Genomic DNA, 57,671 nt, shown 5'->3' with positions numbered 1-57,671 from the left:
TTCCCTTCACGTTTATGTCAAACATCCTATCCCAGTCGCGTTCGGTCAGGTCGGTAAAAAGTTTCTGCTGCGCAATGCCCGCGTTGTTTACCAGCACATCCACCCCGCCAGCCTGCTGAAACATTGCTTCCACCTGCACCCGGTTCGACACATCCCCCTGCAATGCGACACATTCTATACTATAAGTATTATTTAACTCATTTATTAAATTTTTCGCCTCTTTTTCGGAAGCATAGTAATTAACAATGACCCGGAAGCCGTCCTCGGCGAGTTTTTTCGCAATAGCCCTGCCAATGCCGCGAGAGGCTCCGGTAATGAACGCCGTCTGCATAATTTCCCTCGATTCTCAACGGTTAAGAGCAAATTTCCTTCTGTATCTTTTTACTGAACGATTCCAGCACGAGCCGGTACGCCTGGTCAAGCATTTCCCGAACGGTTTCGTCCGGCACATCCCCATCCAAATACAGCGATACCCAATGCTCCTTATTCATATAATAGCCCGGCACAATGTCCTTATATCGGCCACACAGAAATGCGCCAAAAAAGGGTTCCAGCTTGATCGTGAGAATCGGTTTCCCCTCTCTATCGCCGCCCTGCATGGCGAACATTTTTCCCCGGATCATATAGCGGGTCGCGTCCCATTCCAATTTATAATCTTTCTCCGCACCGGGTTTTGAAAGGCAATAGCTGTCCGTCCATTCGTATTTCATAAGTCCCTCCTACATATTCCCGGATGCAAGCATAATGGCGGCAAGCGCCGCGATCGGCGCGGTTTCCGTGCGGAGAATCCGCGCGCCCAACGTACCGATCTTCGCCCCGTTCTGTTCGGCAAAGTCCACCTCTGCCTGTTCAAAGCCACCCTCTGGCCCGATAAATACCGCCAGTTCCCGCGTTTCGCGGGTAACAAGCTCCGCAATGCTTTTCCCGCCGCCCTCGAAAAACAGGATAATTTCCCCATCCTGCGCGGCCTGCCCGACGGCTTCCCGGAAACCGGTCAGCGGGCCGACCTGCGGTATAATTCCCCGCCCGCTCTGCTTCGCGGCCTCCAGCGCGATCTTTTGCCAGCGCGCCGTTTTCTTTGCCGCCGCCTTTGCATCCGGCCTGGAAACACAGCGGGATGTCATAACGGGCACAATTTTCACCGCTCCGGTTTCCACCGCCTTCTGCACGATGCTGTCCATTTTTTCCGCCTTGGGCAGCCCCTGATACACCGTCACCTTTACGCTCGGCTCCGCAACGCTTTGGCAAAATTCCAAAATGCGCACCTCAACGCTGTTCTCCGAAATTCTTTCAATCCTTGCGTTGTAATCGGTGCCGATGCTGTCACAGAGAATCAGGTTTTCCCCCGGCTGCATCCGCAGGGAGCGGGAAATATGGCGGGCGTCGTCCCCGGTAATCACCGCGATCTCCTCAGGGACATAATCGATAAAAAATCTTGGCATGACTTCACCTCAAATAGATATCAATATGCATAGCGCATAACTAAGAGTATCCTTGGAAATTGGGTAAATTATAACATAGAATGTGGGAATAGGAAAGAAAAAGCGCCGCAACGGAATGCGGCGCTTTTTTTATCTGGATAATGCGTTCCACCAGCGCGGGTTTCCGTGCCGGATTCAGGAAAACAATAGGATGAACAAATCAGGAAATAATCGCCAAAATTACAAAGTTCAGTATAAATAGTCCGGTTGCCACCCAAAGGATCGGATGAACCTCTTTGGCTTTCCCGCGGGCAGTCTTTACAATGCAGTAAACCGTAAATCCGGCGGCAATGCCGTAGGAAATGCTGTAGCAGAAAGCCATAAAGATACTTGCGAAGAAAGCCGGGATCGCTTCCTCCAGCTTGTTCCACTCTATTTCTTTAAACGAGCTGAGCATCATGATACCGACAATAATCAGAACCGGAGCGGTTGCCGCGGATGGGACGATGCTGATAATCGGGCTGAAGAACGCGCTGATAATAAACAGCACCGCCACAACCACGCTGGTAAGGCCGGTGCGGCCGCCGTAGCCGATGCCCGCCGCGCTTTCCACATAGGTCGTTGTGTTTGAGGTACCGAAAATCGCACCGATGGAGGTTGCCGTTGCGTCAGCAAACAGAGCCTTGTCCATCTTGGATTTAAAGCCGTCGCTGGTTTCCAACGCCTTCTGGTCTTCCGCGCTGAAGATACCCGCCTTGCGGCCGGTGCCGATAAAGGTTCCGATCGTATCAAAGGTGTCGGAAAGGCTAAAAGCGAAAATTGTCATTAAAACAAGCGGGATTTTTGCTGGGTCGGCGAAAAGAGAACCCATGCCGGGATTGCCGAACGCGGCAAGGAAGGTTTCTGGAAGCTGGGAGCAAGCCTCTGTGAAGCTCATCGTATTTCCGACCGTTGTAATTCCGAGCGGGATGCCAAGGAGCGTCGTTACCGCAATGCTGATAATAATTGCACCCTTTACGTTTTTAACAAGAAGGATGATGGTAAGGGCAAGGCCGAACAGCGCGAGCAAAACAACCGGCGAATTCAGCTTTACAATCGCCGGGACCGCCGCGCTCGATGCAACAACCGTTTTGCTCGGGAGCAGGGTATAGGTTCCCGGGTCGCTCGTAAAATTAATCAGACCGGCATTCTTCACCCCGATATAGGCAATGAAGATGCCGATACCGCCACCGATGGCATTCTGAAGGCTTTCCGGGATGGATTTGATGATCAGCTTTCGAACCTTGGTAACCGTAATGGCAATATTGAGAAGGCCGCAGATAAAAACCATCGCCAAGGCTTCCTGCCACTTATAATGAAGGCCGAAGCAAACCGTAAAAACAAAAAAGGCGTTCAGGCCCATGCCGGGGGCCTGTGCGTAGGGAACATTTGCAAACAGGCCCATGATCAAGGTTCCGATTACGGAAGCAATAATCGTTGCAAGGAACACCGCGCCCCATTTCATGCCGGTTTGTGAAAGCATGTTCGGGTTAACAATAATGATGTAGGCCATTGCAAAGAAAGTGGTCAATCCGGCGCCGACTTCAGTTTTTACATCCGTGTTACTGCCCTTTAGATTGAAGAAGTCACCCTTTGGATGGTATGCTGTCTCTGAACTGTCTGCCATTTTGTCTCCTCCTAAAATAAAAATTGCCCGACAAAGTCTGCCGGGTATCACCGTAAATATAGTATAATGAATTATGCATAATCCCGCAATGGGATATTTACACAAACTTTTTGATTTGGAAACAGTTTATTCATACTTTTTGCAAGATTTATATCAATTTGTTGCAAATCCACGACCTCTTCGCGCATTTTGCCGAAAAAAACCATAAAGGAATAAAGGCCGCGTGGGCTTGAATGGGACGAAAAGCAAATATAAAAAACTGGCGGCGGCTTCTTTCGAAGCCGCCGCAAACGGATTTATTTCAAGTTATTCTTCAAAGTGGCAAGCTGGTCGCGCAGCTCCTGCGGAAGCTTGTCACCAAACTTCTTATAGAACTCTTCAATGCCGTCCGCTTCTTTCGCCCACTGCTCCTTGTTAACCTCAAGGATGCTCTTGAGCGTGTCAAGGCTGATGTCAAGGCCTTCGATATTGATGTCTTCCGGCTTCGGAACATAACCGATCGGGGTTTCGACAGCGTCGGCCTTGCCCTCGCAACGCTCAAGGATCCATTCGAGCACACGGAGGTTGTCGCCGAAGCCCGGCCAAATGAAGTGGCCTTCATCGTCAAGACGGAACCAGTTTACGTTGAAGATCTTCGGAGCATTTTCGCCAAGCTTCTTGCCCATTTCAATCCAGTGCTTGAAATAGTCGCCCATATGGTAGCCGCAGAAGGGAAGCATAGCCATCGGGTCGCGGCGGACTACGCCGACTGCGCCGGCTGCTGCTGCAGTTGTTTCAGAGGCCATGATGGAACCGACAAACACGCCGTTGTTCCAGTCGCGGGACTGATAAACAAGCGGAGTGGTCTGTGCACGGCGGCCGCCGAAGATAATAGCGGAAATCGGAACGCCCGTGCCCTTGTCGAATTCGGGGCTGATGCAGGGGCAGTTCTTTGCAGGAGCGGTAAAGCGGCTGTTCGGATGAGCGCCCTTCTGGTCGGAGGTTGTACCATCCCAAGGCTCGCCCTTCCAGTTGAGGGCGTTCTTCGGCGGGTTCTTGTCGAGGCCTTCCCACCAAACGGTGTTGTCGTCCAGATTCTGTGCCACGTTTGTGAAGATGGTTCCGCTCTTTGTGGTGGCAAGCGCATTCGGGTTGGATTTTTCATTCGTACCCGGCGCAACGCCGAAGAAACCGTTTTCCGGATTGATCGCGTACAGTCTGCCGTCCTCGCCCTGACGCATCCAAGCGATATCGTCGCCGACGGTCCAGATCTTGTAGCCCTTTTTGCGGTAACTTTCCGGCGGAATCAACATGGCGAGGTTTGTCTTGCCGCAGGCAGACGGGAACGCAGCGGCAACGTACTTGATTTCGCCCTTCGGATTCTGAATGCCGAGGATCAGCATATGCTCAGCCAACCAGCCTTCGTTCTTGCCAAGGTAGGAAGCAATGCGCAACGCAAAGCACTTCTTGCCAAGCAGAACGTTTCCGCCATAGCCGGAGTTTACGGAAATAATGGTGTTGTCCTCCGGGAAGTGGCAAATGTATCTCTTCTCCGCGTCGATATCGCACTTGCAGTGCAGACCGCGCACCCAGTCGTTGCTGTCGCCGAGGGTATCCCATACCTTCTGGCCAACGCGCGCCATTATGCTCATGTTCAGAACAACATAGATAGAGTCGGTAAGTTCAACGCCGATTTTCGCAAGAGGGGAACCGATTGGACCCATGGAGTACGGAATAACGTACATGGTGCGGCCCTTGTAGCTGCCTCTTGCTATGTCATAAAGCATTTTGTAGGCTTCCTTCGGATCTTTCCAATGGTTGGTGGGGCCAGCATCCTCTTCTTTGCGGGAGCAGATAAAGGTCCTGTCCTCCACGCGGGCAACGTCGTTAACAGCGGTACGGTGCAGGTAGCAGCCCGGAAGCTTCTCCTGATTCAGCTTAATCATTTCACCCGTTGAGCAGGCCTCTGCGCGAAGGGCTTCCAGCTGCTCTTCGGAACCGTCTATCCAGACCAGCTTATCCGGACAGACCAGCTTTTTCATGTCTTCAATCCAGTTCAGTACAGACTTATTGCTTGTCATGACTCATTTCTCCTTCCGGTCCAATGACCTTAAATTTAAGGATTTGGGTTTAATTATAATACATAAATACATTTTAATCAATTACAAAATCATAAAATTGTTAAAAAAATAGCAAAATTTATGAATAATTTGCATTTGAATCCTGCATCTCATCGGTTTTGGTCTACTGCCATTGCGGCGCAGGCGTTCAAATCCAATCCTGCAACATTTCCGGAAATATACTCGTAAAATCCCTGGGAACCAACCATGGCCGCGTTGTCCCCGCACAAGTTCCGCTCCGGCATATAAAATTTCCAGCCACGGTTCCTGCATTCCTGTTCCAGCCGGCTTCTGAGCAGGGTGTTCGCCGAAACTCCGCCCGCAATGGCAAGCTTCCTGCTTCCGGTATCCCGCGCGGCTTTTACGAAATTTTTCACAAGGCAATCGACTACTGCCTTGCGGAACGAAGCCGCCAAATCCTCTACTGGGAGCGTCTGTCCCTTCTGCTCTGCGTTGTGGATTAAATTGATGACGGCGGTTTTCAGCCCGGAAAAGCTGAAATCATAGGGCGCACCGTCCACCGTTGGGTGTGGCAGTTTAAAAGCGTCCGGATCCCCGCCCTGCGCCCTTTTGTCCATTTCCACGCCGCCCGGATAGGGCATTCCCATTGCGCGCGCGGCCTTGTCAAAGGCTTCGCCCGCCGCGTCGTCGCGCGTGCGGCCGAGCACATGCAGGTCGGTGTAATCCTTAACCTGCACAATATGGCTGTGCCCCCCGGAAACGATCAGGCACAGAAACGGTGGCTCCAGCTCCGGCGAGGTGATGTAATTCGCGGCGATATGCGAACGGAGGTGATGCACCGGAACCAACGGCTTGCCGGAGGAAAGGGCAAGGCCCTTTGCAAAATTCACGCCGACCAAAAGCGCCCCGATCAGCCCGGGCGCGTAGGTAACGGCGATCGCGTCGATTTCCCCAAGCGTAAGCCCCGCGTCGTCCAGCGCCTTCTGGGTAACGCCGACAATGGCTTCGCAGTGGCGGCGGGAAGCGATTTCCGGCACAACGCCGCCGTAGAGCCGGTGTTCCTCGACCTGCGAGGCAATCACCGAAGATAAAACCTTTCTCCCGTCCTCAACCACCGCGGCGGCGGTTTCATCACAAGAGCTTTCCAGTGCTAATATCCGCATAATCTATTTTCCCCTTATTACTTTTAAATTCATTCGATCAATTTATCTATTTAAAATACTTTGTCATCAGAACGGCATCCTCCGTTGGATGGGAATAAAACCTTTTCCGGATTCCCGCCGGGGCAAAACCGAGCTTTTCGTAAAGTGCGATTGCGGGGGCGTTCCCCTGTCGCACTTCCAAGGTGATAAACTCCGCATTGTTCCTTACCGCATAGTCCATTAAGGAACGAACCAGCGCCTGCGCCGCGCCCTGCCGCCGGTAATCCGGATGGACGCAGACCTTGTCGATATAGCATTCCCCACAGACGTACTGCATTCCGGCGCAGCCGACGGGGTTCCCCTGAAAAAGGGCGACGGCATAGCATGCGGTACCGCTCGAAAGCTCCGCCTGAAGCCCGGCGCGCGTCCACGGATCGGAAAAGCAAAGCGCCTCGATCTGGGCAAGCGAGTCGATGTGTTCCTCTTTCATTGGTACAATTTCAAACTTGCACATAAAACCTCCCCGGCTCTTCCGCTTTAATTTGCAGGTACAGGTGCCTTGCCACCGCAACCACCACGAACAGCATGACAAGGGACAGGAACTGCACGCTGAGAAAATCCGTTTGGAAAAGGTTGTGGCACACCACATAGGTGGAACTCAACACCGTTAACACGGGGACATAAAATTTTTCCGGGAAGTAAAAGCCGTACGCAACCGACAGGATATCCGCCGGATAATAATACCGCTCATGCATATGCGGCAGGACGAACGGCACGAACAAAGCGTAAAAGAGAGCCAGCGTAAGCAGGATTTCATCCGTAAACGCAAACTGCCCTTTAAAAAGGCAGAACAGGGACAGCAACACCAGCCCGCCGGCAAAAAACACCCCCGCGGTGCCAATGTACTCCGGCGTATGCTCCGGAAACCATGTGTACAGGTTCGGCAGATACATGGAGACCATCTTGTACTTTCCGGACAGGGAGATATACACCGTAAGCAGTTCCCAAAGATTGCGCCCGCAGAGCGCTGCCGGAAGGATGGAAAGCCCGTAAACCAGCGGGATAATAGCGAACGTCCGCAACCGGATCTGCCGTTTCAGGAACAGCAGGAAAAGGAACGGAGCCAGGAACACCGCCTGCAATTTAAACACAAACGATACTGCGAACGCTGTTACGGCGCACGCTTCCTTCCCCGTCATCAGAAAATAAACGGTAGCAGCAAGCGCCGCGGTGAATATGGCGTCACACTGCCCCCATGCCGCGGAATTCAGCACCACGCTCGGCAGGAACAGGATGACGGCGTAAGCGGCTGTGCCATACGCATCTTTCCCAAAGTGAAGGTTGACGATCTTCCTCACGAAATACGCCAGAAGAAAGTCCGCAATACAGGAAACCAGTTTAATCCCCGCCAGATCGGAAAGCGGCAGATACGTCATGCCGGCAAGAAGGTACAGATACGTCGGCATATAGTCCCCGATGCTCATGCCAACAGCTGCAAAGCCGCCGTTGCTCTGCAGCGCGGCGTACCAATCCCGTAAAAACTGATAATAGTCGCACGACTCGAACGGGAACAGCGGCAGGCGCGTCAGCATGGCAATCCCTGTAATCAGAATGAGGAAAACGGTATTTTCGATTTGCTTCCGTTTCCGTTCCCGCACAGCTATCCCACCTTTTTATAAATTAAAAAGTCGAATTCAATATGGGTTTCCAGAACAGCGGCCCTTCGCAGGCGTTCGCCGCCTTCCACGCCGGTTTTGTAATAGTACGGCGTCATCATAAATAAGTTCATCATGGTTTCGTTGTTTTCTAAGCGAATATCCCCTTCCACAGGCACGCGCTCCACAAAGGAAAAACCAGCGTATTCGGTTTCCCGGTATTCGTTTTCGTACGGCGCATCGTACAGGATTTCCTTTAACCCGAACAGATGTCTGCGCCCCGGCACCGCCAGAATGAGCGTTCCTCCGGGCTTTAACACGCGGAAAAGCTCGTCTTCCACAATCGGTGCAAAAATATCTGTTACGCAGTCAACGGCCCCGTCGGCAACCGGAATCCCGAAAATGCTTCCGACGGCAAACGAGATTTCCTTATATTTTTTCGCGGCGGCTTTCACCGCACATTTTGAGATATCAAAGCCGAATATCCGCGGCGTACCGCCATGGCTCTGTAGGCTTTCGAAAAGCCTACCGGTGTAGTACCCCTCGCCGCAACCCGCGTCCAAAAGCACCGGGGACAACCCCGCGTACCGATGAACCAGTTCGTTCAGCTTATCGCTGAAAATCCGGTAATACCCCGCTTCCAGAAAGCGGCGGCGGGCCGCGACCATCTGCTTGTTGTCGCCGGGGGACTTGGAGTGCATCCGGTTTGGCGGCAGAAGATGGACATAGCCCTCTGCGGCAATATCGTAGCTGTGCCCTTTGGGGCAGGCATAGGTTTTCTCTTTCTTATCAAGCCGTTCGCCGCAGACCGGGCAGGAAAATACCGTCATGCCTTCGCCTCGTACCAAGTCCTGCCGATTTTCGCTTCCGCCACCAGCGGCACGGAAAGGCTCGCGGCGCTCTGCATTTCCTCCGTCAGGATTTTCGCGGCCTTTTCCGCTTCGTCCTGCGGCGCTTCTACAATCAGCTCGTCGTGAACCTGTAAAATCAGGCGGGACTTCATATTTTCTTTTTGCAAACGGTTTTCCACGCGGATCATGGCGATTTTAATAATGTCGGCGGCGGCGCCCTGAATCGGCATATTGCGCGCCACACGCTCGCCGAACGAACGCATATTGAAATTGCTGGAGGTCAGCTCGGGCAGGTAGCGGCGGCGGCCGAACATGGTTTCCGCGTAGCCGTTTTCCTTCGCTTCGGCAACGACGCGCTTCATATATTCATTAATTCCCGAATAATGGGAAAGGTAATCCCTAATATAGGTGTCGGCTTCCTTGCGCGTAACGCCGATATCCTTGGCCAGCGAAAACGCGCTGATGCCGTAGACAATACCGAAATTGACCGCCTTTGCGCGGCTGCGCATGATCGGCGTAACCATATCCTCCGGCATATGGAACACCTGCGCCGCCGTGCTCCGGTGAATATCGTCGTTATTCAGGAATGCCTGTATCATATTTCGGTCATTTGCCACATGCGCCAGAACGCGCAGCTCAATCTGGGAGTAATCCGCATCCACCAGCACCCAGCCCTTGCGCGCAACGAAGAACCGCCGCATTTCGCGTCCAAGCTCCGTCCGCACGGGGATATTCTGCAAATTCGGCTCGGTCGAGCTGATACGGCCCGTCCGTGTTTCCGTCTGGTTAAAGCTGGAATGGATTCGCCCGTCCGGCGCGACGACCTTCAAAAGCCCTTCGCAGTAGGTGGATTTCAGCTTGGCCATGCTGCGGTAGTTCAGCACAAGCTCCACCGCAGGATGCTCGTAGCGCAGGTTTTCCAAAATCCCCGCCGCTGTGGAATACCCGCTTTTGGTCTTTTTCCCGTGGCTCAGCCCCAGCTTTACAAACAGCGCTTCGCCGAGCTGCTTGGGGGAATTGATATTAAATTCATAACCGACTGCCTCATAAATCTGCGACTGGATTTCGTCGATCTGCTTTTGCAGCACGTCTCCATAAGCCTGTATGCCTTCAGCGTCCACCGCGAAACCGATGTTTTCCATGCGCGCAAGCACCGCGGCGAGCGGCATTTCGATTTTATCCAGAAGCTCCGTCTGGTTCTTTTTCGCTATTTCTTCCACCAGCTTGTCCGTTAAAGCGGGCAGTACTGCGGCGGCGGCAAGCTCCCCCTGCTCCGGCAGCGGGATGCCGTATTCCTGTGCGAGACGCGCCGGTTCGTAGCCGGAAGCGGACGGGTTTAAAAGGTACGCCGCCAGCATGGTGTCCATCTCGGCATTGCGCAGCGGCACGCCCAACGCGTCCAGCTTCGCGTAAAGCGGCTTGATATCGTGGGTGTTCTTTTTGATTTTTTCGTCCGCGCAGAGGGCTTTAATAAATTTCAAATCATCAATCCTGTGGATTTGATTCCGGAAATTGACGGCAAGGCGGAGGACTCCGTCCGGATAATCGGCGATAAAGTCAGCCCGGCCCGCTTTTTGCAGGGCCTTTAAAAGCTCCGCGGTGTCCGTATGTTCAGCAACACGAACCAATTCTCCGGCTGTTACCTCCGCGGGCACCGCAGGGGCGCGCAAACCCATTTTGTCAATCAGCGAAAAGAATTCCAGCTTCGCCATCAGGCGGACGGCAGCGTCGTTATCGCACGGGGCGCAAACATAATGCGCGATTTCCGTATCGATGGGCGCGCTGGTGCAGATGGTTCCAAGCCGGCGGCTCAGGTAAGCCGTCTCCTTGTGCTGAATCAGCTTCTGCCGCATGCTTTCCCGGATATCCAGCGTATCAATGTTTTTATAAATCGTATCCAGATCGTGGTATTTCTGAATCAGCTCCCCCGCACCCTTCGGGCCGATACCCGGCACGCCGGGGATATTGTCGGAGGTATCGCCTTGAATCGCCTTAATGTCGATCAGCTGCTTCGGTGTAACTCCGTAATCCTCCATGATTTTGGCTTCGTCATACACGGTAACCTGCGGCTGGCCGAATTTCGTGGCCGCAAGGCGGACGGTGACATGGGGTCCCACAAGCTGTAGGCTGTCGCGATCCCCGGTCGCAAGAATGCATTCGTCCCCGGTTTCCTCGCATTTTTTTGCGAGCGTGCCGAGAATATCGTCGGCTTCAAAACCCTCGCATTCCAGCAAGCGGTATCCCAGAAGCCGCAAAAGCTCTTTCAGGTTCGGAAGCTGCTGGGCAAGCTCCTCGGGCATCCCCTTGCGCTGCGCCTTATAGCCCGTGTATTCCTTGTGGCGGAAGGTAGGAGCGCGCAGGTCAAACGCAATGGCAACCGCGTCGGGGTTGGTATCGTTTTTCAGTTTTTGCAGCATCGTCAGAAAACCGTAAATACCGTTGGTAAAAAGGCCCTCCTTCGTGGTTAAAAGGCGGATGCCGTAAAAGGCACGGTTTAAAATGCTGTTTCCGTCAAGTACAAGCAGCTTCATATTGTTCTCCCTTTCAGGCGATGTATTCCTTCTTCTGGGATTTTTCCCATATGTATTGCACTATTATATCACTTTTCAAAGAAAAAAATAAGTGTTATAATGAACGCGGTTTTGCCGAACGGATGGATATCCGGTTGCATTTTAAAGGCAGCAGACCATTTTGAAGAAAAAGGGCCAAATGAATAATGAAAACAGGAATGGTAATCCAATGAAAATCGGAAATTTACAAATAGACGGGTACGCGGTTCTCGCGCCGATGGCCGGCGTGGCGGACCGGGCGTTCCGCGAAACCTGCGTACGGTTCGGCGCAGCCTATGTCGTAAGCGAAATGGTCAGTTCCAAGGGGCTTCAGTTTCATGACAATAAGACTAGTGCGCTGATGATACTGAGCGACGCGGAACGCCCCGCGGGCATCCAGCTTTTCGGGAGCGAACCTGCGGTTATGGCTGAAGCCGCAAAAATAGCAATGGAATACGCCCCCGACGTCATCGATATCAACATGGGCTGCCCCGCTCCCAAGGTCAGCTGCAACGGCGCCGGCAGCGCGTTAATGAAAAACCCGCCGCTGTGCGGGGAAATCGTGGCGGCGGTGAAAAATGCCGTGCCGGTTCCGGTTACGGTGAAAATTCGAAAGGGCTGGGACAGGAAAAGCGTGAATGCCTTAGAGGTTGCAAAAATCTGCGAGGCTGCGGGAGCCGACGCAATTACAATCCACGGGCGCACGCGCGAGCAGATGTACGCCCCGGAAGCGGACTGGGAGATTATCCGCCAGGTGAAGCAGGCGGTTAAAATCCCGGTTATCGGCAACGGCGACGTCGTTTCCGCACAAACCGCCGCGCAGTTGCTGGAACAAACCGGCTGCGACGCGGTGATGGTCGGGCGGGCAGCGCTCGGGAACCCATGGATTTTCGCACAGATCAACGCCTACTTATCGGATCCCCCCCGGCTTTTTCCCCCACCCGGATTGAACGAGCGCATGCGGGTTATGCTGGAGCATATCCGGCTGATGTGCGCGTATAAAGGGGAACGCCGCGCCATGAACGAAGCGCGGAAACAGGTGGGCTGGTACCTAAAGGGGATGAAGAATGCCGCCTCCTACCGCCGCCGCGCGGGCACACTAGAAACCTGGTCACAGCTTGAGGAGCTTGTGCGCGACATCCTTACGGACAACGCCGCTCCTTCAGAAGGCTAGCGCAGGGCGCTCGCCCATGAAAATCACAAGGCCCTTGGGGACACCTGTGGGCGCAGGAAATTTTCCACTCGAAGGGAACGGCTTCGCCATCTCCTGCCGGTACTTTTGAATACCGAAGGCAGGGGCAAGAGAAAACGGCCTATATACAAATAAAAGCTGTCCGGCAATTCCTGCTGAACGGCTTTTTCGAAAATCATTTTCTACTTTTCTTTATAAAACAAGACCAAAGTGTTTGGTCCGGTATGTACGGTCATGCTGCACCCGGCGCGGGAGGTAAGGACTTCCCTGAACTTTCCGCTGTCGCGCACCATTTGCACAAGGCTGTCGAAAAGCACTTGATCCATACCCGTTGTGGAAACGAAGGCGCGTTCGCCGTCTGCGTTCGGCATATCCAGTATATAGCGGATATATTCCTTACAGACCTGCGGAAAATTCCCCCGGAACTTCCGGCGAACCGTAAGCACACCGTGGGTGTCGAGAAGCAGGCAGGGGCGCAGCTTCAGAAGGTTTGCCCCGAACATCTGCAGCATGGTCGCCCTGCCGCCCCGGTAAGCGTAATCCAGCGTATCCAGAAGCACATTTGTGCATATTTTTGTTTTATCAATTTCGATCTGGTCGTAGATTTCCTTCGCAGATTTCCCCGCGTCGCGCATGTCTGCGGCTTTCAGCACCAAAATGCCCTGCGCGGAGCTTAGAGTGAAGGTATCCACCACATAAACGTTCTGAAATTCCTTTGCAGCGATTTTCGCGTTCTGGTACGACGAGGAAAACTTCGAATTCATCGCAATATGCACCACGTCGTTTCCCGCGTCCGTTTCCCGTTTGAAAAGCTCAAAAAAATCGAGCGGGGCGGGGGCGGAAGTCTTTGGGAGGGAATGTGTTTTTTCATAATTGGCGAAAAGCTCATCCGGTCCGATTTCAAATACGTCGCGATAGGTTTTCCCATCTACCGTAATATAAAGAGGGACGATTTCAATAGAATATTGTTTATATAAATCCGGAAACAAGTCACAGGCACTATCCGCGCTGATCGTAACGCCCATAATTGCACTCCCCAGAAATAAAATTTCTCATTCTAATCAATTTCATTATAGCATTGCGAACTTCAATTTTAAAGCCACAGATTTCCGAATATGAAAATTTAACAGATAATTCACAGTTGAACTGATCATATGTAATATGATATGATAAGCTTAAATCTGTAATCTGCATTTTAAGGGGATATATATAAATTATGAAAATCAAATCAAAAAGATTTCTTGCTGTTTTCCTGACCCTACTCTTTGCAGTCAGTATGTTTTCCATCACCGCCTTTGCGCAGGAAGACCCCGGCGCGGTCACTCCGCCGCCGCAGACGGCCGTTGATCCCCCGTCGAAAGGAAACACCAGCAACGGGGAAACGGGAAACGGTGAAGAAAATCCAAACCCCGACGTAACCTCGAAGCCGGAAGAAACTTCAAAGCCGGAGGAAACCCCGAAACCGGAAGAAACCTCCAAGCCGGCTGAAAACGAGTCGTCCAAACCGTACAGCAATAATAATTCCAGTAAAAAAACCGTCATCGATGAAAAGCCCCAATTCAGCCACAAAGTGGACACCCATAATCAAAAAATCGAGGAAGCCGCTTCCCGCGCGGCGCAGACGATCAGCAACCCGGGCGTACTTTCGTCCCAGGACTGGAGTGAGCTTCTTTCCGGCTCCAGTTCTCCTTCCGACAGCAGCAGCTTAGCGGCAGCCGCGGGCACCACGAGCAGCAGCACCGGGTCGTCCGGAGTCGGCGGCGTTTCCTGGCTAATGATTCTGGGAATTGTTCTGATCGTGCTTTCCCTGTGCGGTATGGGCCTATTTGTGTATCTGCAGTTCTTCTCCGGCCCAAGCGGCATACGGAAAGCCAGTATTCCCGGCCGCTTACACCAAAGCAGCGACGATGAACCGACGGAATTTATAGACATCAGCTCTTATAGCGACGGCCAGCCTCACGGTGACAGCGCCGCAGCCAATACGCAGGTATTTCCGGATATCAGCAGTTCCTCCGCAAAGGCGCCCGCTGCTTCTGGGATAAAGACCGTTCAAACACCGGCTGTCAGCGATCAGGATGAAACAATTCCGATTCCGCAGGAAGTATTGCAACAGAGGAGACAGACGGCGGAAACCAAAAAAGGACCCCTTCCGAAAGCGCAGGCAAAGCCGGTAAGCGAAAGCAATTTCGATTGGGAAAAGTTCTTTAACGAAGAAAAATAAACACGATAGAAGAAGCGGCTCCCCTGCCAAGGGAGCCGCTTCTTTGAAAGTATATTTCATTCTTTGCCGCGATTTCCGCAATGCGCGGCAGATTAGGAACATACAGCCCGGGCGGCGGTACCGGCATCCCGTTTAAGATTGCGCCACGGATGCCAGCCCGGTTTCAAACTGAACGGTTTTTCCGTCGCAGCGGGCGAGGATTGTTTTCTGCCGATCGGTGCGATAGATCATAACGCCGGCCTTTTGCAGCCTTGCGACGGTTTTTTTATCCGGATGCCCGTAGTCGTTGTTTACTCCGCAGGAAATCACCGCGGACTGCGGGGCCGCCGCTTTCAGAAAGGCTGCGGAAGTCGAAGTGGAGCTTCCGTGATGCCCGCATTTGAGGACGTCGCAGTTCAGTTTTGTTTCCTTTTTCAAAATCTCCTTTTCGCTGTCCGTCTGCGCATCCCCCATGAACAGGAAACGTTTTTCCCCACAGGTCAGCAGGGCAACAATGGAATAATTGTTCAGGTCGGTGTATTTCTTGGAATTCGGCGCCAGAAATTCAAGCTTTTCCCCGTCGGCGTCCAAAACCGTCATACCCGCCTTCCCTTCTGTAACTTTCATGCCTTTGCTGTCAATCGCCGTCAGCAGCTTTTCATAGGTAGCCGTAGTGGGCACCTGTTTATCCGGAATCCGCGGCATATAAATTTCCCCGATCGGAAAGCGGCCGACCACCTTCGCCATGCCGCCGATATGGTCGGCATGCGGATGCGTCGCGATCAGGATATCGATTTTTGAAACGCCGAGCTTTTCCAGCATGTCGCATAGCGCGTCCGCGGTATCTGGCGTACCCGCGTCGATAAGCACCGTTTTTCCCGACGCCAGCCGGATCAGCTCGCTGTCCCCCTGCCCAACGTCGAGGTAGTAAACCAGCGTATCCGTATTTTCGCCCTGTGCGGCGAACGATTCGGGCTGCGCGCTTTGCAGCCCTGCCTGCATTGCCTTCCGCGCATCGCACCCGTTCAGCGCGAAAGCCATCAAAAATGCGGACAGCACCGCCAAAAAAGAAGTGAATTTCCGATTTCCCCGTAACAAAAACATTCCTCCTGATACCACAAAAAAGCCGCCCGTCCGGGCGGCTTTTTTTATTTATCGTCTTTCCCGTAAAGGTTGAAACGGAACAGCCTTGAATCATCCTCCGGCTTTTCGCAGACGATGTAAGCTTCCGCAATCTTTCCTCCCTCAATCAGCTGCGTAAGTCCGACAAGCTGGCAAAGCTTGCTTTTCAGGTTAAGGTGGTTTCCATCACGCGTTACAAGAAAGACATTCCCCTCACATTCGTCAAGCACCTTTAAAAACGCGGGAACATCCACATCATGAAGCTGTAGCGCTGGCATCATTACGAATCTACCTCCCCTAATTATTCAATTTTACTTATTCCAACCTCATTATAACATTCAAAATCTGTTTGTCAATCATTTTTCTGCTCGGGTATGAAAGGAAAACTTCCGGAACGCCTGAAGAAAGCATCGGAAAACGGCGCTTTCGAACCCGCTTTCCCGCCGGCTTGCTTAAATATGGTTGGATATGGTATAATAATTCTAATACTATAAAAAAGATAGGGGATATTAAAATGAGTTTCGAAACGGGCGCCTCGATTGTATTGGGCGACGCCTCAAATCTGTCCTCAATTTACAAGGATATGGAACAGCAGTTCCCCCCTTGTGAATTGTTAAAGTATGATAAAATTTTGGAGCTAATGGAAAAGGGCAGGTATAAGCTTCTGAAGTACCGGCGTCTTTCTGACTATAAAACAGTCGGTTATGCTCTGATTTACAAAGTGGAGGACAGCAATTTGCTGTGGGGCGACTATCTGGCTATCCGTAAGGAATTCCAATGCCTGAACTATGGCACCGGATTCATTCAGGCAATTCTCGACAAGTACTGTGGCCCCTATGAAGGCCTTCTCTTTTCGGTGGAGCATGTATCAAATTCCGACCCGGCTCTGGCGAAAAACCAGAAGCGGCGTATCAAGTTTTATAAAAACCTGGGCGCACACCGGCTTCATGCGCATTATCTGCAGCCTACGGACGACGGTTGCCTACCGATGTACCTGTATTTCATGCCTCGCAAGGATGTTACCGGGATCAGCCGTGAAGCGCAGATTCATGCCATAAGCAAAATGTATGAATACTGTTTTTCACATTTGAAGCATTGCAGCGAACTTCTCCCGCGTTTTGAGAGCACGATTCGGGATGAAAAATTTGAGGATTAATACATACGGTGAATTTCATTGTACCATGCGCCCGTCCTGTATTTGAACGACACGTTCAGCAGAGGCGGCTATTTTATTATCGTGGGTTATCAGAATAACCGTCGTTCCCTGCTTATGAAGGGAAAAAAACATCTGCATCACAGCCTCGCCGGACTTTGAATCCAAATTTCCGGTCGGCTCATCCGCAAGGATAAGGGGTGGCTCTGCCGCGATTGCGCGCGCAATGGCCACCCTTTGCTGTTGTCCGCCGCTCATCTGGTCGGGCATGTGATGGATCCGCTCGGAAAGGCCTACCCTCTTCAGCGCGTTCAAAGCCAGCCTGCGCCGCTGCGCCGCGGGAACCCTGCGGTAAAAAAGCGGCAGCTCCACATTCTCAAGCGCGTCCATTGCGCTAATTAGGTTAAATCCCTGAAATACGAAGCCCAATTCCCGGCTGCGGATGTCTGCCAGCTTCTTTTCACTCAGCCCGGCTACGTTTTCCCCCTTCAAAAAATAATCTCCGCTTGTGGGAGTGTCCAGGCAGCCCAGTATGTTCATCAAGGTCGATTTTCCCGAGCCGGAACGGCCGACAATCGCCACAAACTCCCCCGGCCGGACGGAAAGGGAAACATTGTCTAGTGCGCGGACTTCGCTGTCCCCCCTGCGGTAAATTTTTGAAACATTCTCAATTGCAATCAACGGGTCGATATCGATCACCTCGTTTACAAATCCCAACTGTTCGCTTATAATAAAAAGAAAAAACAAAAGGGGATAAATTCCATGCTTACGGCATTTTGGAAACAATTTAAAAGCGGTACGGACATCCGGGGCGTTGCCTGCGACGGGGTTCCGGGCGAAGAAATCAACCTGACCGACGAAGTCATTGAAAAAATCGCATCGGCCTTTGTGCTCTGGCTTTCCGATACCCTAAAAAAAGATCCGTCCCATTTAACCATCGCCGTCGGGCATGATTCACGCATTTCGGCGGACCGGATACAGGCCGCTGTCACACGCTCGCTGACGGCGGCGGGCGTGTCGGTTCTGGACTGCGGGCTTGCCTCCACACCGTCCATGTTCATGACGACGGTGGACCTTGCCTGCGACGGTTCGGTTCAGATTACGGCAAGCCATCACCCGTTCAACCGAAACGGCCTAAAATTCTTCACCCGCAACGGCGGGCTTGACGCGCCCGACATCGAGCGCATCCTGCTTTCCGCTCAGAACGGGGAACAGCCCGCTCCCGGCAAGGGCGAAGTAAAAGCGGTGAATTATATGGAGCAGTACAGCGCGCACCTGCGCGAACTTATCAAGCAGGGCGTCCGCTCCGCGGATTACGATCATCCGCTGAAGGGGTTCAAAATTGTGGTTGACGCGGGCAACGGCGCCGGCGGGTTTTATGCGCGCGACGTGCTCGCCCCGCTCGGCGCGGATACGGCCGGAAGCCAGTTTCTGGAGCCGGACGGCCGCTTCCCGAACCATATTCCAAACCCGGAAAACGAAACGGCGATGAAATCCGTCTGCGCGGCAACCGTCGCGGCGAAAGCCAACCTCGGCGTGATTTTCGACACCGACGTTGACCGCGGCGGCGCGGTGGACTCGAAAGGCGACGAAATCAACCGGAACCGCCTTGTCGCCATCGCTTCCGCAATCGCGCTGGAAGGAAACCCCGGCGGAACCGTTGTAACGGACTCCATCACTTCCAGCGGCCTACACGATTATATTGAAAAAGCTCTGGGCGGAAAGCACCGCCGCTTCAAACGGGGATATAAAAACGTCATTAACGAAGCGGTAAGGCTGAACCGTGAAGGCGTAAACTGCCCGCTGGCAATTGAAACCTCCGGCCACGCCGCCCTGCGCGAAAATTATTTTCTTGATGACGGCGCATACCTTGTTACAAAGATCATCATTAAAGCGGCACAGCTCCGCGCACAGGGAAAATCGCTGGAGGACCTTCTGAAGCCTTTGGCGGAGCCGGCGGAAGCGAAGGAACTGCGCTTCCCGATTCGGGAAGAAAATTTCCGGGAATGCGGCGAACGGATTATTCGCGCGCTGGAAAACTACGCACAAAAGCAGTCCGGCTGGCATATCGCTCCGGACAATTTTGAGGGCATCCGCATTTCATTCGATAAAGCGAATGGCGACGGCTGGCTTCTCCTCCGGTTAAGCGTTCACGACCCGCTGATGCCGCTGAACATCGAAAGCGATTCTAAAGGCGGGGTAAAAAAGATTGCGGAAAATCTGTACGCGTTCTTAAAGACCTGCGAAGGGCTAGATATTTCACCCATTGAAAAGTTCCTCGCCGAATAAGATCCGATGGCTCCCTTTTTGGGAGCCATTTTTTATAGTGTTTTAAGCTTTTTCTGTCCTGTAAGAATTCGCTGCGCCCGCCGGCGGGACGGGGCAGGACGGAAAAGCGAAATTTCTTTTTCCTAAAATAATCTTCTGTCAGGCCTTCAAATACACCAGATGCGCAACGCCGGGGATGGATTCCCCCTGCTGGGACGAAGTGGGCGACATCAGCGCACCGGTGCCCAAAAAAAGCACCTTGTGCAGCTTTCCCTCAAGCATCTGCCGCATGATATAGGAGCAAAGCACCGCTGCGGAGCAGCCGCAGCCGGAGCCGCCCGCGTGGACATCCTGCTTTTTCCGGTCGTAAATCATCAGCCCGCAGTCGTTGTGAACCGCGCTGATGTCAATGCTGTCTTTCATCAGGATTTGCTGGAGCAGGTTGCTGCCCACTTGGCCGAGATCCCCAGTTAGAATCACATCGTAATCCGCCGGGGAATCTCCGGTATCATGGAAATAATCCGTCAGCGTCTGTGCAGCCGAAGGCGCCATTGCCGCGCCCATATTTGCCGCGTCCTTAATGCCCAAATCCGTAATCCGGCCAAACGAAAGGGCTTCCACCGTAATTTGCCCTTCCTGCTTCTTTTCCGGCGAACCGATAACCATTGCGCCCGCTGCGGTTGCCGTCCACTGGGCGGTCGGCGTACGCTGACCGCCGTATTCCAAAGGAAAACGGAACTGCCGTTCCGCCGAGCAGAAATGGGAAGACGTAACCGCAACGGTGTTTTCTGCCGCGCCGGATTCGGTAAAGACCGAGGCAATCGCGAGCGTCTGCGCCATGGTAGAGCAAGCGCCATACTGCCCTAAAAACGGAATGTTCAATCCCCGCAGCCCGAAAGTGGAGGAAATGCACTGGTTGAGCAGGTCTCCCGCGAAAATACAGTCGATATCCGTATTTTTCAAACCGGCCTTGTTCAACGCCAAGAGAACCGCCTCGTTTTGCAGGCGGCTTTCCGCTTTTTCCCAAGTGGATTCCCCCAGCTTGGTATCGTTATGGCACTGGTCGAAATATTCCCCAAGCGGGCCTTCTCCTTCCTTCTTCCCAACCACAGCGGCGTAACCGAGGATGACCGGCTTTTTATTTAATTCAAGCGTATATTTCCCGATTCGGGTAGGCATCGCCATTCCTCCTTAATACAAATGGAAAAACCAGACGATCAGGCCGTACAGGATGGCGGCGGAGGTACTGTAAACCAGAACCGGCCCCGCTATAACAAACATTTTTCCGCCGATGCCAACCACATAGCCCTCGCTCTTAAATTCCATGGCGGGCGCCACAATAGAATTCGCAAATCCTGTGATCGGAACCAGCGTGCCCGCCCCGGCGAATTTCGCGATATTGTCGTAAACCTTTAAAGCGGTCAGCAGCGCACTCAAGCCGATTAAGGTGATGGAAACCCACGCGCGCGCCTCCTTGATATCCATGCCCGACCGCATGTAGAAGTTTACCAGCGCCTGCCCCAATACGCAGATGGCGCCGCCGACCAGAAAAGCAAAAAACAGGTTCTTTCCGTATGTTGTCCCCGGCGAAGCCTTGTCCGCCATTTTTTTATATTCGCTCCTTGATATTGTCATTTCCGAACCTCCTTTTCAAAAATATTCTGCCAATCCGGCCGGCAAATATACAATTTGATTAAAATCAAGCCCTATACAGTCACAAATTTTATTTTGCGAAATATTTTTGAAGGATTTTTATAAAATATCTTCCATTTTTTGTTGAAATACGTTATAATAAGCGTTGTAAAATTCAGAAAAACTTTATGGGGGCGTTTCAGACGAATACTCGTATTGAATCCAATCCTTACCGCCGAATACAGCCTTCAAACCGCAGCAGTACCGGAATAAAAAAAGCCACAGGAACCAGTTTTTCCGGTTTGTTGCAAAACGCGGTGAAAAAAATTGATAATAAGAAACTGGACAGCGGAAGCATGGAAGAAATTTTCCAAACTGCCGCTGAAAAATATAATGTTCCGCTCAACCTTCTGAAAGCGGTGGCAAAAGCCGAATCCGGATTTGACGCCAGCGCAGTTTCACGCTGCGGCGCGCAGGGCGTTATGCAGCTTATGCCGGCAACCGCCAAAGCCCTGGGCGTGGAAGATCCATTGGACGCGGAACAGAATATCATGGGCGGGGCGAAATATCTGAGCGACTTGATTTCCCGCTACGACGGCGACGTAAAGCTTGCGCTTGCCGCATATAACGCAGGCAGCGGCAATGTTGCCAAATACGGCGGCATTCCTCCGTTTAAAGAGACACAAGCATATGTCAAAAAGGTGATGAGCTACGCCGGGGAGGATCTTTCCGCCGAGGACATTTCCTGCCAGACGGATTCCCTGTCCGCCCTAAGCTCCCTGATGGGCTATTCTCCCGCCTATTCCACAGCCGGGTTAAATTCCGTTGGGACAATGAATTCCCTGTCCGCTCTCGGCACATTGTTGCGTGATTCTTCCGCCACCGCAGCGGTGCCCTCCGGTTCACAGGGCGCGAACAGCACAGCGTTTACCTATGACGATTATCTTCTGTTCTTACAGCTATATACCGCACAGCTGCAGATGAACGCCACGCGGTCCATGGCTTCCGCCGCAAGCGTTTCCGATTTATTCTCTTCGGATTCGGGAACCGGTTCGATGTTTTTACTATAATTTATTACGCCGCCTGCTTTTCACAGGCGGCGTTTTCCTATTTGTCCTTTAAATCCCCTTTCCGGATGGCAAAACCGTCCGAAAAGGGGATTTCATTTTTACAAAATTATAGCGCTTCAATCTCGCTCAGCCAGAGCCTTGCGGAAGCGTCGCTCGGCATACGCCAGTCCCCGCGCGGGGAAAGCGTAACGCTACCGACCTTCGGGCCGTCCGGCAGGCAGGAACGCTTAAACTGCTGCGCGAAAAAGCGGCGGTAAAAAATTGTCATCCATTTTTTGATAGTCGCGTCGTCGTATGTTCCCGCAAAAGCGCTCTGTGCCATATGGAAAATCTTTGTCGGCGTAAAGCCGAAACGAAGCATGTAATACAGGAAAAAGTCGTGCAGTTCATACGGGCCTACAATATTTTCCGTTTTCTGCGCAATCATTCCGTCCACCGGGGGCAGAAGCTCGGGGCTGACCGGCGTGTCAAGGACATCCTTGAGCAAATCACAAAGCTCCCCGCCGGTTTTTACGGCGGCATGGTGCACCAGATGGCGAACCAGCGTTTTCGGAATCGAACCGTTTACGCCATACATGGACATATGGTCGCCGTTAAAGGTTGCCCAGCCGAGCGCAAGCTCGGAAAGGTCGCCGGTGCCAATTACAAGCCCGCCGTACTGGTTGGAAAGATCCATTAAAATCTGCGTGCGTTCGCGCGCCTGGGAATTTTCGTATGTTACATCGTGGATTTCGGGGTCATGCCCGATATCCTTAAAGTGCTGGGTAACGGAAGCCCCGATGGGGATTTCCTTCAAGGTCACGCCAAAAAGCTCGGAAAGGCGCTGGGCGTTGCTCTTTGTGCGGCCGGTTGTGCCGAAGCCCGGCATGGTAACCGCCACGATGCCTTTGCGGTCAAGGTGCAGAAGATCGAACGCACGCACCGTGACAATCAGCGCAAGCGTGGAATCCAACCCGCCGGAAACGCCGATGACCGCGTACTTTAAGCCTGTGTGCTTCAGCCTTGTTTTTAAGCCGTTCGCCTGCATATTCAAAATCATTTCGCAGCGCTCGCTCAAATCCTTCGCATCGGCGGGTACGAAGGGCAGCGGCGGGAATTTGCGCTCAATCCGGATAGAAGGGATCTCCATCGTGAACCGGATTTCATGAGCCTGTCCGGCATTTTTCCAGGAGGTTGTGCGCAGGCGTTCCTGCACCATGCGCTGTAAATCCACGTCGGCAACGGTCAAACCCGTTGTAAAAGGCGCTGCTTCCGCCAGAAGAGTCCCGTTTTCAGAAATGATATCATGCCCGGCAAACACAAAATCGGTGGAGGATTCGCCCTCGCCTGCGTCGGCATACACGTAAGCCGCCAAAAGCCGTGCGGACTGCCCCATGACAAGGCTCCGGCGGTACTGCGCCTTGCCGATCACCTCGTCGCTTGCCGACGGGTTCAGCAAAAGGGTCGCGCCGTACTGCGCCAGCCGCGAGGACGGCGGGTCGGGAATCCACAAATCCTCGCAGATTTCCACCCCGGCAACCAATTCCGGCATATTGTTGCAGCGAAAAATCAGGCTGTTTCCAAGCGGGACGGTTTCCCCGCAGAAACGGATTTCCTGATATTCGGGAGCGGGCGTAAAATGCCGCGCTTCGTAAAATTCGCTGTAATTGGGAATGCTGGATTTCGCCGCAAGCCCCAGAAGTTTCCCGCGGCAGATCACCGCGGCGGCATTGTATAGATCCGCGCCGTACGGGACCGGAAGGCCGATAACGGCGAGCAGATCCATATCCCGGCTCTGTTCCAGAATTTCCGAAAGCGCCGTTTCCGCCGCTGAAATCAGCGTGCGGTCGCGGAACAAATCGCCGCAGGTATAACCCGTCAGGCAAAGCTCCGGAAAAGCCACCGCGCCAACGCCCCTTTTGACGCACTGGCGCATCAGGTCAAGAATTGCGTATTTATTACTTTGACAATCGGCAACCCGAATGGCCGGCGTCGCCGCGGCCACCCGGAAAAATCCGTCGTTCATTTTTGGCGGCATCTTATAAAGGATGCCTTCCCCCTCCCGTTCATTTGGTTTCAATCCGGCTGCATAGCCCATACCGGCGTTTTCAGCCCCACGGCTTCATGGCGCTTAGCCGGAAGCCCGGATGCCGTTTCTGCGCCTTGTGTTCCAGAAGGGCGAAATACGAACCGACGATAATACACGAATAATACGTGATGAAGCGCCAAAGCAGCATGGCCTGGCGAATCACATTCGGCTGGAAAAAGATCTGGAACAGCATAAGGAAACTGCCTTCCGCCGCGCCGGCCGCGCCGGGAAGCGGCGTATACGCGGAAATCATGGTGACGAAGCTCTGCGCCGCGACCATATCCACAAACGGAGCTCCCGGATTATGAAACGCCTTGTAAATAAAAAAAGGCACGGCAAAGACGGCAGTGAGCTCCGTTACGGTGTAACCGTAAATCCGGGCTTTCATCAGCCGGTCTCCCTGCATAAGCTTATTATTTTTCAAATAGAACGCTAGTTGATCCTTTACCTTTTCACCGGTTTCTTCCGGCTTTTTTACGATACGGAGCTTCGTCAGCAGCTTTACGCAGCCTTCGATCAATTTCGTCGTAAAACGGGGGCTGTGCGCAAATAAAAACAGCAACACAACCACAGCCGACTGATAAAGAAACCCGACAACAGCCAGCGCCATAAAGCCCTTCATCCGGCTACGGAAAAAGGAATATTTTATAAGAATAACAAACAGGGAATAGCCTGCAATCGCGGTTTGGTAAACCAGATATTTCCGGACAAGGGCGGAAAGAGCGATCCCGGTGGACACCCCCTGCCTAGTCAGGGTTAAAAACTGCATCGGCTGGCCCGCAACCGCAAAGGGCGTAATCGAATTGAAGTACTGTCCCACCATGGTAACCTTGAAAGCATGGCGGAATTCATAATCCGCTTCATATGCCGCGCAAATCAGGCATCTTGTAACAAGACTGTCCATCAGCCAGGAAAGTACAACGCATCCCGCACCCATGGACAGCCAGAAAAAATTCAGGCCATGAAGGCTGTTGAGGAGAATCATTAGGTTATGATCCGAAATACAAAAATAAACAAGCAATCCAAGGGTAAGTGCAAACAGCACAATATGAATCATCTTTGATTTCCTGCTTTTCTGTTCGTTCATAAGCCCTATCTCCTATGCGCCTAACGGGTTGAGTAATCCTTTTCAAGCTTTTCAGGCGCATTCACTACGTCGGGCAGCTCGCTGAACATGGTCGTCGGGCTGAACTCATCCGCAGAATAGTGTTTAATCGCGCGCGACACGCGCTTCATATTTGTCATGCACCCTCGCATACATTTTTTCTCATTATGCAGCTTTAATACATACAAATAGCAGCAGGCGCATGTTTTTCTTGTAAGGGCAAGGTAACTCTTCTTATATTTTTCGTACAGACCGTTTCGCTCAAGCGAAATGCGGACCATGGCAACCGCCCGGATAAAGTCGTTGATTTTGTCCGCATTCATGGTTGCAAGCGTACTTGCGGGATGTTGGTTATAATAATAAAGAGGGCGGTCGATTACCGCCACGCGGTCGGCGTGGGCAAAGATCTTATGCGCAATCGCCATATCCTCAAAGCACATGGTCGGAAATTTAATATCGTAATCCGTAAACAGCCTGCGCTTGTAAATTTTGTTCCACATCAGGCTTTGAATCTGAACATCGCGCAGCAACTTGTTCATCGCCTTCGTGCGGTCGAAAACGCCGTGGCAGCGGAACGGATATTCAAATAGGAAATCATTTTCCACGAAATGGAAATAATAATAGCAGCAGGCGATGTCGCTGCCCGTTTCCACACAGGCATTGTAAAGCTCCTCCAAATAGGTGGGCGCCACATAATCGTCGCTGTCAACAAAACAAATATATTCCCCGCGCGCAACCGCCAAGCCCGCGTTGCGCGCCTGGGACATGCCGCAGTTTTTCTGGTTAATCACCGTTATATTACTATATCTTTCCTGAAAATGAAGAAGAATGGAAAGGGAATCGTCCTTGGAACCATCGTTCACAGCAATAATTTCAAAATCCGTAAATGTTTGGCTAATCAAAGAGGCAAGACACTTTCCGATGTATTTTTCCACATTATAGACCGGTATGATTATGCTGATCTTTGGGGCATTTTCATTTGCAGCCAAATAGCTCATCCTTTCCTGGTCAGCGGCCAAATGAAAGAGCCGCCATGTTTTATTGCATCGTTTCTAAAAAAAGAAAGCGGCGAAGTTTAAAAATACCGGGTCCTAAAGATGCCCCGCCGCATTTATTTCATTTTTGCAGATATAAGACAAAAAGTCAAGTCCAATTTAAAACAGGGTGCAGCTTTAGCCGCACCCTCGTATTATTTAATCGGGAATAACCACATTGTTTTCATCGGAATTGGAATTTCCGGGATCGGGCTGACCGGCTGTGTCACTCTGCTGAGAACTCGAGTCTCCGGCCGACGTCTGGCTTCCGGGCTTGGAAGACGAACCGTCCGGACTGGACGAAGAAGGCTTGGAGCTATTTTCCTGCGGTTTAGAGGACGGCTTTGCGGACGAACTGGAGTTTCCGGCCGACGACACGATTCCGTTGACGGACGTTCCCGGCCCGATGGAATAGAATGCGGGCAGCGCCTTATAATAAGAAGACGGCAGGTTTTCTGTTTTCACAACAACGCCGTTTTTATAGAAAACCCTCTTTGCTATCGCGCGCGCGCCATCGCGGGCTTTGGAATCCAGCCGAATCTGGCCTTTCGCTAGTGTTTTGTCAACCGTATATTTCGGCGCAGCGGGGGCGGGAATCGTTTCTGTCTTTTGCGAAACAACCTCAATCCGGTCGTAGTCCGGGGACTGGTACCCGTAAAAAGTTACGGTCAGCACTTTGCCCTTGCTGCTGGTAACGATATAAACCGGATAATCCGTCGGGTTCTGAAATTTAAAATCCAGATCGGGGTAGCTTACCGCGGCGTCTTGCCCAATAGGGCAGTACGTTGACTGAATTGTATGGTTCGAACGCTGGGTAATCTTCATGTTGGAGCGGATCGCGGCACCATAAACGGTTGTGGACGCCTGGCAGATTCCGCCGCCGTAGGCTTTTACAAAGCGGCCGTTTAAAATCGCGCCGGCTTCCAGAAAGCCGTTGGCTTTATTGGAATTTCCCACAACGCGATGGAATGAAAATGTGCCGTGCGCCGGAATACAGGTCCCGTTTATTTTGGAAAGCGCAAGCTTCATATTATGCGTTCCCGCTGCGTTATTAGTGGAAACGGTGCTGTATGTACCCAGTTTCTGCAGATGGCTTTTTATATCCTCAATCGATTTCTTAAACGGAATCTTTTTTACCGGCACCTGAACTGTTCCCGATCCGGAGCTTTCCGCAATTTTCAGCACATCGGAATACAGTTGATCCATATCCACGGAAATTCCTTCATTTCCATCGGCGAAACGGAACTGCTCTGTGACCGCATTAAAGGAAACAATCGTTGGGTCGGCCGGATCGCGGTTTATCTTACCCGCTATTTCCTGCAGCTTTGTTTTCAGGCTGCTGCTATCCAGCATGCTGTCCAATTGAAAATCCTTCGTTTTTTTTTGCAGCGCAAGAACCTGCTGATAGCGTTCCTCCCGATCTCCGGAACGGGCGTAGGAATAGGCCTCTTTCAGCACGGAATCCGCATTAAATTGGAATTTCAGGTCTTTTTCCGTCAGATTCCAAGATTTCCCACCGTAAGTTAGTTCAATATTATATTTTGGGCGCAGATTCGGCTCCGCCGCCTGCACGGCTGCTTTTGCCTGCTCCATGGTTTTTCCGCCTAAAGCAACTCCGGCAACGCGGATTCCATGGTAAAAAGTGTCAATGTCAATTACCGAAGCGATTTGCTTTTGATGCTGATACTCATTATATAGCTGTTTGCCGAACAAAGCTCCTCCCGCGCCCAACAGGATTACGGCGGTGATCGCCATAGCGGCAATATGTTTCTTCCGTTTCGGCGCTCTGGAGGAGATCTCGCTCATTTTTGCTTCGGTCATACAGGAGCCTCCCAAATAATAGTGTATTCGTATAATAATTGGTATGAGATTCTGGTATATTATATATCTCAATAAGGGAAAAGTAAAGTTACAGCTTTGAAAAGGAATGCGCGGCCGCGCGGAACCTCACGCTTTCCCCTTTGGAATTTTCTATAGTATCTTTTTTAATTATATGTTATAATACACAATATTAAGTATTATAATTGCCAAAAAAACTCTGATTTAAGGAGGATGGGCGTGAAGATATTAATTCTTTCGGCCGCGACGGGCGGCGGGCACCTTCGGGCTTCCCACGCCATTGAAAAATACATTACCGAAAATTCAACCGGCAACGAGGTTGTTGTGGTGGATGCCTTGAAAAGCATCAACGCCGTATTGGACAAAACCGTTTGCGAGGGCTACCATTTCCTTGCCACCAAAACGCCGAAGGTTTTCGGGCAGCTATACCGGAAATCCAACGAGGAAAGCCTGCTTTCCAATCTGGTTACAAGGTTTACTAGTGTATTCAGCCAAAAACTGGTTCCCCTTATGGAGGAGCAGAATCCAGATATCGTTCTTTCCACCCACCCGTTCGCAACAGAGATGATCTCCCATTTAAAGAAAAAGGGAATCGTAACTGTCCCGCTGATCTGTCTTATGACGGACTACGGCCCGCACCGCGCATGGATTGCCGACCATGTCGACGCATATATTGTTTCAACAAAGGATATGATCCCCGAAATGAACGCGATGGGCGTTCCGACGGAAAAAATTTATCCTTTTGGCATCCCGGTGGGCGATGTGTTTTACAGCAAAGGGGACAAACCCGCGCTCCTGAAAAAATTCGGCATGGACGTGGGCGTTCCGACCATCCTGATTATGGCGGGAAGCTTCGGCGTTACCAATATAATGAAAATATATAAAACCTTGATTGAGCTTCCAATCGATTTTCAGGTCATCGTAATTACCGGGAAAAACCAGAAGCTGTTTGAAGCGTTTACCCCGGTTGTAGGCCAAAGTCCCAAGAAAACCAAGCTGGTCTATTTTACCGATGAGGTAGAAAATTATATGCACGCGTCAGATTTGATTATTACAAAGCCGGGCGGCCTGACCGTATCGGAGGCGCTCGCGTGCAACATTCCGCTCGCGGTGTTCGACGCGATCCCGGGGCAGGAGGAGGACAACGCGAATTTCTTGCTTTCCCACGGTATGGCGGTCAAACTGGAAAAGGGTGTCGACCCGGGCAAAACCATCCTTTCGCTTCTGGAAGACAACAAGCGTTTGGAAGAAATGCGTTCTTCTTGCGAAAGCTTCGACAAATCCGAATCAGGGAAAAACATTTTCTCGCTGATAAACGAACTGTGCGCGAAAAACCGAAAAGAAGCATAAAAAAGCAAGCCGCCCGGATGTTCGATCCGGGCGGCTTTGTTAAGGAATGCGGGTAACTGGACTTGAACCCCTATGTAGTGATTTTTTGCAAAAAAGAAAGCAAGGGGTACTTATGCTTTTTTAAAAAACTGTCAAAAAGCAACTGATTACCAAGGTTATGTAAACGAGTTACCACACTTGGAAGTGACTCCCATATGTAATGAGAATTTTTGAGAATGTGCTCAAGAACCGCTTCAATTGTTCCTGATTGAAGAAATATTCTGAAAATTCGATAGAAACTTATTTCGATAAATTAATCGTATTTTGACACTCGGCCTGCATATCTTTTAGTGCCTGTGCTGGCGTTACAGTACCCGCTGCAGCAGCATTTAAATGTTTTCCGACAATATCCTGAAGTTCCGCATATTGCGAAATAACTGGAGGCGTTACAAGATAATCCAGGCTTTTAAAAACAGCTTGACGATTTGCCGGAGGTGTTTTGGATGTATATTGTGCAATGATGGATTTGTCATTGATGGGCGGCAATTCCCACCCTGCATCTAAACGTATCTGAGTAGCCTCTTTGCTTGATGAAATAAAGGCAATAAATTTTGCAGCCTCATCAGCTACCTTACTATCTTTTTTTATAACATAACCGTTCGAAAAAAAGTGCGTGGCTTTTTGTTTATGGCCCGGTTCTACGGCAACATCCCAATTAAAATTACAATCGCGTACGAAATCCGGGAAAACCCAACAGCCGGTAACAATCATGCCCAGACGTCCGGATTTAAAAAGATCCCAATCAGCGTTAGGCACGCGCTCAAGTTGTGTAGGAGTAGGCATTACGTTACTTTTGTTCTGCATGTCTACCATATACTGCAAAGCTTCCACATTAGCCGGAGTATCCATTGTGAACGATTTTCCGTCAGCGCTGATCAAGCTCCCGCCGTTTTGTTTGGAAACTTTGTAAAATTCGTTGTAGGAAAGCGGATGATAATAGCCATAAATATCTTTCCCAAGCGCGCGTATTTTTTTTGCGGCATTCATGGCATCTTCCCATGTCCAATCATCGGTTGGATAGGCTACTTTCGCTTTGTCAAACAAATCCTTATTATAGATCAGCAACACGGTGGAAAAGCTGTCCGGAACGCCGTATTGTTTACCGTCAGCGTTGAATGCTTTCAGGGCTGTCTGGTTATATGCGGAAGTATCAATGCCCTGTGACTTAATGATGTCGTCAAGCGGCATCAAAGCGCCTTTTTTCGCATAAGGAACAAAATTTTCATAATTCAGTTCAAACACATCCGCAGCCTTTCCGCCTGCCACCTTGGTTGTCAGTTGGGTGAAATAGTCATTATAGCCATAGGACTGCATTTTGATGGTGACATTCGGATGTATCTTTTTGTAGGCGTCAATCATTTTTTGCAGATACTTTTCATTGTCACCAGATCCGGAAAATTGGTCAAATGTAATGAGAACCGGTTTGGTGGATGCGGAATCTGCGCTGTTCGGTGCGGTACCTGACTGCGCCGTCGTATTGGAAGCGGGCGTGGTAGAGCAAGCACTGACAGTAAGCATCATGATCAAAATAAGGCTCACAATGGATAATCGTTTTTTCATGGTAATTCCTCCCAATCTTATTTATGTTAATTTTTAGGTGCCTTAATTTGCAATATATAATAATTGAAAGGGGTGGCAATCGCTGTTTGCGCTTTCAAAAAGGTTACACATGCTTTGCCGGCGCTGTAACCTTTTTATATTGCCTCCTTCTCCGCAGGGCTGTTCAAAAACTTTACGGAACCACGTTCTACGATGTTCACCGGCATGATTTCCTCTTGCTTTGTAAGTTTTGGATTTTGAATACTGTTAAACAGTAACTCCATAGCCCGCTCACCCTTACGGGATATATCTTGATGTACGGTGGTTAACCCAGGCGTCAAATACTTTGTAATTTGCAGATCATCGAATCCGATGATAGAAATATCGTCCGGTACATGAATCCCATGTTCATAAAAGGCTTTCATTGCACTAATTGCGAGAATATCAGCTGTTGCTACCACAGCCGTAGCTTTTATATTCGACTTACATAATGCTTCCGCAAGTTTCACACCATCTTCATAGTCGATTTTTCCTTCAAATACATTTCGGTCGCTAAAGGTAAGCCCATACTCCTCTAACGCCTCACGATAACCTTGCAAGCGCTGCTTCATAACACCGTTTTCTTTTATCTCACCGCAAAAAAATGCAATATTGCGGTGACCATGGTCAATCATATATTTTGTAGCGAGATAACTGCCATAGGCATCGTCAATACGAATACTGTGGTAATAATGGTCATTGCAGTAACTATCGACCAACACAATTGGAATTTGGGACTTCTTCATTTCCTGATAAAAACTGTTAGGATATATCCCAATTACGATGATACCATCAAGATTGCGTTCTTTGGCAAGCGTCAAATAGTTTTCGTTGGTATCTGACGCTGAAATCAAGACATGATAGCCCTGCAATCGCGCACGGTACTCGATACTGCCTAAAATTTCACTATAAAAATTATTCTCAAACATCAGACGGTCGCCTTTTTCCGTCTGTGGTACTACCACACCAATCAGTTTCGAATCACCGGCAATCAGGCTGCGAGCGGATAAATCAGGCACATAGTCAAGTTCGGAGATTACACTCCAAACACGTTGTTTTGTGTCCTCGGAAATGGATTTTTTATTGTTAAGTACATAGGATACTGTAGCGGGAGAGACCCCCGCTTTTCGGGCCACTTCTTTAATTGTTACTTTTTTTTTCATAAATTCATTCGCTCCGTTTAATCGATTAAACATTTAATAATTCTATAATAGTCGCTAAAACAGGCAAAGTCAAGTAATTTATTATAAAAAAATTCAACACACGTAAAAACTATTGACATATTATTATTTTAGAGATATATTTTATGTGCAATCCATTTGAAACGATTAAACAAATAAGAAAGGATTCGATCTGATGCATGAAAGGAATATGACCGTCGGGAATCAAATGGTTTCTCTACCACAGATTCAGGGAACAACAGCCGGAATACAGGATTTGACCTTTTTACACATGGGATACAAGGGCTTGATTGATATTCGAGGGGATGAAAACGAGCCACTTACCCATCCTTTTTTACAGATAGGCAATACGCAAATTCCATTTACGTCCCTTGTGTGGAACCGGTTGGGAAATTGGATTCCATGTTTTACTTTCCAGACAAAGGGGTTGACTTTACGCGGAATTATTCTCACGCCCGTGGAAGAGCGCGGCTTTTTAGTAAGGCTTGAAATTACCAATTGTTCTTCAGAAGCAGTAAATTTTACATATGGTTTATGCGGGCGATGGGCGTCAAGCTGGCACTGCGTTAATGAGGACAAAATGCTTAGCGGAGAAAAACATTGTTATCAAAGCAAGTGGAATAATGGCATTGTATTTGATATGCGTTGTGGAACGCCAATGTTTGCTTTTGCGCCTATGGCGGATAAAAAGTGCAGATTAACCTTTGAAACAACGAAAGACATCGTCGATTACCGTTTGGCTCGATCGGAATCACTAGCGCCAGGGCAAAATTGTTCATTGACAGTATATTGGGGACTCGGCTTTGAGGAAGTGGCCGCTGTAACCAGCGCGAAAGAAATGTTGCGTCAGGGCTATGATTACGAATTAAGCCGGACTCTAAACTGGCTTGATGAACGCGCATTGAAGTTTAAAGACGAAAAACTTACCAGACTATACAACATAAACTTGTTTTTTTGTATTTTCTTTTCTACAGGCATTACGTTAGATACAGAAGAATTGGTGCTTGTCACTAGCCGTAGCCCACGCTATTACGTAAGTGCGGCCTATTGGGATCGCGACAGCCTATTGTGGAGTTTTCCCGCAATTTTGGACGCCGACCACAACCTGGCACACGACATGCTATTATATGTTTTTGGCCGCCAGCGAAAAAATTTTGGGATCCATTCACGATACATAGACGGCACTATGCTGGAACCCGGCTTTGAACTCGATGAGCTGATGGCACCGGTACTTGCGCTCGAACGGTATGTGGATTCGACAGGTGACCAGAGCTTATTAAACGAACACGATGTAAGAGATGGAGTCAGCAGAATTCTAAATTGTCTGAAAAAGCACCGGCATACAGCCGTGGCTTTGTACAATACGTTTCTGCAACCTACGGATGACGAACATGTCTATCCATATCTCACATATGACAATGTTTTGGTTTGGAAAGGATTACGCGCGTTAGCACACTTGTATCCCGAATATAGCGAGTTGGAACAAACTGCCCAGAAAATCAAATCGGCAATTGAGACGCATTGTGTCAAAGAGGAAAACGGAAAACGTTTTTATGCGTGGTCGGTAGATCTAAACGGCAATTATGACATCTATGATGAACCGCCGGGCAGTTTGCAGCTCCTTCCGTATATCGGATTCTGTGCGGTAAACGATGAAGTTTATCGGAATACCATCCGCATGATACGCTCTCCTCAATATCCGTACAGCTTTTCTGAAAGCCGGTTTGCGGAAATAGGATGCCCTCATGCGCCGCACCCGTGGATTCTCAGCGTCGCGAACAGTCTTCTATGTGGACGTGTAGAACACTGCGCGAAATTTCTGCATGATGCCCAAATGGACGATTTGATCGCTTGTGAAAGTGTGGATGAAAATACCGGTAAATGCACAACTGGCGCAGCCTTTGCAACATGCGCGGGATTTTTATGTCATGCCATGAAGGAAAGTAAGGAAGGATTGGATCAGGTCTATGAGGAATGATGTGAAGCTTGACAAATGGAGCATATCAGCGGAAAGCAAAGGCTGGGCGGATGATTTTCTGGAAAGCGTTTTTTTTACTGGAAATGGCCGAATGGGTGCACGCGGCTATCTTACCTTTGAGCCTTATCCGCGGCCGGAAAAAAACGGGCTGTTTATTGCCGGAATATTTGGTGAATTGAAATTAGGGATTACGGATTTTGTGAATTTGCCCACTCCGCTTTACGCATGGGTAAACATAGACGGACACAGAGCAGGCGAGGATGATGTGTATGTCTATCGCACGCTTAATTTACACAATGGACTGTTTACGGGGGAATACATACTCCATTGTGCCGGGAAATCTCTTCAAATACGCGAAGAACGTTTTTTTTCGCTATCCAATACAGGATTACTGGTACAGAGGGTCACATTGACGCCATGTGAAGAAATGGATTTGGAACTTTTCTGCGGAGTCCATACGGATTGCTGCAACCTTCCAGTTCCAGATGACCAGACACAAAAAAACACGCAAACCGTACAGCTAACGGAAGTAAGGCAAAAGAGTTTTTCTGATAATGGCTTTACGGTACATTTGGTTACCAATGGTACTGAAATTAAAATCAGCGAAAACATTACATATCATATGGAGAATCTACGGTGCCGCGGTACTTTTGAAAATGATATAGGTACAGGGTTCGTTTTTGCCGGATCGGGATCCGCACCTTTTGTGATAGAGCAATGCGTATTTTTGCCGACCAGTCGTGACAAAGACCCTCGTATACATGAAGTAGGCTCAAATTGGAATTTTGATACGCTTTTACGGGAGAGTGAATCGGCATGGTCGCAGCGCTGGCAATCAGCAAATATTCAAATCGAGGGTGACAGGCAAGCAGACGCCGCTTTGCGTTATGTAGTCTTTGAATTGATTGCCAACAATTCAGCAAAAGACTCTTCGGTAAGTATCGGCGCCCGCGGCCTGACCCATACCCGGTACAAGGGATGCTATTTTTGGGACACCGAGATATTTATAATGCCGTTCTACCTTTATACGGCTCCAGAAGCGGCTCGAAATCTAATGCAGTACCGCACGGATGCGCTGCCACAGGCGAAAAAGCATGCTCAAGAGATGAACTGCCTTGGGGCGCGTTACCCTTGGATGGCCTCTTATGATGGAAGTGAACAATGCGAGAGTTGGGATATTGGCGCTTCGGAGCTTCATGTGACGGCAGATGTCGTACACGCGCTCAACCAATATGTGCAAACGACAGGAGATGAGGAATTTTACCTACATGAAGCGGCAAAAGTTTATATTGAGGCGGCGCGATTCTGGCAGAGCCGTTATACGCCGGAACCCGGGACCGAAAAAGTCAACTTACTGTTCTGTAAAGGGCCAGACGAGTACTGCGGCATCACCAGCAACAATCTGTATACCAACGTGCTTGTAAAAGAAAATTTGAAACTTGCCCAGGATGCGGCGGATTATCTTTACCAATATGACAGGCCCGCCTATCTTCGCCTTGGAATCACGGCGGAAGAAGTGGAATGTTGGAGCACGCTGGAACATTCCATCAAGTTACCCAAAGACCCGGTTTCAGGACATTGGCGGCAGGACGACACCTTCCATCTGCTGGAGCCAATTCGAATTTCCGATTTAAAGCAGGGGGATACAGCCAGTTACAACTGTGTTTGCTTTGATCGCCTTCAACGATATCGGGTCATCAAGCAAGCAGATGTGTTGCTGTTGATGACCCGTCTGCCAAACATGTTTACATCCGAAGAAAAACTGGCCGCGTGGAAGGACTTTGAACCGTTGTGCCTCCATGATTCAACGCTGAGCTTTGCCTCGCACGCGCTGCTTGCGGCGCAGAACGGCCTTATGGACGCAGCACAGTACTACTTCAAGAAAGCCGCTTTTCTGGATCTTCGTGATGTAATGGAAAATACAGGGACAGAGGGGCTGCATCTTGCCTGCCTTGGGGAAACTTGGCAAGCGGCGGTCATTGGTTTTGGCGGTTTGACTTTTCAAAACGGGGTGCCCGAATTAAAGCCTCACTTACCGCCGGACTGGAAAAGCATGCGGTTTCGCTTTTTTTACCGCGGTAAGCAGTATGAAGCTGATCTTAGGCAGGATCACAATTCGCTTCGGGAAGTTTAGTGCAATGAAGAAAGCACGACATAATTCAAAAGGCTTAGGAGAAATTGTTATGAAGCATTCGCGTACATCCGGATTTCGCGTGGCATTACCGTTCCTGCTTCCCAGCCTCGTAGGATTTTTGGGTTTCAGCGTTCTACCGATAATCGCCACTTTGTTTATCAGCATGACAAACTGGGACGGTCTAAGCCAGTTGACATTAGCAAGTGATTTTCAGGGTTTCATGAAAGATTATTTTGTTGGTTTGCAAAATTATAAAGAAATTTTCAGTAACGCTGAGCTTTATCAGGTGTTGTCGAACACTCTAAAGTTTGTGGTACTTTATATTCCGCTTATGCTTTTGGTATCACTCTGCGTTGCTGGTATTTTGAACAGTAAAGCACATGGGGTAGGTTTTTTCCGTGTGGTTTATTATATCCCCGTAATTACCTCATGGGTGGCGGGTTCTTTAATTTGGAAATGGGTACTGAACCCTCAATACGGGATTTTAAATTCCATGTTGTCGTCCCTGGGTATACACGGCCCTCAATGGTTACAAAGTCCTCAATGGGCCATGCCGGCAATTGTATTGGCTTCCATATGGAAAGATATGGGCTATTTCGGCTTAATGCTGCTATCTGGCCTACAGGGAATTAATCACGAATATTACGAAGCGGCGGCGATTGATGGCGCCAATAATGTTGTACGTTTTTTTAAAATTACATTACCGCTTTTAACGCCGACAATTTTCTTCGTACTAATTATCAGCCTAATTAATTCTTTTCAGATTTTCCCCCAGGTCATGATTATGACGCCGGACGGTGGACCGGGCGGTTCTACGATGGTTATGGTAGAACGCATTTACAAGCACGGTTTTACCTATTACGAAATGGGCATCGCATCTGCTTTAAGCTGGATCTTGTTTGTTATTATTATGGTTTTGACTTTCGTACAAATGAAATTACAAAACAAGTGGGTGAACTATGATGACTAACTCAATAAGGAAAAAACGGATAGCCTTTAGAATATTGTATTATCTATTTGCGTTATTGATTGCTGTTGTGGTATGCACTCCATTCTTCTGGATGATCGTGACTTCTTTAAAAAGCCGAGGGGCTTTGATGCTTTTGCCAGTAGAATGGATCCCTCAAAATCCCACACTAGAGGCGTACTATAAATTATTTACTATCCCAAATTTCGGAACTTCAATCATGAACAGCTTTTATATCGCGATCGTTTGTACTGCGTTGCGTTTGCTGTGCGCAGCCATGGCGGCTTTTGCTCTGACAAAAATCAAGTTTCATGGAAGAGGGGTGATTTTTGGTCTGTATATTACCGCCTTGATGATTCCCGCGCAAACCACGTTTATTCCGCTGTTTATTATAATGAATAAACTGAATCTATTGAATAACCTCAATGCGTTTTTGCTTTTACAGATGTTTAACGCATTTGCGATTTTCATGTTACGACAAAAGATGTTGACCATCAACGATGCTTATATTGAAGCGGCAACGATTGACGGTGCCAGTATGTGGCGCGTATTTTTTCAGATCATTCTTCCCTTGTGTTCCGGTACCCTGGCCATACTTACAATTTTGTCATTTATGGATTTATGGAATGATTATTTACTGCCTCTGGTTCTTCTTACTGACCGCACAAAATATACACTTCCGCTTATTTTAAATTCCATGCAGGGTCAGTACAGCAACCAGTACAATCTGATGATGGCGGGAAGCCTTATTTCGATCATTCCGATCTTGATCGTGTATATCTGCGCGCAAAAATACTTTAAGGAAGGATTGACGGTCGGCGGTGTAAAAGGCTGACCAGGAAAACCAGCGATGGAAAGAATTACATTTTCTAAAAAGAAGGCCTGTCTGTCTTTTCCATTCTGTGGCCACAGCGCTCAACTCCAGTGGAGTTCAGAAAACGAAGATGGTATTCTCATCATTTCTCTGCCCTATGATGCCGCCTACGGAATGGGGGAAAAATACAATTTTCTCAATCAAAAAGGCCACCAAGTGGTGAACTGTATTGAAGAGCAGTTTTGCCACCAGGAAGATAAAACATACTGTTCTGCTCCGTTTTTCTTAACAAACACAGGATTTGGGCTATATATCGAAACAGATTGTAAAACCATATTCGATTTTGGTGAGCAAATCGTAATTTCCATGCCCACCGACGCTGCTGTCATACTTTTCTCTGGTACGCCGGAAACGATTATTTCAGAGTATATGTCTCTCTTCGGTCCTGCCAAACTACCGCCAAAATGGGTTTTGGGGCCTTGGATTTCCGCCAATCACTGGGATACGCAGGAGAAAGTGGAAGAACAGATCGCAAAACTAAATCGTTATCATTTTCCAACCACCGTACTGGTATTGGAAGCTTGGAGCGATGAATCCACTTTTTATATTTTTAATGGTGCAAAATATACTCCTGTCAGCGGAAGCGAAGCGTTCAATTATTTTGATTTTGATTTTTCTGACAGCCCATGGCCGGATCCCCGCAGCATGATTGAGAATCTTCATAATAGTGGGATCCATCTGATCCTATGGCAAATTCCGGTCTATAAAAAGCAGAACCCGGATGAACCGGTCAATACGCAAAACGAGAACGACCGTGCCTTTGCTGTGGAAAATCGGTTATGCGTGCATACAGACAAAGGGCTGCCTTATGAGATTCCCAAAGGCCACTGGTTCTCGGGCTCCATGATCCCCGACTTTACAAATTCGGAAACAAGGCGCATTTGGTTTTCAAAGCGCCAGTATCTGCTTGATATCGGCGTGGATGGATTTAAAACAGATGGCGGCGAATTCATATACCGCACGGATCTCCATTTCAAAGATGGGTCCACCGGCACACAAATGAAAAATCGGTATTCTCAAAGTTATACAAGCGCATACACAGAATTTATCGGGGAGGATCATGTGCTGTTTAGCCGTGCCGGATATGCTGGGCAGCATACCACTCCCATACTTTGGGCGGGCGACCAGCAAAGCGAAAACAATGAACTGAAAAGTGTTTTGCGCGCGGGGCTGTCCGCAGCTATGACAGGGATCCCATTTTGGGGTTTCGACATTGCGGGCTTTTCAGGCTCCCTACCCACACTTGACCTTTACCGCCGTGCTACACAGCTTGCCTGTTTCTGCCCGGTGATGCAGTGGCATTCCGAACCAGATGGCGGACAATTCCGAGACCTGATGCCAACGGGATCCGACAATAATAACGAGCGCAGTCCATGGAACTTGGCAGAAGTGTACGGGGCACCGGATTTTGTCAATGAAATGCGGTTTTGGCATAACTTACGGATGAATCTGCTGCCATACCTATATAACACGGCACTTGACTGTGTGAAGCAGTACCGCCCCATGATTCGTCCGTTGGCCTATGCTTTTCCCAATGAACAGGCAGCGTTGGGTATTGAGGATGAATTTCTTCTAGGAGAAAGCCTTTTAGTAGCCCCCATATTGGAAGAAAACGCACAATGCCGCTTTGTGTATTTGCCGGACGGTATATGGTACAACTTGTTTACGGGCGAGAAAATTTTAGGAGGGCGAACCGTTGAGTCTGTCTGTACTCTGCACTTATTGCCGGTCTATTTACGCGCAGGATACGGCATCGCATTGAATCTGGACGATTCACAAAAGTTGGGAAGCAGCGTTGGGAATGGAGTAGATTCATATCACCATTTGATTTTTTTCCTTGCGGGCGATACCGGTTCTTTTCATTTTCATGACAACCTCGGCAATGATTTTACGCTTACATGGGACACAACAGGCTGGAAAAAATCCGGGTGCAGCATTTGCCCATTTACCGTTCGGATAATTCATTAACAGTTCTTGGAATATTCATTGCAGACTGCATCCAATTTGAATGAAAGATAATCAGATCGCGAATACGGTGCAAATCCGTAATCACATTTTCAAAAGTGGTGGAGTAACTTGAAACACTATCAGGGTATTATTTTTGACTTGGACGGTGTCATTTGCCATACGGACGCTTATCACTATTTAGCTTGGAAAAAGCTTGCGGATCGTCTTGGCGTTTACTTTGACAAACAGATCAATAACCGTCTACGTGGAATAAGCCGCATGGAAAGTCTGGATATCATACTGGAAAACAGTAAAAATGTTTATACCGATGCTGAAAAACACGAATTCGCAGAGGAAAAAAATGAATATTACCGTCAGTTACTGGTGCAAATGTCGCCTGCTGATCTTTCTGCCGATGTAAAGAACACGCTGGACATTCTACGGAAAATCGGCTGTAAACTTGCAATCGGCTCGTCCAGTAAAAATGCCAGGTACATATTAGAACGAATTGGCCTGGGGCATTACTTTGACGCTGTTGTAGACGGTAATGAAATTCAACATTCAAAGCCGGATCCGGAAGTTTTTCTGCTTGCGGCGCAACGATTGGGAATTGTTTCAAGCTCCTGCCTTGTAGTGGAAGACGCAGCGGCAGGAATTGAAGCGGCCGTACGCGGCGGTTTTGATGCTGCCGGCCTGGGCGATGCCCGGGTATCCCCATTCGCCAAATATCACCTGATTCAATTTGACGAATTAATTGATATAATTACCGGAAATAGGAAATGAGTCAGCAAGACAGAATTAACAATTTCAAATATTTTAATGAATTGAAACAGGCCGTGCAAAGGAACCGGTGTTTGGTTATTGCTCCTGACTTGTATGGAATCGTTCGTTTATATACAGTAAATTCACGGAAAAAATGGAGGTGTAATAATTTCCCAACTGTTAAGCGAACGAATTTTTATTATGATTAGGAGGTGTATTCATGAAAAGGTTTTTAGGCGTTTTTATAGCACTAATTTTATGTTCTCCAGCGATATCAACCCCCGCGTTTGCATTGGATGGAGTATGGCATGACCCCTATGGTTTAAACTGCATCTATGATATTCAACCAGATGAAAGGTTGCCACGAAATCCGGTCGCAGGGGAAAATGTTTTGGTACGCAGTACGACATGGCCCATTGAATTTGGACAAACAGTATGGATTACCTACAAAAAAAATGGAGTACAACAGCAAGCAATTGGTGCAGCATGGAAATACAACAACGGAAACAATTCTTATTGGGAAGCCAATTTGGGAAGTTTTCGAAAAGGCGATGTAGTTGAATATACTGTTCATGCGAATAGAAACGGACAAAACGAAAAAACCATAGGTCCGTTTGAATTTCACGTAACCGATTGGGAACATGTTAAATCTGTTTCTTTGGCATCCAAGACAAATGGCAAAATCATTTTGAACGCCACACCGAATGTAGGATCCTTCTCCCCCAAAATGTGCTTAAGCTTCCCTACGGAATCCACCGTCGAGTTTCAACTTTCTCCGAAGGGGAACGCTACGTTTCATTCCGGAATACCTGATTTTCAGGTAACCGAAAATTCGTCATCCATTATAATTACCACCACAAAGTTAAGGGTTACCGTTACAAAGCAGCCGTATTCCATGCAAATTTATGATATAAAAAAGGCCAAAGTCCTTTCGACAAGCGGTGGTTTGGGGAATGAGATGTCCTGGTTGACGGATGGTTCAAGTATCATTGAGAAAGTACAGGACGGCTATAATTCACCGTCGACGGAACAATTCTATGGCTTTGGGGAACATTACAGCACCTATCAGCAGAGAGGGAAAACGATTGACACGTATGTTTATAACCAATACCTAAACCAAGGCGACAAAACATATTATACGGTTCCTTTCTTCTGTTCCAATAATGGCTATGGGCTGTACCTCAATTCAACCGCTTATTCAAAATTCGATATGGCATCAAGCAATACAAGCCAATATTCATTTGCGGTGGACACCGATGGGAAACCGAACGCCCTTCTTGATTATTACTTTATAGCTGGCAATCCCTTAGATGTAATTAGTGAGTATAGCAAATTGTCAGGGCTTCCTCAAGAATTACCGAAATGGGCATTCGGGTTGTGGATGTCTGCAAATGAATGGGACAGACAGTCGGAAGTAATGAATGCGATGGCGCAAGCAAATAATAATAATGTTCCGGCAACCGTTATGGTTTTGGAGCAATGGAGTGATGAAAACACTTTCTATATTTGGAATGACTCCACCTATACACCAAAATCCGGCGATAAAGTTTTTTTAAATTCGGATTTTACTTATGGCGCTAAGTGGCCTAACCCAAAAGAAATGGTTAACACGCTACATAATAACGGATTGAAAGTGGTTCTTTGGCAGGTTCCGGTTCAAAAATACACTTCTTATGCTTACCAGCAAAAGGATAATGATGAGCAATATATGATCAAAGAGGGGTATGCCGTTCGCAATGGAAAGGGCGGCCAGTATCGCATTCCTTCATCCGGCTGGTTCGGAAACAGTCTGCTCCTTGATTTCACAAATCCTTTAGCAGTAAACTGGTGGATGTCCAAACGGTCATACCTTGTCGACGATATTGGAATTGATGGTTTCAAAACAGACGGGGGTGAAATGGTTTGGGGCAAAAACACTTCTTTCTATAACGGTAAGACCGAATCGGAAATGCGCAATGAATATCCATTGCATTATATCAAAAGCTACAACGATTTTATAAAACAGAAGACAGGGAATGGAATTACCTTTAGCCGTTCCGGAACTGCCGGTTCGCAAGTTAAAGGCATCTATTGGTCAGGGGACCAGGCGTCAAGTTTTTCGGCATTCAAGGACGCTGTGCGTGCCGGACTTAGCGCAGGAATCTCAGGGGTTCCGTTTTGGAGTTGGGATCTTGCCGGATTTACCGGCAACTTTCCTACGGCGGAACTATATAAACGCAGCACAGAAATGGCGGCCTTTTGCCCTATCATGCAGTTCCATTCTGAAAAGTCCAATCCAACCCCAAGTGAAGAAAGAACACCTTGGAACGTACAAAGTCGCACGGGAGATCCTACTATAATCCCAACATTTCGAAAGTATATAAACACGCGCATGAATTTACTCCCATATATCTATAGTGAAGCACAAAACAGCGCAGTAAATGGTACGCCAATGATGAGGGCCATGATGCTTGACTATCCTGATGACGCAAACACATATTCCCTTGATGAACAATACATGTTCGGAAGAAATATCTTGGTAGCCCCTGTCTTAGAGGAGGGCAAAACAACAAAAGATGTATATCTTCCCCAGGGTGAATGGGTCGATTTCTTTCACAATGCACTCACGTGCGGCGGCGGTCACAAATCGTATTATGCGGGTGTTGACACCATACCTGTTTATGTGAAAAACGGAAGCATTCTTCCAATGAATTTCAACAGCAGCTATGCGTTAGGTGGAAATATTGGCAACAATGTTGACACTTATGATCACCTTACCTTCCGAATTTATCCGTCAGGCGAATCCAACTATACCCTAACGAATAATGACAAAACCACAATGACAGTGCGCGCGTCTGAAAATTTTGCAAACGGCACGGTAAAGGTCACTTTGCCCGCAACCAATATTCCGGTTACAACGCAAGTATTTGGCACACAGCCGTCCGGTGTTACCTTAGATGGAACTGCGTTGACCAAATATGATTCATTAACGTCGCTTTCTCAGGCTACCAACGGTTACTATTATAATATGTCTGAAAAACTAACTTATGTGAAGACGGCCGCGGCATCTACAGAACATACCATTGTTCTGAATGGTATCAAAAAAGCTCCATATGAGGCTGAGCACGCTGCTCTTAACAATGTAAGCACCAATACAGATCATACAGGGTACTATGGTGACGGATTTGTAAATCAGTTTGACAAAAATGGAGATTCTGTAGAATTTACTGTATACGCTTCTAAATCAGGTACAGCAACGCTTAAGCTGAGGTATTCAGCAGGAACCGAAGCCGCACAAAGAAGTTTCTCTGTAAACGGAGGAGCAAACCGTACTGTGCTGTTCCCAAAAACATCGGACTGGAATTCCTGGGCCGAAGTACCGGTTACAGTAAATCTGAATTCCGGGAAAAATACCATCCGCGTGGCATATACCACTTCTGACTACGCTAGTATTAATCTTGATTGTCTTCGCCTAGATTAGCCGGTTTTACGAAAAAGTGCAGCAATGCAAGTATTGAGATCCTCGCACTGCTGCACAATTTTAATTTATGGGAGGAAATCAAATGTTAAAGGCTTCATATAAAAAGTTATACATTAAATCAGCCGCAGTATTCATGGTACTGGTCTTATCTTTCACAGTCTTTTCAGGAAATTTTCGAATTACAGCCTATGCCTACGCATCCGCTTTAGGAAATGTAATCAGTGCCACGACACAGGATAACAAGATCATTCTGACAATCGATAACGGCTCGGAACCTTCAGATGATAAGTTGACATTGGAAGTCTGTAAATCAAACATCTTGCGTGTAGACTATCAGCCAAACTCCGAAGGGCCTAGTCCCGATACGCCAATGATAGACCCAAACCTTTCATGGAATGCAACCACAGCGGCAATCAACACCGCAAATGATCCTATTACCATAAAAACGGATGCAATGATTATTGAAATAGCAAAAAGGCCCTGCCGTATGACAGTAAAAAAGGCTGATGGTACCACATTGTTCTGGGAACCCCCTTCAGGGGGCGTCTATAACGGCGGAATTCGCTTTGTACGTGCTGCTGCAACAAATATGTATGGCATTCATGGATATGATTGCTTTTCTGAAAATGGTCAACTCCTTAGAAATGATACCAGCGGTCAAGCCACTGCTGGGCAGCAAGGTGATTCCGGTGGACCCTTTATGTGGTCCACAGCGGGATATGGGCTTTTGATTGATTCGGACGGCGGGTATCCTTACATTAACTCGACAAACAAAAAAATGGAATTCTATTATGGCGATACCCCAAGAGAAGGCCGCCGATATAATAAAACCGACGTAGAGTACTATATAATGTTGGGTGATCCCAAACAAATCATGAAAGACTATTCAAAAATAACAGGTACATCACCGATGATGCCAAAATGGTCTTTGGGGTTTTCAAATTTCGAATGGGGTATAAATGAAACTGAGCTGAATAACATGGTAGACACTTATCGGGCAAAGAATATTCCTTTGGACTCGTATGGCCTTGACTATGACTGGAAAAAGTATGGCGCTGACGATTACGGTGAATTTACGTGGAATACGGCAAATTTCCCTTCCGCTTCCACAACATCGCTAAAAAATGCCATGCGTTCCAAAGGCATAAAATTAATTGGAATTACAAAACCACGAATTGTAACAAAACTTTCAGATGGTACGCAAACAGCGCAAGGAAAAGCGGCGAAAAACGGCGGCTATTTTTACCCCGGTCACAATGAATATACGGATTATTTTTATCCGGTGACCGTCCAAAGCATTGATCCGTATAACCAAAATGAACGTGCATGGTATTGGCAGCATTCCATAGATGCTTTTAACAAAGGAATTGTTGGCTGGTGGAACGATGAAACCGATAAAGTGTCGACTAACACAGCGTCCTACTGGTTTGGCAATTTTACTACCCTACATCTTTCACAGGGGATGTATGAAGGGCAAAGATCATTTACGAATGGCCAAATGCGTGTCTGGCAAACCGCAAGAAACTACTACCCGGGCACACAACGTTACAGCACCAGCCTCTGGTCGGGCGATGTTGCCACACAGTTTTACAAAGGGGAACGTGTGAACTGGGCTGCAGGCCTGAATGAGCAAAAGGCAAGTTTACTGTCAACAATCAACAATGGCCAGCCCAAGTGGGGCTGTGATGGCGGTGGTTTTAATCAAAATTCGGGTACGATCGAAAACCCAAGCCCGGAACTTTATACTCGTTGGCTTCAGCTTGCTTCTGTAGCACCTAAATTCCGTGTACACGGAACATACAATCACCAACGCCAGCCGTGGTATTTCGGCAAGACAGCGGAAGCAGTAACAAAAGCCGCGATCCACCTTCGCTACTCATTATTGCCATATCTTTATTCTTATGAAAGAGAAGCTTATGACACGGGCTTAGGAATTGTACGCCCCCTTTTGTTTGATTACCCGGCTGATACGAATGTAGCAAATTACTCTGACGCATGGATGTTAGGCGACTGGCTCTTGACAGCACCCGTCACTGAACGGAACCAGGCCTGTAAATGGATTTATCTTCCGAAAGGGACTTGGACTGATTATAATCGAGGCGTAACCTATACCGGTGGACAGTATATCCCGTATATGCTCAACAGCGATTCATGGACAGATTTGCCGATGTTTATTAAAGAAGGTGCTATTATACCTTCACAGGATGTCGTCGATTATATTGGTCAAAAAACAATTCGTAAAGTCAAATTTGATATTTTCCCATCCACCCAAACGACCAGTTTTAATTATTATGACGATGATGGGGAGACTTATCAATACGAAGGAAACAGCTATTTCCGACAAACTGTTTCTGCACAAAAAGGAACAGAAAACTTGACACTAAACATTTCACCTAAAGCGGGTACATATAGCAATGGCGTTCAATACTACTATTTAGCGGTTCATGGAACACCTGCATCTTCTGTAACGGAAAACAAAACCATTCTACCGAAATGTACGGACTACAATACACTCTTGGCAACAAATGGCCCCGCATATGCTGTAGGAAAAGATGTTTATGGCGCTGTAACCTATATAAAAACTTCTGCCGGCTCAGAAGTTGCAAAGAGTATCGTATTAAACGGAATCGCAGCTGTATCCGACACAAGTCAAAAATACGAGGCGGAAGACGCTTCCCTTTCAGGGAACTCAACCGAGACAAAAACTTCTGTAAATAATAATCATGGCGGGTATTCCGGAACAGGTTTTGTGGATCGGTTTGAAACCGATCAAGCTGCCGTTACATTTTACACGAAAGTAACCAATCCCGGGGATTACAAGGTTTCACTTCGCTATTCCAATGGAAATTCTTCTTCGAAAAGCAAGTCGATTTATGTAAATGGGAAATATGCCTGCAAAGTGGTTTTGCCTCCGACTGTAAACTGGGATACTTGGTCAGACTTTAATGTTTCAATCCCTCTTGCTGCAGGCAACAACAGCATTTCCATAGAGAATGATTATGCTGGCGGGGATAGTGGAAATATCAGCCTAGACTATATTAAAGTACCATTTTATCCCACTCATATTCAAATGGAAGCAGAGTCTGCCGCGCTTTATGGTTCGGCAAAAGTCAATTATGATCATCATTTCTACAGTGGAACAGGTTTCGTGGATACTTTAACATCTGTAGGTGACGCAGCGGAATTTACCGCTGTATTGCCGCAATCGGGTACCTATAACGCCATTCTGCGTTTCTGCAATGGCACACAAACTGCAAAAAATCTAAGCTTATATGTGAATGACAACTTTGTTTCCGCAGTCGATTTACCGAGCAATGGGGGCAATTGGGATCTATGGCAGGACGTCAAGGTTACACTATCGTTGATTTCTGGAAAAAACACTATTAAGCTAAAATTCGATAGTGGTAATTCCGGCAATGTAAATCTGGATAAACTAACACTTCCGTTATCTTCCGAAGTTACTGCGCCAATCAATTTATTGGATAATGGTAATTTTGAAAGGCCGACTGGTTACAGTAGCAAATGGACCGAATGGCATCCAGATGGACAGTCCGTTGCTTATGGCATCAACTCCGGTTCAGATTCGAATCCACCTGCTTCTCCGCATGAAGGTGATAAGAGAGCATATTTTTACAGCGGAAGCAATTTTAAGCAAAGCATACATCAAAATGTATCCGTAGCAAACGGCACCTATACGGTGGAAGCATGGGCAAAAGTTATAAATACTGCGCCTACCATATGCCGTATGGAAATAACAAATTATGGAGGGAACAATATTTTTACGAATCTTCCTTCATCTGGAAGCGGATGGAAAAAAATTGTTGTATCAAATGTGCAAGTTACCAACGGACATGTAGATGTTGGTTTTTACTGTGACTCGCCCGGTGGGACAATCGTTCATATTGATGATGTAAGGCTATATAAACAATAATACATTTTGTAACCGACTAAATCCCATCCCGTATATAAAAATCCGGGATATGCCGGTTCACTCCGGTAAATTGCCCAGATTGTAAGGCAGAGCATCAATACCCGCAAAAACAATCCGAGCTTTCCTGCTATGGAATCGGCAGATGTCCCCGATGATGGGGTATTGGAAGGCCAGCGTAGGGACACCGTCCTTGGCAAGAGCGTAAATTGCAGCCGCTTCTGCCTTACTGGGATGGTATCCCTTTCCTTTTGCCCATTTCCGATAATCACTTGTAAAACCCGCTTCGCTCATTGCACAGATATTGTCAAAAAGGCTAATAAGCGGGGCTTGTTCGCGGCATCTCGCCGCCTATACGGGTAATAACAGGATGTTAACGGGTTCAAATCCCGTCTCGCGTAATAAAAAAGCAGCCCAACCGCCAAGGTTGAACTGCTTTTTCCAATGGTGCGGGTGACAGGACTTGAACCTGCACGGTTTTGCCACAAGAACCTAAATCTTGCGTGTCTGCCAATTCCACCACACCCGCGTGCACAAGCTATTATACCGTAACAATAGCTTTAATGCAAGTATTTCTTATTTTCCTAAAATTCCCTGTTCCAACATGGACTGTGCGGCAAGCATGGCCCCGAGGCGACCGCTGTGGTAGTTCAGCCCGCCCTGCATCCAGGCAGCGTAGGGCTCCCTCAGCGGAGCATCCGCGGAAAGCTCAATGGAAGCGCCGAGCGTGAACGCGCCCGCCGCCATAATCACCTTACAATCGTAACCGGGCATGTCCCATGGCTCCGGCGTAACAAAGGAATCCACCGGCGCGCCCTTCTGCACGCCCTTGCAGAAGGCAATGAGCGCTTCCTCCCTGCGAAGCAGGACGGCCTGAATAATATCCGCGCGCGGCTCGTCGTATTTCGGCGTTACCTCATAACCGAACAGGCTGAACAGCGCCGCTGTAAACGAAGCGGTTTTCAGCGCTTCGCCGGTTACATGCGGAGCATGAAAGGCACCCATGAACAGCTCGCGGTTATTCCCCAGCGTCGCGCCGATTTCTCGGCCCGTCCCAGGCGTAGTCAGGCGGTAGGAGCAGCTTTCCACCAGATCCTTCCTTCCCGCGATATAGCCCCCGGTGGGCGCAACGCCGCCGCCCGGGTTTTTAATCAGCGAACCGGCCATCAGGTCGGCTCCCCGCCCGACCGGCTCGACGGTCTGGACAAATTCGCCGTAACAGTTGTCCACCATAACGATACAGCCCGGCGCTTTCTTTTTTGCAATCTTCGCGATTCTTTCAATATCCTCCACAAAAAGGGAAGGACGCAGGCTGTATCCGCGCGAACGCTGGATATAGACCATCCTAATTCCCGGATTTACCCGTTTTTCAATTTCCTCATAATCCGGCGTTCCGTCGGCCTTCAGCTCCACCTGCTCGTAGCGGACGCCAAACTCCTTCAAAGAACCGTTTCCGTCGCCGGTGATGCCGATAACGCCGCCAAGGGTATCATACGGAATCCCGGTAACGCTGAGCATAGTGTCGCCCGGGCGCAGAACGCCAAACAGCGCAACTGTAAGCGCGTGAGTGCCGCTGACGAAATTATGGCGCACCAGCGCGTCTTCCGCTCCAAACGCGGTGGCATAAACCTGATCCAGCGCGTCGCGGCCGCGGTCGCCGTAGCCGTAGCCGGTAGAGGCCGCGAAATGGCTTTCGCTGACGCCCGCCGCGTTGAACGCCGCCATCATTTTCTGCTGATTATAGTCGGTAATCTCTTCGATACGCTCCAGTACGGGCGCGATTTTCCGCGCCGCTTCCTGTGCAGCTTCCTGTATTTTCTTATCAATTTTAAAGTATGGATAGATCATTATATTCCCCAATTATTCGTTTTTCGAAACCGGCCGGATCCCCGGCTTGCCGCCGCTGCCGTACAAGGTCTGAAGATAGTGGACGCCGGTTTCCGTGTCTACCAACATCCGCGCTATTTCGGTGCCCTGTGAATAGATGACTTTAAAGAGTTTCTCTTTCCCTATCGGACACCTTATATGGACGATTCCACAAATTCACCACAATCTGCAAAACCGAAGGAACGGTAAAATGCCTCATTTTCCTTCTCGGCACGCAGTATGTATACTTTTTTCCCTCGCATCAGATACACCATGGCGGAAAGCGCGCCGTGGCCATAGCCCCTGCGCCGGTGCTCGGGATGAACGCATACGGCGGAAAGCACCGCCGCATCCTGCGTTTTTGCGGAGCAGATGGCACAGGAAACCAATTCCCCCTGGAATCGCATGCCGACCGCGGCCGCCGCGTCGTGGCGGATACGGTGGGACAAATCCATATAAAACGATTCGAACTCCGGCGGCTCAAAGGTTTCCGTCGCACATTCGGAAATCAACGCATAAAGCTCCCGTATACCGGGATTTCGTTCGAAATCCCCCAAACGCGACGGCGAATTGCCCTGATACACCATCACCTTTCCGCGGCGAACAACCGGGTGCCCCAGCTTCTGCGCGGATTCTGCATCGCAAAGCAAGCGCTGTGCGCCCGTCATACGGATGAATTCTTTCAGCTCATCATAATCGGCGTGTGCGCCGACATCCAGAATGACGGTATCGTCCAGCATACAGATTGCCGCCCTGTCCTCATCCTGCATCCAGAACCGCGCGAACGGCTCGCTCAGGCCGTAAGCCTGGGCGGTAGCAAGAATACGGCAGCCAAACACGGTTTTGTGAAAGGGCAGCAGCGACTGCATATGTTCCGTCAGTTTAATCATTGGAACCGCCGCCCGCAATCATTTCCGCCAGTTCAAAGACCAATTTCTGCATACTCTGGTAATCTTCCAGCGCAATCATTCCCACCGCGGAATGTAAATACCGGCAAGGCAGGGAAACCGCAACAGTCCTCACCCCGCTGCGGGAAACATGAATGGCACCCGCGTCGTTGCCGCCGGCGACCGCACGCTTCGCCTGGCACTTCACACCCGCTTTTTTCGCCGCGCGAAACGCCATCCGGTAATATTCCCGGTCATAAATCGTATGCCTGTCCATAAAGGATATTACTGGGCCGCCACCCACATTGCAAACCTGGTTTTCACGGTCAACGCCCGCGACATCTGCGGCAGTAGTGCTTTCCAAAACAATGGCCGCGTCCGGCTCCACTGCGAACGCCGCAGTGCGCGAGCCGTTCAAGCCGGTTTCCTCCTGCACGGCAAAAACAAAATACATATCGTATTCCAGATTGTTTTTCAGCATGTCGATTAAAACCGCACAGCCCGCGCGGTCATCCAGCGCACGGCTTTTCACCATTCCGTGCGAGGTATCGAAAATGGAATTGAAGGTAACGGCATCGCCGGGCAGTACGTACTGTTCCGCTTCCTCCCGGTCCTTTGCCCCGATATCAATGTACAAATCCTTTACCGGAACTGCTTTTTCCTTTTCCTCTTCTTCCAGCAGATGAATCGGCTTCGCACCGATCACGCCGGGGATGCGATTGCCCACCGTTACCGGCTTTCCGCAGAGCACGTGACGGTCGATTCCGCCCACGTTGGAAAATTTCAAAAGCCCCTCGTCGGTAATATACGTAACGATCATGCCGACTTCGTCCATATGGGCGTTCAGCATCAGCTTGGTTCTCGGGGGATTCGCTCCCTTTTTGAAGGCAATGATGCTTCCGAGGGGCGTAATCTCGATGCTGGTGGCATACGGCTCGATTTCCTTCAAAATAATATCCCGCACTTCGTCCTCAAAGCCGGAAATTCCGCGCGCGGTGCAAAGGCGCTTTAAAAGCTTCAACCCCGTCATCATTCCACCTCCTTTATGTACTCCGCCATCAGGCGGGCGGTATGCTCCACATCCTCAAGGTCAATGACCTCGACCGGTGTGTGCATATAGCGCAGGGGAATGGAAATCAACTGGGACTGCACGCCCTTGCGCGTCATGGCGATTTCGTCGGAATTGGTTCCCGTTGAACCGCCCATCACATCCAGCGTGTAGGGGATATTGCATTTTTTCGCTGTTTCCATCAGATGTTCCGCCATACTCCGGTTCAGCGGCGGCGCAATGCCGATCATCGGCCCCCCGCCCAGCTTTCCGCATTTTTCCGGAGGTATGCCCGGCTGTTGAGCAAAACTGACGTCCACAATCAGCGCGTGGGTCGGATTGATGGCGAAAGCGCCGGTAACAGCACCCTGGCCGCCCACTTCTTCCCGGCTACTTAAAAGGACCGTTATCTCGCATTTCAGGTCTTCGTCCTGCAAAAGCTGCACGCAGCGGATAATCGCGGCAACGCCGACACGGTCGTCCAACCCAGCGGCGGTAATGCGTGTCCCCAGCAGGCTTTTGGGCTCGGAATGCAGGAGAATCCGGTCGCCCGGGCGAATCAGCCTGTCGGCTTCCTCTTTCGAGAGACCGGCGTCGATTGCCATTTTATCAACCGTCAGGATTTTGTCCTCTTTCCCGTCGGAAAGGTGCGGGGGCGTGGAACATACGATACCGCTGAGGACTTCCCTACCGTAGATCGTCACCGGGCTTCCCGGCAGCACACGGCGGTCCACGCCGCCGCAGCGGTCCGCGCGGATAAACCCGTACTCGTCAATATTTGTTACAATTAAGCCAATCTGGTCGATATGCGCATCAAGCAGAAAATGTTTTTTCGCCCCCTGCTTGCCAAACCTTGCAACAACACTACCCATCCGGTCCATATGTGCCCTTGTATATTTGGAAAGCTCCTTCGCGGCAACCTTAGCCGCTGTGATTTCATCGCCGGGTGTTCCGGGCGCTTCACAAAGCCGAAAAATCAGTTCTTTAAGTTCGTCCATATTTTCACTCCGTTATATCGCTGAATTCATCTATATCAAATAGCACGCAATATCCCAAGCCTCCCCCGGGAACGGAGGAAACCTTTGTTTTCCCGTCGCCGAATACGCGTCCTACCAACTATTTATAAAAGATTCACCAGTCTTTTGAATTCCTCGCCGCGGGTTTCATAGTTCGGAAACATATCAAAGCTCGCGCAGGCCGGAGAAAGCGCCACAATATCCCCCGCAACCGCTTCCTCGCGGCAAAGCCGCACCGCCTGTTCCAGCGATTGGGCGCGCAGAATTTTCGGGCTTCCGCTTCGGTAGTTCGGCGCCGCTTTTACGCTTTCCTCAATCTTATCGGCGGTGGCACCGATCAATACCAGGGTTTTCACATGCTCCACAACCGCAGTACCAAAGGAATCAAACGGGATTTTTTTATCGTAGCCGCCCGCAATTAAAATCAGCTTGCGGTCAAATAATTTGAGCATTCCGTTCATCGTCCGGCTGGGGGTTGTGCCGATGGAATCATTATAGTATTTTACGCCGTCCAGCTCGCGGACAAACTCGCTCCGGTGCTCCACACCGCCGAAGGCCTTGGCGACCCGGACCATATTTTCAATTTTCACCGTGCCCCACAGCGCGCAGATGGCGGCCATATAATTTTCGATATTGTGCCCGCCGGGAATTTTGATATCCGAAGCATTCATAACCGGGGTATCGGTTCCGTTCAGCGTCATCACAATCTCATTTTTGTCATTGAGCCACGCGCCGCGCTCACACTTTGCCTTCCGGCTGAAGCACAGGGTCTCCCCCCTGATGTCTTTGACAAAACCCGCCGTAATCGCATTATCCGCATTCACAACAGCCCTGGCAAATGCGTTCTGATGTAAAAGGATATTCCGCTTTGCGTCAATATATTCCTGCATGTCCTTATGCATGTCCAGATGATTCGGGGAGACATTTGTCACCACCGCGACATCCGGACTGCGGCGCATGGAGATGAGCTGGAAGCTGGAAAGCTCCACTACCGCCGCGTCCTGCGGGCGGATGTTTTCAATTTCGGGCAAAAGCGGATTTCCGATATTTCCCCCGAGATGAACCGTTTTTCCTTCGGCTTTCAGCATTTCGGACAGGATTGTCGTCGTGGTCGTCTTGCCGTCGCTGCCGGTAACCGCATAAATTTTACAGGGGCAGAGGTCGAAAAAAACCTCCATTTCGGAGGTGACCACTATACCGCGTTTCCGCGCCGCAACAAGTTCCGGAAGATAATATCGCATTCCCGGGGTGCGGAAAAGGATCTCCTCGTTCAGATCCTGCAAATAATCGTCTCCAAGGCGGAGTGTAACGCCAAGCTGTTTCAGATCGTCGGCTGTTTTCCCAAGCTTTTCCTCTGTGCGGCGGTCACGGGCTGAAACGACTGCTCCGTGCTGGGCAAACATTTTGATAAGGGGAAGGTTGCTTCCGCCGATTCCTAAAAAGCCGACGGTCTTTCCGTTTATTGAATGATAAAAACTTTGAATATCCATACGCACCTCCGGCTTGCTTAAAAGACTAACGTTAATATTATACTTACCTGCGGTAAAAATAGCAAGCAAAGTCCATGAAAAATGCCTGTGAAAATACACAATGGGGGAAAACTTCCGCACAATTCCCTTTTAAAGGGCGTTTTTATTTTCCGCTGCCATAACAAACGCCCGGAAGAGCTTCTTTGCGTCGCTGTCCGTGTCAAAAAGATATTCGGGATGCCACTGCACGCCTAAAAAGAAGCGTCTGCCCGGCAGAAAAACGCATTCCACCAAGCCGTCCTTTGATTTTGCCGCAGGGCGGAGCGGGGGCGCAACGGTTTTCACCGCCTGATGGTGCATACTGTTCACCATGATTTTTGCTTTTTGCAGGATATTATAAAGCGGATTGTTTTCCGCAATATCAATGTTGTGCACCGGGACATCGTAAGGCGGGTGCTGGTAATGGGCAACCGGTTCGCCCGCGGCTTGCGCCGGAATATCCTGATAAAGGCTTCCGCCGAGCGCCACATTCATCACCTGAATTCCCCGGCAGATACCAAAAACCGGCTTGTCAAGCTGTACCGCCTGATTCAGGAGCGAAACTTCGAAGCGGTCGCGGCGATTGTCAATTGCCCCGCAAAAGCAAAGCGTTTCCTCGCCGTAAAGCGCCGGGTGCGGATCCGGCCCGCCGGAAAACAAAAAGCCGCCGCACCGCTGGGCCAGCGCCGCAATGTCCCCTTCGTCCTGCGTCAAAGGCAGAACCAGCGGAATCCCTCCCGATGCTTCCACCGCATGCAGATAGTTCGGCCGTATCCAAAGCCTTTGCAGTTCCGTATCGAAAAGGGGAGTGATCCCGATGATTGGTTTCACCATAAAGAAAACCTCCTCAGACGGATTTCCGTCCTCGTTCTTATTTTTATTATATAAAACCTTTTCCGGTTCATTAAAAACGATTGGAACATTTTTCTATTATAGCATACCAAAATCGCGCAAAAACAAATAAACTGTATATTTCTGCTCTGTTCGTAAAAAATAGGAAAACGGGGTGAAGAATTATGGATAAAAAAAGAACCGCCACGCTGGTAGCGGTCATCGCGCTGATTGCAACGCTGGGCGCCACAACAGCGGCGGGCTATGCTTCGGCAAACAAATATAAAATGTATCTTGATTACAACTACAAGCGCGCGCTGGGCGATTTGAGCGCGAGTGTTTCCAACATGGAAACCACGCTGAACAAATCCATATACGCGAATACCGCCACACAGCAAAACGGGCTGGCCGCCAAATTGATGCGCGAGTCCAGCATGGCGAAATCCGCGCTTTCCGTCCTGCCGATCACCGACCATTCGCTGGATAACGTATCCAAATTCGTAACACAGGTCGGCGATTTCGCCATGACGATGTCCACAAAAATCTCTGCCGGGCAAAAAATCTCCGACAGCGAATACAAAACAATGCAGAGTCTTGGAAATTACGCGAAAACCCTGCAGAGCGGGCTTCAGAACGTGAAAACGGACATTGAGTCGGACAAGCTGACGGACGAATTCAAAAAAACCGCCCAGGATTTTACGAACTTCCCGCAATTGATTTACGACGGCCCGTTTTCCGACCATATCAGCCAGATGAAGCCGAAAATGACAGAAGGGCGCGAGGAAATTCCGCAGGGCAACGCGCAGAATATCGCCGCGAACTTTCTGGCGGTTACCGCCGACAAGCTGGCCCATACGCAGGACACGGAGGGCAACCTTCCCACTTATAATTTCACCGCAAACAACGGCACAATCCGCATTTGCATCACAAAACGCGGCGGATTTGTCTGCACATTTGACAATATGCGCGAGGTGAATGCGGAAAACATCGATTACAAGGAAGCCTCCAAAAGGGCGGAAAGCTTTTTAAGCGCGCGCGGAATCACCAATATGAAACAGACCTATTATGTAATGAACGACGGTGTCTGCACCATCAACTATGCCTACTATAAAAACGATATTATTTACTACCCGGATTTAATCAAGGTATCCGTGGCGCTGGACAACGGCGAAATTGTCCGATTCAACTCCACGGGCTATATTATGAACCACCACGACCGTACGGTACAGGCGAAAATCTCCGCGAACCAAGCGCAGGGCTCCGTCAGCAAAAAGCTGAAAATAGAAAGCCGGAGGCTGGCTTTGATACCTACCCCCGGGCTGAGCGAAGTGCTTTGCTACGAGTTTTCCTGCACAGGCCAAAACGACGAGCGCGTGATGGTTTATATTAACGCGACGACGGGCTTTGAGGAACAAATTCTCATTCTGCTCCAATCCGACGACGGCATTTTAGTGAAATAGCGTTCCGGCAAGCGCACAGTATGCGTAAAACGCGCCATGCGCCTATCTCTTTCCCAACAGGGTAACCAGAACCGCCTTCTGCGCATGAAGGCGGTTTTCCGCTTCGTCAAAGATTTCCTTCGCATGCTTTTCAAAAACTTCTTCGGTGATTTCTTCGCCGCGGTGCGCGGGCAGGCAGTGCTGAACTATTGCGTCGCTTTTTGCGACGGCCATGATTTCATCATTGACCTGAAAGCCCTTGAACGCTTCGCGGCGTTTCTTTTCCTCGGCTTCCATTCCCATGGAGGACCAGACGTCGGTGACGACAACGTCGGCGCCTTTGGCGGCTTCCTTCGGGTCGGTGGTTATGCTGAAAGCCGGGTGGGTTACGGCAAAATCGAGCACAGCCGCGTTCGGTTTATAATCGGGCGGGCAGGCTACGGCAACCTCCATCTTCATCTTCAGTCCGGCAACGATGAGGGAATTCATCATATTGTTTCCGTCCCCGATGAAGCACAGCTTCAGCCCTTCAAGGCTTCCCTTGTACTCACGGATGGTCATCAGGTCAGCAAGCACCTGGCAGGGATGGGAAAAATCCGTCAGGCCGTTGATGATCGGGATGGAGCCGTTCTGCGCCAGCGCTTCTACCTCGGACTGCTTATAGGTGCGAATCATGATGCCGTCAAGGTAGCGGGAAAGGACGCGGGCAGTATCTTGAACCGATTCGCCGCGCCCGATCTGCAGATCGTTCACGGAAAGGAAGATCGGCAGTCCGCCAAGCTGGTACATACCCACTTCAAAGGAAACGCGTGTTCTTGTTGACGCTTTCTCAAAGATCATGCCCAACGTTT

At 49.3% G+C, this 57,671-nt stretch carries 46 protein-coding genes and 1 tRNA gene (2 of these 47 cut by a window edge); 15 read left to right on the top strand and 32 right to left on the bottom strand.

Features of this window, described 5'->3' with window-relative positions; all coding sequences use genetic code 11:
• The 10 genes from ymfI to polA form a co-directional block, all read right to left on the bottom strand.
• Positions 1-331, bottom strand: the 5' end (the start) of a protein-coding gene (ymfI, locus tag CAGA_RS07890) for an elongation factor P 5-aminopentanone reductase (RefSeq protein WP_135659578.1). It extends 392 nt beyond the left edge of the window; the window shows 331 of its 723 coding nt (coding positions 1-331); its start codon is at positions 329-331; its stop codon lies beyond the left edge, outside the window.
• Positions 332-353: 22 nt separating this feature from the next.
• Positions 354-710, bottom strand: coding sequence for an MmcQ/YjbR family DNA-binding protein (locus tag CAGA_RS07885; RefSeq protein WP_135659576.1), 357 nt, complete (start codon positions 708-710; stop codon positions 354-356).
• Positions 711-719: 9 nt separating this feature from the next.
• The gene (locus CAGA_RS07880; protein WP_135659574.1) at positions 720-1,442 is read right to left on the bottom strand and encodes a 16S rRNA (uracil(1498)-N(3))-methyltransferase; all 723 of its coding nucleotides are present in this window, start codon (positions 1,440-1,442) and stop codon (positions 720-722) included.
• Positions 1,443-1,641: 199 nt separating this feature from the next.
• Entirely contained in the window at positions 1,642-3,087 is a 1,446-nt protein-coding gene (locus tag CAGA_RS07875) for an NCS2 family permease (protein ID WP_135659572.1), read from the bottom strand.
• Positions 3,088-3,383: 296 nt separating this feature from the next.
• Positions 3,384-5,147 (bottom strand): phosphoenolpyruvate carboxykinase (GTP), encoded by a 1,764-nt coding sequence (locus tag CAGA_RS07870; protein ID WP_135659570.1) that lies wholly within the window; start codon positions 5,145-5,147, stop codon positions 3,384-3,386.
• A gap of 149 nt (positions 5,148-5,296) precedes the next feature.
• The gene (gene tsaD / locus CAGA_RS07865) at positions 5,297-6,310 is read right to left on the bottom strand and encodes a tRNA (adenosine(37)-N6)-threonylcarbamoyltransferase complex transferase subunit TsaD (RefSeq protein WP_135659568.1); all 1,014 of its coding nucleotides are present in this window, start codon (positions 6,308-6,310) and stop codon (positions 5,297-5,299) included.
• Between the two features lie 46 nt (positions 6,311-6,356).
• Entirely contained in the window at positions 6,357-6,803 is a 447-nt protein-coding gene (rimI, locus tag CAGA_RS07860) for a ribosomal protein S18-alanine N-acetyltransferase (protein ID WP_167875183.1), read from the bottom strand.
• Entirely contained in the window at positions 6,790-7,947 is a 1,158-nt protein-coding gene (locus CAGA_RS12655) for a glycosyltransferase family 39 protein (RefSeq protein WP_167875182.1), read from the bottom strand. Before CAGA_RS12655 ends, rimI begins: the two co-directional genes overlap by 14 nt.
• A gap of 2 nt (positions 7,948-7,949) precedes the next feature.
• Positions 7,950-8,774 carry a putative RNA methyltransferase gene (locus CAGA_RS07855; protein WP_135659564.1) on the bottom strand — a complete coding sequence of 275 codons (825 nt, stop codon included), beginning with the start codon at positions 8,772-8,774 and terminating at the stop codon, positions 7,950-7,952.
• Positions 8,771-11,326, bottom strand: coding sequence for a DNA polymerase I (polA, locus tag CAGA_RS07850; protein ID WP_135659562.1), 2,556 nt, complete (start codon positions 11,324-11,326; stop codon positions 8,771-8,773). The genes CAGA_RS07855 and polA overlap by 4 nt, the downstream gene beginning before the upstream one ends.
• A 208-nt stretch (positions 11,327-11,534) precedes the next feature.
• Here polA and dusB point away from each other — a divergent pair, with 208 nt between their 5' ends.
• A complete protein-coding gene (dusB, locus tag CAGA_RS07845; protein WP_135659559.1) occupies positions 11,535-12,518 on the top strand; it encodes a tRNA dihydrouridine synthase DusB in 984 nt (327 codons plus the stop codon).
• Positions 12,519-12,718: 200 nt separating this feature from the next.
• Here the strand turns inward: dusB and CAGA_RS07840 are convergent, their stop codons facing one another.
• Positions 12,719-13,561 (bottom strand): DegV family protein, encoded by an 843-nt coding sequence (locus CAGA_RS07840; protein WP_135659558.1) that lies wholly within the window; start codon positions 13,559-13,561, stop codon positions 12,719-12,721.
• Positions 13,562-13,752: 191 nt separating this feature from the next.
• On the opposite strand from CAGA_RS07840, the gene CAGA_RS07835 reads away from it, so the two are divergent.
• Entirely contained in the window at positions 13,753-14,757 is a 1,005-nt protein-coding gene (locus CAGA_RS07835) for a hypothetical protein (RefSeq protein ID WP_135659556.1), read from the top strand.
• 132 nt (positions 14,758-14,889) lie between these two features.
• Here the strand turns inward: CAGA_RS07835 and CAGA_RS07830 are convergent, their stop codons facing one another.
• Positions 14,890-15,840 carry a ComEC/Rec2 family competence protein gene (locus CAGA_RS07830; RefSeq protein ID WP_135659554.1) on the bottom strand — a complete coding sequence of 317 codons (951 nt, stop codon included), beginning with the start codon at positions 15,838-15,840 and terminating at the stop codon, positions 14,890-14,892.
• Between the two features lie 44 nt (positions 15,841-15,884).
• Entirely contained in the window at positions 15,885-16,139 is a 255-nt protein-coding gene (locus CAGA_RS07825; RefSeq protein ID WP_135659552.1) for a hypothetical protein, read from the bottom strand.
• Between the two features lie 233 nt (positions 16,140-16,372).
• Here CAGA_RS07825 and CAGA_RS07820 point away from each other — a divergent pair, with 233 nt between their 5' ends.
• Complete coding sequence (locus CAGA_RS07820) at positions 16,373-17,014, top strand: hypothetical protein (protein WP_135659550.1); 642 nt, start codon at positions 16,373-16,375, stop codon at positions 17,012-17,014.
• 15 nt (positions 17,015-17,029) lie between these two features.
• Here CAGA_RS07820 and CAGA_RS07815 read toward each other — a convergent pair whose 3' ends face one another.
• Positions 17,030-17,701, bottom strand: a complete 672-nt coding sequence (locus CAGA_RS07815; protein ID WP_243112989.1) for an ABC transporter ATP-binding protein — start codon at positions 17,699-17,701, stop codon at positions 17,030-17,032.
• A gap of 72 nt (positions 17,702-17,773) precedes the next feature.
• Between CAGA_RS07815 and CAGA_RS07810 the strand changes: the two genes are divergently transcribed.
• The gene (locus CAGA_RS07810) at positions 17,774-19,300 is read left to right on the top strand and encodes a phosphohexomutase domain-containing protein (RefSeq protein ID WP_135659548.1); all 1,527 of its coding nucleotides are present in this window, start codon (positions 17,774-17,776) and stop codon (positions 19,298-19,300) included.
• A 138-nt stretch (positions 19,301-19,438) separates the two neighbouring features.
• Here the strand turns inward: CAGA_RS07810 and spoVAD are convergent, their stop codons facing one another.
• Entirely contained in the window at positions 19,439-20,458 is a 1,020-nt protein-coding gene (gene spoVAD / locus CAGA_RS07805) for a stage V sporulation protein AD (protein ID WP_135659546.1), read from the bottom strand.
• Positions 20,459-20,470: 12 nt separating this feature from the next.
• Positions 20,471-20,914 carry a SpoVA/SpoVAEb family sporulation membrane protein gene (locus CAGA_RS07800; RefSeq protein WP_135659544.1) on the bottom strand — a complete coding sequence of 148 codons (444 nt, stop codon included), beginning with the start codon at positions 20,912-20,914 and terminating at the stop codon, positions 20,471-20,473.
• A 185-nt stretch (positions 20,915-21,099) separates the two neighbouring features.
• Here CAGA_RS07800 and CAGA_RS07795 point away from each other — a divergent pair, with 185 nt between their 5' ends.
• Positions 21,100-21,981, top strand: a complete 882-nt coding sequence (locus CAGA_RS07795) for a lytic transglycosylase domain-containing protein (protein ID WP_135659542.1) — start codon at positions 21,100-21,102, stop codon at positions 21,979-21,981.
• 106 nt (positions 21,982-22,087) lie between these two features.
• Here the strand turns inward: CAGA_RS07795 and CAGA_RS07790 are convergent, their stop codons facing one another.
• From CAGA_RS07790 to CAGA_RS07775, 4 genes are all read right to left on the bottom strand, one after another.
• On the bottom strand, positions 22,088-23,986 hold the full coding sequence (locus CAGA_RS07790) for an NAD(+) synthase (RefSeq protein ID WP_135659540.1): 1,899 nt from the start codon (positions 23,984-23,986) through the stop codon (positions 22,088-22,090).
• Positions 23,987-24,068: 82 nt separating this feature from the next.
• Positions 24,069-25,136: a lysylphosphatidylglycerol synthase transmembrane domain-containing protein gene (locus CAGA_RS07785; protein WP_135659538.1), complete on the bottom strand. Its 1,068-nt coding sequence runs from the start codon at positions 25,134-25,136 to the stop codon at positions 24,069-24,071.
• A 20-nt stretch (positions 25,137-25,156) separates the two neighbouring features.
• Positions 25,157-26,143 (bottom strand): glycosyltransferase family 2 protein, encoded by a 987-nt coding sequence (locus tag CAGA_RS07780; protein ID WP_243112986.1) that lies wholly within the window; start codon positions 26,141-26,143, stop codon positions 25,157-25,159.
• A 204-nt stretch (positions 26,144-26,347) separates the two neighbouring features.
• Entirely contained in the window at positions 26,348-28,009 is a 1,662-nt protein-coding gene (locus CAGA_RS07775; RefSeq protein ID WP_135659536.1) for a VanW family protein, read from the bottom strand.
• 237 nt (positions 28,010-28,246) lie between these two features.
• On the opposite strand from CAGA_RS07775, the gene CAGA_RS07770 reads away from it, so the two are divergent.
• On the top strand, positions 28,247-29,377 hold the full coding sequence (locus CAGA_RS07770; protein WP_135659534.1) for an MGDG synthase family glycosyltransferase: 1,131 nt from the start codon (positions 28,247-28,249) through the stop codon (positions 29,375-29,377).
• Positions 29,378-29,656: 279 nt separating this feature from the next.
• Here the strand turns inward: CAGA_RS07770 and CAGA_RS07765 are convergent, their stop codons facing one another.
• On the bottom strand, positions 29,657-30,976 hold the full coding sequence (locus CAGA_RS07765) for an ABC transporter substrate-binding protein (RefSeq protein WP_135659532.1): 1,320 nt from the start codon (positions 30,974-30,976) through the stop codon (positions 29,657-29,659).
• A 134-nt stretch (positions 30,977-31,110) separates the two neighbouring features.
• A complete protein-coding gene (locus CAGA_RS07760) occupies positions 31,111-32,157 on the bottom strand; it encodes a LacI family DNA-binding transcriptional regulator (RefSeq protein ID WP_135659530.1) in 1,047 nt (348 codons plus the stop codon).
• Between the two features lie 193 nt (positions 32,158-32,350).
• Between CAGA_RS07760 and CAGA_RS07755 the strand changes: the two genes are divergently transcribed.
• The 8 genes from CAGA_RS07755 to CAGA_RS07720 all read left to right on the top strand — a co-directional run bounded on the left by CAGA_RS07755 (position 32,351) and on the right by CAGA_RS07720 (position 48,228).
• Positions 32,351-34,153 carry a glycoside hydrolase family 125 protein gene (locus CAGA_RS07755; RefSeq protein ID WP_135659528.1) on the top strand — a complete coding sequence of 601 codons (1,803 nt, stop codon included), beginning with the start codon at positions 32,351-32,353 and terminating at the stop codon, positions 34,151-34,153.
• A 1-nt stretch (position 34,154) separates the two neighbouring features.
• The gene (locus tag CAGA_RS07750) at positions 34,155-36,287 is read left to right on the top strand and encodes a glycosyl hydrolase family 65 protein (protein WP_243112985.1); all 2,133 of its coding nucleotides are present in this window, start codon (positions 34,155-34,157) and stop codon (positions 36,285-36,287) included.
• Positions 36,288-36,291: 4 nt separating this feature from the next.
• Entirely contained in the window at positions 36,292-37,257 is a 966-nt protein-coding gene (locus tag CAGA_RS07745; protein WP_243112984.1) for a carbohydrate ABC transporter permease, read from the top strand.
• Positions 37,247-38,089 (top strand): carbohydrate ABC transporter permease, encoded by an 843-nt coding sequence (locus CAGA_RS07740; RefSeq protein ID WP_243112983.1) that lies wholly within the window; start codon positions 37,247-37,249, stop codon positions 38,087-38,089. The genes CAGA_RS07745 and CAGA_RS07740 overlap by 11 nt, the downstream gene beginning before the upstream one ends.
• A gap of 15 nt (positions 38,090-38,104) precedes the next feature.
• Positions 38,105-40,096 (top strand): glycoside hydrolase family 31 protein, encoded by a 1,992-nt coding sequence (locus tag CAGA_RS07735; protein ID WP_135659524.1) that lies wholly within the window; start codon positions 38,105-38,107, stop codon positions 40,094-40,096.
• Between the two features lie 108 nt (positions 40,097-40,204).
• Positions 40,205-40,858 carry a beta-phosphoglucomutase gene (gene pgmB, locus CAGA_RS07730; RefSeq protein ID WP_135659522.1) on the top strand — a complete coding sequence of 218 codons (654 nt, stop codon included), beginning with the start codon at positions 40,205-40,207 and terminating at the stop codon, positions 40,856-40,858.
• Between the two features lie 199 nt (positions 40,859-41,057).
• The gene (locus CAGA_RS07725; RefSeq protein ID WP_135659520.1) at positions 41,058-44,297 is read left to right on the top strand and encodes a TIM-barrel domain-containing protein; all 3,240 of its coding nucleotides are present in this window, start codon (positions 41,058-41,060) and stop codon (positions 44,295-44,297) included.
• 82 nt (positions 44,298-44,379) lie between these two features.
• Entirely contained in the window at positions 44,380-48,228 is a 3,849-nt protein-coding gene (locus CAGA_RS07720; RefSeq protein ID WP_135659518.1) for a TIM-barrel domain-containing protein, read from the top strand.
• Between the two features lie 57 nt (positions 48,229-48,285).
• Here the strand turns inward: CAGA_RS07720 and CAGA_RS07715 are convergent, their stop codons facing one another.
• The 9 genes from CAGA_RS07715 to CAGA_RS07680 all read right to left on the bottom strand — a co-directional run bounded on the left by CAGA_RS07715 (position 48,286) and on the right by CAGA_RS07680 (position 55,384).
• Complete coding sequence (locus CAGA_RS07715) at positions 48,286-48,519, bottom strand: hypothetical protein (RefSeq protein ID WP_135659516.1); 234 nt, start codon at positions 48,517-48,519, stop codon at positions 48,286-48,288.
• A gap of 151 nt (positions 48,520-48,670) precedes the next feature.
• Positions 48,671-48,754 (bottom strand) — tRNA-Leu (locus CAGA_RS07710).
• 47 nt (positions 48,755-48,801) lie between these two features.
• Positions 48,802-50,073 carry a methionine gamma-lyase family protein gene (locus tag CAGA_RS07705; RefSeq protein ID WP_135659514.1) on the bottom strand — a complete coding sequence of 424 codons (1,272 nt, stop codon included), beginning with the start codon at positions 50,071-50,073 and terminating at the stop codon, positions 48,802-48,804.
• Between the two features lie 12 nt (positions 50,074-50,085).
• On the bottom strand, positions 50,086-50,211 hold the full coding sequence (locus CAGA_RS12835; RefSeq protein WP_277668995.1) for a DUF6440 family protein: 126 nt from the start codon (positions 50,209-50,211) through the stop codon (positions 50,086-50,088).
• A 35-nt stretch (positions 50,212-50,246) separates the two neighbouring features.
• Positions 50,247-50,981, bottom strand: a complete 735-nt coding sequence (locus tag CAGA_RS07700; RefSeq protein WP_135659512.1) for a GNAT family N-acetyltransferase — start codon at positions 50,979-50,981, stop codon at positions 50,247-50,249.
• Positions 50,974-52,008 carry a M42 family metallopeptidase gene (locus CAGA_RS07695; RefSeq protein ID WP_135659509.1) on the bottom strand — a complete coding sequence of 345 codons (1,035 nt, stop codon included), beginning with the start codon at positions 52,006-52,008 and terminating at the stop codon, positions 50,974-50,976. Before CAGA_RS07695 ends, CAGA_RS07700 begins: the two co-directional genes overlap by 8 nt.
• A complete protein-coding gene (locus CAGA_RS07690) occupies positions 52,008-53,024 on the bottom strand; it encodes a M20/M25/M40 family metallo-hydrolase (protein ID WP_135659507.1) in 1,017 nt (338 codons plus the stop codon). Before CAGA_RS07690 ends, CAGA_RS07695 begins: the two co-directional genes overlap by 1 nt.
• A gap of 122 nt (positions 53,025-53,146) precedes the next feature.
• Positions 53,147-54,532, bottom strand: coding sequence for a UDP-N-acetylmuramoyl-L-alanine--D-glutamate ligase (murD, locus tag CAGA_RS07685; RefSeq protein WP_135659505.1), 1,386 nt, complete (start codon positions 54,530-54,532; stop codon positions 53,147-53,149).
• Positions 54,533-54,661: 129 nt separating this feature from the next.
• Positions 54,662-55,384, bottom strand: a complete 723-nt coding sequence (locus CAGA_RS07680) for a gamma-glutamyl-gamma-aminobutyrate hydrolase family protein (RefSeq protein WP_135659503.1) — start codon at positions 55,382-55,384, stop codon at positions 54,662-54,664.
• A gap of 182 nt (positions 55,385-55,566) precedes the next feature.
• On the opposite strand from CAGA_RS07680, the gene CAGA_RS07675 reads away from it, so the two are divergent.
• On the top strand, positions 55,567-56,841 hold the full coding sequence (locus CAGA_RS07675) for a PepSY1/2 domain-containing protein (protein WP_135659501.1): 1,275 nt from the start codon (positions 55,567-55,569) through the stop codon (positions 56,839-56,841).
• A gap of 42 nt (positions 56,842-56,883) precedes the next feature.
• Here the strand turns inward: CAGA_RS07675 and argF are convergent, their stop codons facing one another.
• Positions 56,884-57,671: the 3' portion of an ornithine carbamoyltransferase gene (gene argF / locus CAGA_RS07670; protein WP_135659499.1), read on the bottom strand. Its footprint extends 121 nt past the window's final position; only the last 788 of its 909 coding nucleotides appear in the window; its start codon lies beyond the right edge, outside the window; its stop codon occupies positions 56,884-56,886.

It is taken from the genome of Caproiciproducens galactitolivorans, from assembly GCF_004768785.1.
GTDB classification, from domain to species: Bacteria; Bacillota; Clostridia; order Oscillospirales; family Acutalibacteraceae; genus Caproiciproducens; species Caproiciproducens galactitolivorans.
This window is presented reverse-complemented; position numbering and strand designations above follow the sequence as displayed.

Excerpts from the sequence above, each read along its gene's own strand:
- CAGA_RS07820 (WP_135659550.1), top strand. The coding sequence starts at position 16,373 with ATGAGTTTCGAAACGGGCGCCTCGATTGTATTGGGCGACGCCTCAAAT.
- CAGA_RS07705 (WP_135659514.1), bottom strand. The coding sequence starts at position 50,073 with ATGATCTATCCATACTTTAAAATTGATAAGAAAATACAGGAAGCTGCA.
- spoVAD (WP_135659546.1), bottom strand. The coding sequence starts at position 20,458 with ATGCCTACCCGAATCGGGAAATATACGCTTGAATTAAATAAAAAGCCG.
- CAGA_RS07725 (WP_135659520.1), top strand. The coding sequence starts at position 41,058 with ATGAAAAGGTTTTTAGGCGTTTTTATAGCACTAATTTTATGTTCTCCA.
- dusB (WP_135659559.1), top strand. The coding sequence starts at position 11,535 with ATGAAAATCGGAAATTTACAAATAGACGGGTACGCGGTTCTCGCGCCG.
- CAGA_RS07830 (WP_135659554.1), bottom strand. The coding sequence starts at position 15,840 with ATGTTTTTGTTACGGGGAAATCGGAAATTCACTTCTTTTTTGGCGGTG.
- CAGA_RS07745 (WP_243112984.1), top strand. The coding sequence starts at position 36,292 with ATGAAGAAAGCACGACATAATTCAAAAGGCTTAGGAGAAATTGTTATG.
- CAGA_RS07870 (WP_135659570.1), bottom strand. The coding sequence starts at position 5,147 with ATGACAAGCAATAAGTCTGTACTGAACTGGATTGAAGACATGAAAAAG.
- CAGA_RS07885 (WP_135659576.1), bottom strand. The coding sequence starts at position 710 with ATGAAATACGAATGGACGGACAGCTATTGCCTTTCAAAACCCGGTGCG.
- CAGA_RS07835 (WP_135659556.1), top strand. The coding sequence starts at position 13,753 with ATGAAAATCAAATCAAAAAGATTTCTTGCTGTTTTCCTGACCCTACTC.
- tsaD (WP_135659568.1), bottom strand. The coding sequence starts at position 6,310 with ATGCGGATATTAGCACTGGAAAGCTCTTGTGATGAAACCGCCGCCGCG.
- CAGA_RS07875 (WP_135659572.1), bottom strand. The coding sequence starts at position 3,087 with ATGGCAGACAGTTCAGAGACAGCATACCATCCAAAGGGTGACTTCTTC.
- CAGA_RS07715 (WP_135659516.1), bottom strand. The coding sequence starts at position 48,519 with ATGAGCGAAGCGGGTTTTACAAGTGATTATCGGAAATGGGCAAAAGGA.
- CAGA_RS07810 (WP_135659548.1), top strand. The coding sequence starts at position 17,774 with ATGCTTACGGCATTTTGGAAACAATTTAAAAGCGGTACGGACATCCGG.
- CAGA_RS07740 (WP_243112983.1), top strand. The coding sequence starts at position 37,247 with ATGATGACTAACTCAATAAGGAAAAAACGGATAGCCTTTAGAATATTG.
- CAGA_RS07755 (WP_135659528.1), top strand. The coding sequence starts at position 32,351 with ATGCATGAAAGGAATATGACCGTCGGGAATCAAATGGTTTCTCTACCA.
- CAGA_RS07825 (WP_135659552.1), bottom strand. The coding sequence starts at position 16,139 with ATGATGCCAGCGCTACAGCTTCATGATGTGGATGTTCCCGCGTTTTTA.
- rimI (WP_167875183.1), bottom strand. The coding sequence starts at position 6,803 with ATGTGCAAGTTTGAAATTGTACCAATGAAAGAGGAACACATCGACTCG.
- CAGA_RS07855 (WP_135659564.1), bottom strand. The coding sequence starts at position 8,774 with ATGACGGTATTTTCCTGCCCGGTCTGCGGCGAACGGCTTGATAAGAAA.
- CAGA_RS07795 (WP_135659542.1), top strand. The coding sequence starts at position 21,100 with ATGGGGGCGTTTCAGACGAATACTCGTATTGAATCCAATCCTTACCGC.
- polA (WP_135659562.1), bottom strand. The coding sequence starts at position 11,326 with ATGAAGCTGCTTGTACTTGACGGAAACAGCATTTTAAACCGTGCCTTT.
- CAGA_RS07720 (WP_135659518.1), top strand. The coding sequence starts at position 44,380 with ATGTTAAAGGCTTCATATAAAAAGTTATACATTAAATCAGCCGCAGTA.
- CAGA_RS07680 (WP_135659503.1), bottom strand. The coding sequence starts at position 55,384 with ATGGTGAAACCAATCATCGGGATCACTCCCCTTTTCGATACGGAACTG.
- CAGA_RS07775 (WP_135659536.1), bottom strand. The coding sequence starts at position 28,009 with ATGACCGAAGCAAAAATGAGCGAGATCTCCTCCAGAGCGCCGAAACGG.
- CAGA_RS07675 (WP_135659501.1), top strand. The coding sequence starts at position 55,567 with ATGGATAAAAAAAGAACCGCCACGCTGGTAGCGGTCATCGCGCTGATT.
- CAGA_RS07800 (WP_135659544.1), bottom strand. The coding sequence starts at position 20,914 with ATGACAATATCAAGGAGCGAATATAAAAAAATGGCGGACAAGGCTTCG.
- CAGA_RS07880 (WP_135659574.1), bottom strand. The coding sequence starts at position 1,442 with ATGCCAAGATTTTTTATCGATTATGTCCCTGAGGAGATCGCGGTGATT.
- CAGA_RS07695 (WP_135659509.1), bottom strand. The coding sequence starts at position 52,008 with ATGACGGGGTTGAAGCTTTTAAAGCGCCTTTGCACCGCGCGCGGAATT.
- CAGA_RS07700 (WP_135659512.1), bottom strand. The coding sequence starts at position 50,981 with ATGATTAAACTGACGGAACATATGCAGTCGCTGCTGCCCTTTCACAAA.
- CAGA_RS07840 (WP_135659558.1), bottom strand. The coding sequence starts at position 13,561 with ATGGGCGTTACGATCAGCGCGGATAGTGCCTGTGACTTGTTTCCGGAT.
- CAGA_RS07790 (WP_135659540.1), bottom strand. The coding sequence starts at position 23,986 with ATGAACGACGGATTTTTCCGGGTGGCCGCGGCGACGCCGGCCATTCGG.
- CAGA_RS07735 (WP_135659524.1), top strand. The coding sequence starts at position 38,105 with ATGGAAAGAATTACATTTTCTAAAAAGAAGGCCTGTCTGTCTTTTCCA.
- CAGA_RS07785 (WP_135659538.1), bottom strand. The coding sequence starts at position 25,136 with ATGAACGAACAGAAAAGCAGGAAATCAAAGATGATTCATATTGTGCTG.
- CAGA_RS07765 (WP_135659532.1), bottom strand. The coding sequence starts at position 30,976 with ATGAAAAAACGATTATCCATTGTGAGCCTTATTTTGATCATGATGCTT.
- murD (WP_135659505.1), bottom strand. The coding sequence starts at position 54,532 with ATGGATATTCAAAGTTTTTATCATTCAATAAACGGAAAGACCGTCGGC.
- CAGA_RS07760 (WP_135659530.1), bottom strand. The coding sequence starts at position 32,157 with ATGAAAAAAAAAGTAACAATTAAAGAAGTGGCCCGAAAAGCGGGGGTC.
- CAGA_RS07690 (WP_135659507.1), bottom strand. The coding sequence starts at position 53,024 with ATGGACGAACTTAAAGAACTGATTTTTCGGCTTTGTGAAGCGCCCGGA.